57 protein-coding genes, 2 tRNA genes and 2 pseudogenes (2 of these 61 running past the window's edge) are annotated in these 53,478 nt (G+C 68.9%); 24 read left to right on the forward strand and 37 right to left on the reverse strand.

The annotated features are described in order from the left end of the window. Together ACIQJ5_RS08815 and ACIQJ5_RS08820 are read right to left on the reverse strand one after the other, a co-directional pair. Positions 1–1,015 carry the 5' portion of a bifunctional phosphatase PAP2/diacylglycerol kinase family protein gene (locus ACIQJ5_RS08815; RefSeq protein WP_402842942.1) on the reverse strand. The gene continues 482 nt to the left of window position 1, outside the view, so only the first 1,015 of its 1,497 coding nucleotides appear in the window; the start codon lies at positions 1,013–1,015; the stop codon falls past the left edge of the window. Between the two features lie 196 nt (positions 1,016–1,211). Beyond that, positions 1,212–3,581: a SpaA isopeptide-forming pilin-related protein gene (locus tag ACIQJ5_RS08820; protein ID WP_402842945.1), complete on the reverse strand. Its 2,370-nt coding sequence runs from the start codon at positions 3,579–3,581 to the stop codon at positions 1,212–1,214. 288 nt (positions 3,582–3,869) lie between these two features. Here ACIQJ5_RS08820 and ACIQJ5_RS08825 point away from each other — a divergent pair, with 288 nt between their 5' ends. Continuing rightward, entirely contained in the window at positions 3,870–4,802 is a 933-nt protein-coding gene (locus tag ACIQJ5_RS08825) for a hypothetical protein (RefSeq protein WP_402842948.1), read from the forward strand. Positions 4,803–4,836: 34 nt separating this feature from the next. On the opposite strand, the gene ACIQJ5_RS08830 is transcribed toward ACIQJ5_RS08825, so the two are convergent. Further along, positions 4,837–4,911: transfer RNA gene (locus ACIQJ5_RS08830), tRNA-Ile, on the reverse strand. A gap of 27 nt (positions 4,912–4,938) precedes the next feature. Next, complete coding sequence (locus ACIQJ5_RS08835; RefSeq protein ID WP_231091373.1) at positions 4,939–6,102, reverse strand: DMT family transporter; 1,164 nt, start codon at positions 6,100–6,102, stop codon at positions 4,939–4,941. A 46-nt stretch (positions 6,103–6,148) separates the two neighbouring features. On the opposite strand from ACIQJ5_RS08835, the gene def reads away from it, so the two are divergent. The 5 genes from def (at position 6,149) to ACIQJ5_RS08860 (ending at position 8,515) form a co-directional block, all read left to right on the forward strand. Beyond that, positions 6,149–6,715, forward strand: coding sequence for a peptide deformylase (gene def / locus ACIQJ5_RS08840; protein ID WP_402842951.1), 567 nt, complete (start codon positions 6,149–6,151; stop codon positions 6,713–6,715). Between the two features lie 142 nt (positions 6,716–6,857). Next, positions 6,858–7,352: a septum formation family protein gene (locus ACIQJ5_RS08845; RefSeq protein ID WP_402842954.1), complete on the forward strand. Its 495-nt coding sequence runs from the start codon at positions 6,858–6,860 to the stop codon at positions 7,350–7,352. Positions 7,353–7,599: 247 nt separating this feature from the next. Continuing rightward, a complete protein-coding gene (locus ACIQJ5_RS08850; protein ID WP_402842956.1) occupies positions 7,600–7,938 on the forward strand; it encodes an ATP-dependent DNA ligase in 339 nt (112 codons plus the stop codon). A gap of 2 nt (positions 7,939–7,940) precedes the next feature. Further along, positions 7,941–8,318, forward strand: coding sequence for a hypothetical protein (locus tag ACIQJ5_RS08855; RefSeq protein WP_231090341.1), 378 nt, complete (start codon positions 7,941–7,943; stop codon positions 8,316–8,318). Continuing rightward, positions 8,315–8,515, forward strand: coding sequence for a hypothetical protein (locus tag ACIQJ5_RS08860; protein ID WP_231090342.1), 201 nt, complete (start codon positions 8,315–8,317; stop codon positions 8,513–8,515). The genes ACIQJ5_RS08855 and ACIQJ5_RS08860 overlap by 4 nt, the downstream gene beginning before the upstream one ends. Positions 8,516–8,593: 78 nt before the next feature. Here ACIQJ5_RS08860 and ACIQJ5_RS08865 read toward each other — a convergent pair whose 3' ends face one another. Then, on the reverse strand, positions 8,594–9,475 hold the full coding sequence (locus ACIQJ5_RS08865) for an SDR family oxidoreductase (protein ID WP_231090343.1): 882 nt from the start codon (positions 9,473–9,475) through the stop codon (positions 8,594–8,596). Positions 9,476–9,722: 247 nt separating this feature from the next. Here ACIQJ5_RS08865 and ACIQJ5_RS08870 point away from each other — a divergent pair, with 247 nt between their 5' ends. Continuing rightward, positions 9,723–10,010, forward strand: a complete 288-nt coding sequence (locus ACIQJ5_RS08870; RefSeq protein ID WP_402842960.1) for a stress protein — start codon at positions 9,723–9,725, stop codon at positions 10,008–10,010. 61 nt (positions 10,011–10,071) lie between these two features. Here ACIQJ5_RS08870 and ACIQJ5_RS08875 read toward each other — a convergent pair whose 3' ends face one another. Both ACIQJ5_RS08875 and ACIQJ5_RS08880 read right to left on the reverse strand, forming a co-directional pair. Further along, positions 10,072–10,335, reverse strand: a complete 264-nt coding sequence (locus ACIQJ5_RS08875) for a hypothetical protein (protein WP_402842962.1) — start codon at positions 10,333–10,335, stop codon at positions 10,072–10,074. A 141-nt stretch (positions 10,336–10,476) separates the two neighbouring features. Continuing rightward, complete coding sequence (locus ACIQJ5_RS08880; RefSeq protein ID WP_402842965.1) at positions 10,477–12,624, reverse strand: heavy metal translocating P-type ATPase; 2,148 nt, start codon at positions 12,622–12,624, stop codon at positions 10,477–10,479. Between the two features lie 157 nt (positions 12,625–12,781). Between ACIQJ5_RS08880 and ACIQJ5_RS08885 the strand changes: the two genes are divergently transcribed. From ACIQJ5_RS08885 to ACIQJ5_RS08895, 3 genes are all read left to right on the forward strand, one after another. Continuing rightward, positions 12,782–13,207 carry a DUF6153 family protein gene (locus ACIQJ5_RS08885; protein WP_231090347.1) on the forward strand — a complete coding sequence of 142 codons (426 nt, stop codon included), beginning with the start codon at positions 12,782–12,784 and terminating at the stop codon, positions 13,205–13,207. A 55-nt stretch (positions 13,208–13,262) separates the two neighbouring features. Continuing rightward, the gene (locus ACIQJ5_RS08890) at positions 13,263–13,850 is read left to right on the forward strand and encodes a DUF305 domain-containing protein (protein ID WP_402842969.1); all 588 of its coding nucleotides are present in this window, start codon (positions 13,263–13,265) and stop codon (positions 13,848–13,850) included. A 118-nt stretch (positions 13,851–13,968) separates the two neighbouring features. Then, positions 13,969–14,457 carry a ferritin-like domain-containing protein gene (locus tag ACIQJ5_RS08895; protein ID WP_402842972.1) on the forward strand — a complete coding sequence of 163 codons (489 nt, stop codon included), beginning with the start codon at positions 13,969–13,971 and terminating at the stop codon, positions 14,455–14,457. 51 nt (positions 14,458–14,508) lie between these two features. Here ACIQJ5_RS08895 and ACIQJ5_RS08900 read toward each other — a convergent pair whose 3' ends face one another. From ACIQJ5_RS08900 to ACIQJ5_RS08915, 4 genes are all read right to left on the reverse strand, one after another. Beyond that, positions 14,509–16,620 (reverse strand): CapA family protein, encoded by a 2,112-nt coding sequence (locus tag ACIQJ5_RS08900; protein WP_402842975.1) that lies wholly within the window; start codon positions 16,618–16,620, stop codon positions 14,509–14,511. Beyond that, positions 16,617–17,582: a D-alanine--D-alanine ligase gene (locus ACIQJ5_RS08905; protein ID WP_402842977.1), complete on the reverse strand. Its 966-nt coding sequence runs from the start codon at positions 17,580–17,582 to the stop codon at positions 16,617–16,619. Before ACIQJ5_RS08905 ends, ACIQJ5_RS08900 begins: the two co-directional genes overlap by 4 nt. Beyond that, positions 17,579–18,718, reverse strand: a complete 1,140-nt coding sequence (gene alr, locus ACIQJ5_RS08910; protein WP_402842980.1) for an alanine racemase — start codon at positions 18,716–18,718, stop codon at positions 17,579–17,581. Before alr ends, ACIQJ5_RS08905 begins: the two co-directional genes overlap by 4 nt. Positions 18,719–18,788: 70 nt before the next feature. Then, on the reverse strand, positions 18,789–19,403 hold the full coding sequence (locus ACIQJ5_RS08915; RefSeq protein WP_231090353.1) for a TetR/AcrR family transcriptional regulator: 615 nt from the start codon (positions 19,401–19,403) through the stop codon (positions 18,789–18,791). A gap of 81 nt (positions 19,404–19,484) precedes the next feature. On the opposite strand from ACIQJ5_RS08915, the gene ACIQJ5_RS08920 reads away from it, so the two are divergent. The 4 genes and pseudogenes from ACIQJ5_RS08920 to ribH all read left to right on the forward strand — a co-directional run bounded on the left by ACIQJ5_RS08920 (position 19,485) and on the right by ribH (position 22,308). Further along, on the forward strand, positions 19,485–20,273 hold the full coding sequence (locus ACIQJ5_RS08920) for an alpha/beta fold hydrolase (RefSeq protein ID WP_402842983.1): 789 nt from the start codon (positions 19,485–19,487) through the stop codon (positions 20,271–20,273). 315 nt (positions 20,274–20,588) lie between these two features. Next, positions 20,589–21,218 carry a riboflavin synthase gene (locus ACIQJ5_RS08925; RefSeq protein WP_402842985.1) on the forward strand — a complete coding sequence of 210 codons (630 nt, stop codon included), beginning with the start codon at positions 20,589–20,591 and terminating at the stop codon, positions 21,216–21,218. Continuing rightward, a pseudogene (ribB, locus tag ACIQJ5_RS08930) lies at positions 21,215–21,817 on the forward strand (3,4-dihydroxy-2-butanone-4-phosphate synthase); the annotation flags it as partial. The gene ACIQJ5_RS08925 and the pseudogene ribB, both read left to right, overlap by 4 nt. 23 nt (positions 21,818–21,840) lie before the next feature. Then, on the forward strand, positions 21,841–22,308 hold the full coding sequence (gene ribH / locus ACIQJ5_RS08935; protein ID WP_231090356.1) for a 6,7-dimethyl-8-ribityllumazine synthase: 468 nt from the start codon (positions 21,841–21,843) through the stop codon (positions 22,306–22,308). Positions 22,309–22,708: 400 nt separating this feature from the next. On the opposite strand, the gene ACIQJ5_RS08940 is transcribed toward ribH, so the two are convergent. Together ACIQJ5_RS08940 and ACIQJ5_RS08945 are read right to left on the reverse strand one after the other, a co-directional pair. Then, the gene (locus ACIQJ5_RS08940) at positions 22,709–23,308 is read right to left on the reverse strand and encodes a hypothetical protein (RefSeq protein WP_402842988.1); all 600 of its coding nucleotides are present in this window, start codon (positions 23,306–23,308) and stop codon (positions 22,709–22,711) included. A 64-nt stretch (positions 23,309–23,372) separates the two neighbouring features. Next, complete coding sequence (locus tag ACIQJ5_RS08945) at positions 23,373–23,834, reverse strand: Lrp/AsnC family transcriptional regulator (RefSeq protein WP_231092128.1); 462 nt, start codon at positions 23,832–23,834, stop codon at positions 23,373–23,375. 92 nt (positions 23,835–23,926) lie between these two features. Here ACIQJ5_RS08945 and ACIQJ5_RS08950 point away from each other — a divergent pair, with 92 nt between their 5' ends. Beyond that, positions 23,927–24,370, forward strand: a complete 444-nt coding sequence (locus ACIQJ5_RS08950) for a rhodanese-like domain-containing protein (RefSeq protein ID WP_402842993.1) — start codon at positions 23,927–23,929, stop codon at positions 24,368–24,370. Between the two features lie 9 nt (positions 24,371–24,379). On the opposite strand, the pseudogene ACIQJ5_RS08955 reads toward ACIQJ5_RS08950, so the two are convergent. The 3 genes and pseudogenes from ACIQJ5_RS08955 to ACIQJ5_RS08965 form a co-directional block, all read right to left on the reverse strand. Continuing rightward, positions 24,380–25,048, reverse strand: a pseudogene (locus ACIQJ5_RS08955) (zinc-binding dehydrogenase); the annotation flags it as partial. Between the two features lie 260 nt (positions 25,049–25,308). Beyond that, positions 25,309–25,530, reverse strand: a complete 222-nt coding sequence (locus ACIQJ5_RS08960; RefSeq protein WP_402842994.1) for a DUF2795 domain-containing protein — start codon at positions 25,528–25,530, stop codon at positions 25,309–25,311. Beyond that, positions 25,527–25,973, reverse strand: coding sequence for an Hsp20/alpha crystallin family protein (locus tag ACIQJ5_RS08965; RefSeq protein ID WP_402842997.1), 447 nt, complete (start codon positions 25,971–25,973; stop codon positions 25,527–25,529). The genes ACIQJ5_RS08960 and ACIQJ5_RS08965 overlap by 4 nt, the downstream gene beginning before the upstream one ends. A 116-nt stretch (positions 25,974–26,089) precedes the next feature. Between ACIQJ5_RS08965 and ACIQJ5_RS08970 the strand changes: the two genes are divergently transcribed. After that, positions 26,090–26,392, forward strand: a complete 303-nt coding sequence (locus tag ACIQJ5_RS08970; protein ID WP_231092121.1) for a MerR family transcriptional regulator — start codon at positions 26,090–26,092, stop codon at positions 26,390–26,392. Between the two features lie 57 nt (positions 26,393–26,449). Here the strand turns inward: ACIQJ5_RS08970 and ACIQJ5_RS08975 are convergent, their stop codons facing one another. After that, positions 26,450–27,499, reverse strand: coding sequence for an endonuclease/exonuclease/phosphatase family protein (locus ACIQJ5_RS08975; RefSeq protein WP_402843001.1), 1,050 nt, complete (start codon positions 27,497–27,499; stop codon positions 26,450–26,452). 71 nt (positions 27,500–27,570) lie between these two features. Next, the gene (locus ACIQJ5_RS08980; RefSeq protein WP_231092119.1) at positions 27,571–27,867 is read right to left on the reverse strand and encodes a DUF1905 domain-containing protein; all 297 of its coding nucleotides are present in this window, start codon (positions 27,865–27,867) and stop codon (positions 27,571–27,573) included. 92 nt (positions 27,868–27,959) lie between these two features. Here ACIQJ5_RS08980 and ACIQJ5_RS08985 point away from each other — a divergent pair, with 92 nt between their 5' ends. Both ACIQJ5_RS08985 and ACIQJ5_RS08990 read left to right on the forward strand, forming a co-directional pair. After that, positions 27,960–28,367 carry an Imm70 family immunity protein gene (locus tag ACIQJ5_RS08985; protein WP_231092118.1) on the forward strand — a complete coding sequence of 136 codons (408 nt, stop codon included), beginning with the start codon at positions 27,960–27,962 and terminating at the stop codon, positions 28,365–28,367. A gap of 177 nt (positions 28,368–28,544) precedes the next feature. Further along, positions 28,545–29,288, forward strand: coding sequence for a siderophore-interacting protein (locus ACIQJ5_RS08990; protein WP_402843006.1), 744 nt, complete (start codon positions 28,545–28,547; stop codon positions 29,286–29,288). Positions 29,289–29,334: 46 nt separating this feature from the next. On the opposite strand, the gene ACIQJ5_RS08995 is transcribed toward ACIQJ5_RS08990, so the two are convergent. Continuing rightward, positions 29,335–30,018, reverse strand: coding sequence for a FadR/GntR family transcriptional regulator (locus ACIQJ5_RS08995; RefSeq protein ID WP_402843008.1), 684 nt, complete (start codon positions 30,016–30,018; stop codon positions 29,335–29,337). Positions 30,019–30,070: 52 nt separating this feature from the next. Here ACIQJ5_RS08995 and ACIQJ5_RS09000 point away from each other — a divergent pair, with 52 nt between their 5' ends. Then, positions 30,071–31,291, forward strand: coding sequence for an MFS transporter (locus ACIQJ5_RS09000; protein WP_402843011.1), 1,221 nt, complete (start codon positions 30,071–30,073; stop codon positions 31,289–31,291). Positions 31,292–31,301: 10 nt separating this feature from the next. Here ACIQJ5_RS09000 and ACIQJ5_RS09005 read toward each other — a convergent pair whose 3' ends face one another. From ACIQJ5_RS09005 to dusB, 6 genes are all read right to left on the reverse strand, one after another. Then, positions 31,302–31,814, reverse strand: coding sequence for a GNAT family N-acetyltransferase (locus ACIQJ5_RS09005; RefSeq protein WP_402843014.1), 513 nt, complete (start codon positions 31,812–31,814; stop codon positions 31,302–31,304). Positions 31,815–31,904: 90 nt separating this feature from the next. Further along, positions 31,905–31,977 (reverse strand) — tRNA-Asn (locus ACIQJ5_RS09010). Positions 31,978–32,065: 88 nt separating this feature from the next. After that, a complete protein-coding gene (locus ACIQJ5_RS09015) occupies positions 32,066–32,842 on the reverse strand; it encodes an ATP-binding cassette domain-containing protein (protein ID WP_231092113.1) in 777 nt (258 codons plus the stop codon). 32 nt (positions 32,843–32,874) lie between these two features. After that, the gene (dnaG, locus tag ACIQJ5_RS09020; protein WP_402843017.1) at positions 32,875–34,743 is read right to left on the reverse strand and encodes a DNA primase; all 1,869 of its coding nucleotides are present in this window, start codon (positions 34,741–34,743) and stop codon (positions 32,875–32,877) included. Then, positions 34,743–36,083 (reverse strand): deoxyguanosinetriphosphate triphosphohydrolase, encoded by a 1,341-nt coding sequence (locus ACIQJ5_RS09025; RefSeq protein WP_231092111.1) that lies wholly within the window; start codon positions 36,081–36,083, stop codon positions 34,743–34,745. Before ACIQJ5_RS09025 ends, dnaG begins: the two co-directional genes overlap by 1 nt. Then, a complete protein-coding gene (dusB, locus tag ACIQJ5_RS09030; RefSeq protein ID WP_231092149.1) occupies positions 36,073–37,245 on the reverse strand; it encodes a tRNA dihydrouridine synthase DusB in 1,173 nt (390 codons plus the stop codon). The genes ACIQJ5_RS09025 and dusB overlap by 11 nt, the downstream gene beginning before the upstream one ends. Before the next feature lie 77 nt (positions 37,246–37,322). Here dusB and ACIQJ5_RS09035 point away from each other — a divergent pair, with 77 nt between their 5' ends. The 4 genes from ACIQJ5_RS09035 (at position 37,323) to ACIQJ5_RS09050 (ending at position 40,529) form a co-directional block, all read left to right on the forward strand. Then, positions 37,323–37,823 carry a glutathione peroxidase gene (locus ACIQJ5_RS09035; RefSeq protein WP_269143144.1) on the forward strand — a complete coding sequence of 167 codons (501 nt, stop codon included), beginning with the start codon at positions 37,323–37,325 and terminating at the stop codon, positions 37,821–37,823. Next, positions 37,820–38,398 (forward strand): AAA family ATPase, encoded by a 579-nt coding sequence (locus ACIQJ5_RS09040; RefSeq protein ID WP_231092110.1) that lies wholly within the window; start codon positions 37,820–37,822, stop codon positions 38,396–38,398. The genes ACIQJ5_RS09035 and ACIQJ5_RS09040 overlap by 4 nt, the downstream gene beginning before the upstream one ends. Before the next feature lie 82 nt (positions 38,399–38,480). Beyond that, on the forward strand, positions 38,481–39,386 hold the full coding sequence (locus ACIQJ5_RS09045) for a DMT family transporter (protein WP_402843022.1): 906 nt from the start codon (positions 38,481–38,483) through the stop codon (positions 39,384–39,386). 198 nt (positions 39,387–39,584) lie between these two features. Further along, on the forward strand, positions 39,585–40,529 hold the full coding sequence (locus tag ACIQJ5_RS09050; protein WP_231092108.1) for a PIG-L deacetylase family protein: 945 nt from the start codon (positions 39,585–39,587) through the stop codon (positions 40,527–40,529). 25 nt (positions 40,530–40,554) lie between these two features. Here ACIQJ5_RS09050 and ACIQJ5_RS09055 read toward each other — a convergent pair whose 3' ends face one another. From ACIQJ5_RS09055 to ACIQJ5_RS09065, 3 genes are read right to left on the reverse strand one after another with little or no spacing between them, the layout of a single operon-like run. Then, the gene (locus tag ACIQJ5_RS09055; RefSeq protein WP_231092107.1) at positions 40,555–41,364 is read right to left on the reverse strand and encodes an isoprenyl transferase; all 810 of its coding nucleotides are present in this window, start codon (positions 41,362–41,364) and stop codon (positions 40,555–40,557) included. After that, complete coding sequence (gene recO / locus ACIQJ5_RS09060; protein WP_231092106.1) at positions 41,361–42,086, reverse strand: DNA repair protein RecO; 726 nt, start codon at positions 42,084–42,086, stop codon at positions 41,361–41,363. The genes ACIQJ5_RS09055 and recO overlap by 4 nt, the downstream gene beginning before the upstream one ends. A 57-nt stretch (positions 42,087–42,143) precedes the next feature. Beyond that, complete coding sequence (locus ACIQJ5_RS09065; protein WP_402843026.1) at positions 42,144–43,565, reverse strand: RNB domain-containing ribonuclease; 1,422 nt, start codon at positions 43,563–43,565, stop codon at positions 42,144–42,146. Between the two features lie 79 nt (positions 43,566–43,644). Between ACIQJ5_RS09065 and ACIQJ5_RS09070 the strand changes: the two genes are divergently transcribed. Beyond that, positions 43,645–44,331 carry a trimeric intracellular cation channel family protein gene (locus ACIQJ5_RS09070; protein ID WP_231092104.1) on the forward strand — a complete coding sequence of 229 codons (687 nt, stop codon included), beginning with the start codon at positions 43,645–43,647 and terminating at the stop codon, positions 44,329–44,331. A 50-nt stretch (positions 44,332–44,381) separates the two neighbouring features. Here the strand turns inward: ACIQJ5_RS09070 and leuA are convergent, their stop codons facing one another. The 9 genes from leuA to hrcA all read right to left on the reverse strand — a co-directional run. After that, entirely contained in the window at positions 44,382–46,136 is a 1,755-nt protein-coding gene (gene leuA / locus ACIQJ5_RS09075; protein ID WP_231092103.1) for a 2-isopropylmalate synthase, read from the reverse strand. A gap of 458 nt (positions 46,137–46,594) precedes the next feature. Then, complete coding sequence (gene era / locus ACIQJ5_RS09080; RefSeq protein WP_231092147.1) at positions 46,595–47,479, reverse strand: GTPase Era; 885 nt, start codon at positions 47,477–47,479, stop codon at positions 46,595–46,597. After that, positions 47,479–48,789: a hemolysin family protein gene (locus tag ACIQJ5_RS09085; protein WP_231092102.1), complete on the reverse strand. Its 1,311-nt coding sequence runs from the start codon at positions 48,787–48,789 to the stop codon at positions 47,479–47,481. Before ACIQJ5_RS09085 ends, era begins: the two co-directional genes overlap by 1 nt. Next, entirely contained in the window at positions 48,786–49,247 is a 462-nt protein-coding gene (ybeY, locus tag ACIQJ5_RS09090; RefSeq protein WP_231092101.1) for an rRNA maturation RNase YbeY, read from the reverse strand. Before ybeY ends, ACIQJ5_RS09085 begins: the two co-directional genes overlap by 4 nt. Before the next feature lies 1 nt (position 49,248). Continuing rightward, a complete protein-coding gene (locus ACIQJ5_RS09095) occupies positions 49,249–50,271 on the reverse strand; it encodes a PhoH family protein (protein WP_231092146.1) in 1,023 nt (340 codons plus the stop codon). Positions 50,272–50,314: 43 nt separating this feature from the next. After that, on the reverse strand, positions 50,315–50,662 hold the full coding sequence (locus tag ACIQJ5_RS09100; protein ID WP_231092100.1) for an HIT domain-containing protein: 348 nt from the start codon (positions 50,660–50,662) through the stop codon (positions 50,315–50,317). Between the two features lie 22 nt (positions 50,663–50,684). Then, positions 50,685–51,413 (reverse strand): 16S rRNA (uracil(1498)-N(3))-methyltransferase, encoded by a 729-nt coding sequence (locus tag ACIQJ5_RS09105; protein ID WP_231092099.1) that lies wholly within the window; start codon positions 51,411–51,413, stop codon positions 50,685–50,687. Beyond that, complete coding sequence (gene dnaJ / locus ACIQJ5_RS09110; protein ID WP_231092098.1) at positions 51,413–52,525, reverse strand: molecular chaperone DnaJ; 1,113 nt, start codon at positions 52,523–52,525, stop codon at positions 51,413–51,415. Before dnaJ ends, ACIQJ5_RS09105 begins: the two co-directional genes overlap by 1 nt. A gap of 34 nt (positions 52,526–52,559) precedes the next feature. Beyond that, positions 52,560–53,478: the 3' portion of a heat-inducible transcriptional repressor HrcA gene (hrcA, locus tag ACIQJ5_RS09115; protein WP_402843031.1), read on the reverse strand. 110 nt of this gene lie beyond the right edge of the window; only the last 919 of its 1,029 coding nucleotides appear in the window; its start codon lies off the right edge, out of view; the stop codon is at positions 52,560–52,562.

The raw sequence follows: 53,478 nt of genomic DNA on the forward strand, positions 1-53,478 counted from the left end.
CGGTGTTGAGGAAGATCTCGTCGTTCGCGTAGGCCACATCCACTTTGCCCACCGTGCCGTGCTGGATGGCCTGGACCGTCCGGATGGCGGGGAAGGTCCCCACCGCTCGGGCGAAATGATTGAACGTGCCGGCGGGGAACACCGCAAGGGGCACGTCGTGATCCATCGCTGCCTGGGCCGCGGCGCGGACGGTGCCGTCGCCCCCGGCGACGGCGAGCACCTCGGCGTCCGCAGCCGCGGCAGCCATGACAGCGCGAACGTCGTCTTCGGGACGGATCTCCACGATGCGCATCCGCGGGAGACGTCGGCGCAGACTCTCGGACAGTGCGGCACCGCGTCCGCTGTGCGAGGCCGGGTTCACCACCAGCGTCACACCCTCACCCGACGGGCGGGGCTCGACGTGATCCAGCTCCTGTGGCTGCGATCGCAGCGGGGAAGGGATCGGTGGCACGAGGCGCCGACCGATCGCGGCGACCGCGCTGCCGAGGACGAAGCCTGCGGCCACATCGGACGGATAGTGTGCGCCGGTCGCCGTCCGGGAGAAGCCCACGAGCCCGGCAAGCACCTGAAGCGGGACGCCGAGCGCGGGAAGCTCGGTGGACACGCCGGCGGCGAATGCCGCGGCACTCGCAGAATGGCCGCTCGGGAAAGACGAGGAGGCGGGCGCCCGGCGAGAGAGCCGCCCCAGGGGAATCAGTGTGCGCAGCGGGCGGTCGCGATGATGCAGACGCTTGGCCAGCTGGTTGGCGATGAGACTGGTGGCACCGAGCGTGACGACGCCGCGCAGCGCCGCCCGTCTCGCCCGGCTGCGACCCGTGAGGTACAGCCCTCCCGCGATGGCGAGCCAGAGGACGGAATGATCCGCGGCATTGGTGAGCTTGGGCATCCAGCGGTCAAGCACCGGACTGGGTGTGGAGGCCACCGCCGAGTAGACCGCTCGATCGAGCGCACGCACCTGCGCGGCCGTTTCCGCCGCCGCGCGGCGGAAACCGCCGCGTGACTTCCTCTGCCGCATCCGGACCTCCGCAGTCGACGCTACCGAAGGTCAGAGACACCCCGTACGGCCACGCCGTCAGCGTCGAGAGATCCGAGACCGAAAAGGGCGCGCGGAGGTCCCGCAGCGCTGTTCCCGGTCCGCCGTTGCAGAGCGGACCGGGAATCAGCGCCGTCTCACCGCGCGAGGCGCGCGAACGAGATCGGCAGCTTCGATCTCATGCCCGAGACCGGCGACGGGCGACGATCACACCGATCAGACCGACCGCGACGGCGAGAGCGCCCGCTCCGAGCGGGATGCTCACCGATGCGGCTCCTGTGACCGGAAGGTGCGGCCGCGGGCCTGATGGCGGGTTCGCCCCCGCCCCGGGATGCGTCGGCGCCACACTCGTCGCGCTGCTGGTGGCAGTCGGCTGCGCAGTGGGCTGCGTCGTCGATGACGGTGTCGGGCTGCTGGTCGGCTGCGTCGTCGGCGTCGGTTCCGTCGTCGGCGTCGGCGTGCTCGTCGGTTCCGTCGTCGGCGTGCTTGTCGGTTCCGTCGTCGGCGCGGTCGTCGGCGTCGGCGTTGCGGTAGGCGTCGTCGTGGGATCGGCGGTCGGCGTGGGCGTGGACGTCGGCGTGCTCGTGGACGTCGGCGTGGGCGTGGGCGTCGGCGTGGGATCCGTCGTCGGCTGGACGATGGGCTTGTTCACGATGGCGCCGAGGTCCGTCGATGCGGATGCGATGGTGACGGGGCGTTGGGTGGCGTCCAGGACGTAGCCCTGCGGTGCAGCGGTCTCCGTCAAGACGTAGTCCCCCCAGTGCAGTCCCGTGACCAGCAGTTCGCCGTCGAGGGGGTTCTCGTCTCCTGCACCGTTGTCGACGACGGTGGTCGCCGTGCCACCCTGGGGCGTGAGCGTCCACTCGGATCCGGCGAGGGCGAATCCGTCGGGTGAAGTCTTTGTCCAGGAGAGCTGGCCGACAGGCTCCGTGACATCGATCGTCGCGATGTCGGTCGTGGCCTGGCCGTTGCAGTTCGCGTACACCGCACGGTAGCTGGTTGTGACCGTGGGGGCCACGTCGAGGGTGTCCGTGGTGGCACCGGCGATGTCGGTCCAGGGGCCGTCCGGGGTGGCAGAGCTCTGCCACTGCACGGTCGGGGCGCTGTCCCCGGTGGCCTGTGCGGTGAGGGCAGCCGTGTCGCCGCTGGTGATCGAGGTCGAGGCCGGGTGCTGGGTGATGCTCGGCGCGGTGCCGTAGACGAAGCCACCGGGGTAGGTCGCCGAGTCGGTGGTGTCGAACAGCGTCCAGCTGACCACCACGTCGACCGCGCCGCATCCGGGCGGGGTCTGCACCGTCCACGTGCCATCACCCTGGATCAGGTTGGTTCCCGCCACGCCACCGAAGGTGACACTCGTGATCACGACATCACGATTGAGGGGAACAGGCGCATAGTGGAGCGTTCCCAACCCCGAGCCGAGCTGACCGTAGTAGTTGTTTCCCCACACGTAGGTGTTGCCGTCGGAGCCCTGCGCGATGGCGTGGCTCGAGCCTCCGCCGATCGTCGTGAACGTGACGCCGGTCGGCATCTGCACGGGTCCGGGAACCGTCGTGTACGCCTGGTTGGTGGCCGTGCCGTTGCCCAGCTGACCGGAGCTGTTGCTGCCCCACGAGTATGCGATGCCGTCCGCGGTCAGCGCATAGGCCGTTCCCCCGGCGAGTCCGATGCTGGTGAAGGTGACCCCGGCGGGGACGGAAACAAGCACGGGCGAGTTGCGGTTGACGGTGCTGCCATCGCCCAGCTGGCCCTGGGTGTTGTTGCCCCAGGCGTAGACGTTGCCGTCGCTGCCGAGTACCAGCACAGCGCCGTTCGCCGCGATCGACGTCGCGGTCACCCCTGCCGGCAGGTGCGCACGAACCGGGGCGTAGCGGTCGACGTTGGTGCCGTCGCCCACCTGACCGAAGAAGTTGATGCCCCAGGTGTAGACCTCGCCGTCCGTGGTGAGCGCAGCACCACCGCGACTGCCCGCCTCGATCCGCGCGAAGGTGACACCCGCCGGCATCTGCAGCGGCACCGGCACGAGGCTGTCCTGCCACGAACCCGTCCCCAGGTAGCCGACGCCCCAGCCATAGGCGCGGCCATCCGCCGTCAGCGCATACGAGGATCCTCCCCGGGCGCTCACCTGAGTGAACGTCACACCCGCCGGGGTGGGAACCAGCACGGGCAGGGAACTGCTGGTGGTGGACCCGATACCCAGCTGGCCGGAGCTGTTGCTCCCCCACGAGTAGATCTGTCCGTCAGAGGTGAGGGCAAGCACGTGGGCTTCACCGGCCGCGATGTCGGTGAAGCTCACACCGGCGGGAGTCGATACCGGCGCCGGAGTGGAATGGCTTGTTGTGGTGCCGTCTCCGAGCTGACCGGCGGCGTTATCGCCCCAGGCGTAGACCACGCCATCGGAACCCAGCGCCACGGTGCCGTACGAGCCGCCGTCGACGATGGTGAAGTCGATGCCGATCGGGTACTGATCGGAGACCACGGTGCCGCCGGCAGTCGGGCCGCTCGTCGGGGAGACCGCTGCGGATGCGGCTGTCGCTCCCAGCGCGCTCATCGCAACGAGGATCAGGGTGGCCGTCGATATCCATCGAGCTCGCGGGCGTGTGATTCGTGTTTCTTTCATCGGGTGAAACACCTTTCGGAAGGGCGGCAGGACCGTAGTCGGGTGGGCATGCCTCGGGAAGGGAGACCCGCAGGTGGAGCGGGCCTCAGAGAACAAGACGCAGGACCTCGCCCGCCATGACGCGGTTCTTCTGCCATCCGGCGAATTCTCAGAAATGTGAGCGCTCCCGCCGACGGCTCGGTAGGATCGGAGTCCGCAGAAGCTTGGGGGATCTTCACGATGCGCACCTCACTGAAGCGCGTAAGCGCCATCACCGCACTCGCCATCGCCGTGCTCGGCGCCACCGCGTGCACACCCATGACATCGCCACGGGACGAACCCGCCGGGGCGAGCACAGAGACCGGCCCGACCGAGACTCCGGCACAGACGCTGATGGAGGCGTGCGACACCGTCACCGCAGAGTGGGGCCTGGCACTGGATCCCTGGCCCTCCGTCCAGGGACCCGACAACGACACCGGCGCCCGCAAGGACTTCGCTCTCGCTCAGACACGGCACGAGGCCATCGTCACGGAGCTTCATGCAGTCGCCGACAAGGTGACGGTGCCCGAGGTCCACGCTGCACTCGAGAAGACCATCAGCGCCCACCAGCAGTACATCGACGAGGTGTGGCCGGCGTTGATGGCCATCCCGGAGGGATACGTCGCAGACCCCAACGACCCCACGAACAAGATCTTCATGGTGTCGAAAGAGGACCTGAGGCTCAAGCAGGAGATGGCCGACGCCGATATGGAACGCTTCGATCTGTGCGGCCCGGTGAAGAACAGCCAGACCACCGCCCAGGCCTGCGAGATCGTTGACCAGGACTGGGTCGATGCCGCCACGAAGTACAACCAGGCATCGTCACTCATCGCGGCGGGCGACCTCACCGGAGGCCAGGAAGCGGGCGCCACCGCCCTGCATCAGATCAAGGCGGCGATGATCCAGGTGACCGTGCCCGAGGTGTTCGCCTCGCTCGACACGATGTACCAGGCCTACCAGGTCTATTACGAGGACGGCTTCCTCACCATGCCGACCACGGAGGAACTGGCCAAGCTCTCGCTGGATGAGCTTCACGCCGTGACAGAGAAGTACGACGGCCTCTTCCAGGACTGGGACGCGGCTCTCACCGCGGGTGAAGCGGACGTGAAGAGCCTCTGCAGCAGCGCCGGGTAGGCGGCCGCCGATGCGCGGCCCCAGCGATGAACGGTAGGGCGGGCGGGACTTGAACCCGCGAATCGTTGGGTTATGAGCCCACTGCCTTAACCAGCTTGGCCACCGCCCCGTATGCGATCAGCCTACCGGTCGCGGGTCAATGATCGGAGTGAGGGAACGGACGGTCGTGAGATCCGGCGACCGGCCGGGGCGCGGGATCCGCCGCGATGCCCGGATCCGATGCGTTCTCCACCAGATCATCGGTGCTGGGAAGATCCGCCGCGTCCGGTGCGTCGAATGACACCGCCGGCCCCGTGGGCTGCGGAGATGACGGCACCGACGCACTCGGCTCTCCCCCGCTGCCTCGCTGAATCGGCAGTTCCTGGCTCTCCTCGATCACCTGCGGATGGTAGCGGGTGAGGGCCACCACTCCGAACGTCGCGATTGCTCCGGCGATGCCGAAGCCGACGTAGATCCAGGTGGGAGCCGAAGTGGCCTCGCCCAGCACCAGCAGACCGATCAGCACCGCGACGATGGGATCCACGACGGTGAGACCGGCGATCACGAGGTCGGGCGGCCCGGACGCGTGGGCGGTCTGCACGAAGTAGCCGCCGAGCAGGGTCCCCGCCACGAGCGCGATGAGGCACACCAGCGTCAGCCACTCGAAGTCCTGCTCCTGGATGCGCTTCAGCACCACCTTCGCGAGGGTGGCCACGAATCCGTAGATGATGCCGGCGCCCATGATGTAGAACAGCGCCTTCATGCGATTGCGCAGCAGCACCCAGAGGCCGCCGAGAACGATGATGACCACCAGGAGGATGCTCAGCACGGTGCCCAGCTGAGCATCGGTGACGGGCTTGTCCTCGGCGTACATCGCGGCGAGGAAAACGAAGAGGAAGGTGCCTCCGACGCAGAGGCCGATGGCGATCAGTGACTGGCGCGTCGGGGTGAACCCGGTGATGCGGGCGTTCAGCAGCGTCGTGATCACGAGAGCGACGGCGCCGAGCGGCTGCACGACGATGAGCGGCGCGAGCCAGATGGCGGCGAGCTGACAGACGATCGCCAGCCCGAGCATCAGGGTTCCGACGATCCACGACGGACGCGTCAGCAGCTGCCCGAGTTGTCCGCGGCTGAGACCGGCTGCGGCGTCCTGACCGCTGAGCTTCTCCACCTTGGCGACGCCGCGGTGCTGGTACTGCGTACCCAGTGACATGAACACGGCGCCGGCGAGAGCGAGCGGGATCCCGAGGAGGATCTTCGGGTTCTGCAAGAAGCCAATGAGGTCGTTGACGTCTGGCGCGGCCGCAACAGTCCCCCACATCACCCCCTGAGCCTACCTGCTCGGCGCCTCAGACTAGGCTTCTGACGTGGCCGTACTTCCGATTCGCATCATGGGCGATCCCGTCCTGCACGCCCCCGCCTCCCCCGTCGGTGAGATCACCGACGATGTCCGCACGCTCGTCGCCGACATGTACGAGACGATGGACCTCGCCCCCGGCGTCGGACTGGCGGCCCCTCAGGTGGGCGTAGCCCTGCGCATCTACGTCTACTCCTACGAGGACGATGAGGGGCAGCCCTGGCGGGGCGAGGTCATCAATCCCGAGCTGTGGATGATGCCCCTGGAGCCCGGCGCGCCGGATCCCGACGAGGAATCGGAGGGGTGCCTCTCCGTTCCCGGCGAGCGGTTCCCGCTGCGTCGATCGGAACGTGTGCGCGTCACCGGCACCGACCTCAACGGCGACCCGGTCACCATCGACGTGAGCGGGTGGCGGGCACGGATCATGCAGCACGAGTTCGACCACCTGGACGGCGTGCTGTACGTGGATCGCATCGACGACGGAAACTGGAAGACCGTCCAGAAGATCGCCAAGAAGCGCGGATGGGGTCGCACCCTCACCAGCTGGACGCCCGGGGTCGACGGCTTCGAGTCCTGACCGGCGGCCGGTCGTCGTCAGAATTACCGCTCTAAGCAGACGCTCAGGTAACATTTTTTCATCCACCGGACTCGCACCCGGTGTTCTGCACGCGCACTCTCTGTCCCGGATGGTGCGCTCCATCATCCTGTGGGGAGAACGCATGAAGACCACCGCAGCGCGCCGCACTCTGGCCGCAGCTTTCGCCATGGCCGCCGCTGTCAGCCTGACCGGCTGCAGCATGTTCGCACCGAGCGCCACGCGCGACGAGGACGGCGCCATCTCGGAGGCCGGCCAGCAGGACGCCTTCAGCCTCAAGGTCGGCGACTGCCTGCTTGCGCAGGAAGCCACCACGATCACCGAGGTCCCGGCCGTGCCGTGCGACCAGGAGCACGACGAAGAGGTCTACTTCCTCTTCGACATGGAGGGTTCGGACTTCCCGGGCGACGACGCGATCACCGCGGCTGCCATGGAGAAGTGCGAGGCCGAGTTCGCGACGTACGTCGGACTCGACTCCGAGACCTCGATCTACGGCTGGTACCCGATCACCCCGACCACCGAGTCGTGGGAGCAGGGCGGGGACCGCGAGGTCGACTGTGTTGTGTACGCCGACGACCTGTCGAAGATCACCGGTTCGCTCAAGGGCATCAACCAGTAAGCCGCAACGATGAAGGCGGTCGGGGTCCTCGGACTCCGACCGCCTTCATCGTTGCAGGAAGGCGTTTCCGCCTGATCATGTGAGGAGTCTCATGTGTCGCTGCAGGGCACTTTCACCTGCAGTTTGTGCCAGACGCATACCGCATATCGCGCCTCCCCCCTGCTGCGTACAGCACCGATGTGCCACCGTGGGGACTGTCGCCGTTCGACATGGACCGCGATAACCCCCCACAGGATCGAGGCCCGCCATGGGCAAGTTCTTCTATTCAGACACGACGAAGGTTGACATCGAGGATCGAGCACTGGCTCACCTGCAGATGGTCATCGGAACGAAGCTGCGACGCGGCGAGGCATTTCACTTCACCTGGCGCGAGGACGCGAGTCTCGGCGACGGCCGGACGAGCGTCTGGATGCACGCGTCCATTCCGGTCGTGTATCGCTTCAGCGGGAGCCGTCGCCCGCAGCTGAACCCCGAGTGGCTCGACGCACTCACCTACACCGCGAACTCCCCCACCGGTCTTCACCTGGTTCCCGAGCCCCAGCACTCGGCACCTGGCACGGGCACGGTCCGGACAGTGAAAGGCTGATCATGGGTGTGCTCTTCTATGGCGGCCCCGCCGCACCGATCGAGATCGAGGATCGGACTCTGGCCCACCTGAAGCTGGTGGTCACGGCGAAGCTTCGCCGAGGTGAAAGCTTCACGCTGTCCTGGGTCCACCCGGAGGGACAGCCGGGCGGGCGCAGCACCCTCTGGCTGCATCCGTCCATTCCCCTGCGGTTCGTCTTCGACGATCCGAACCCCGCCGACATCAGCCCGGAGTGGATCGATCAGCTCGCCCACTCGGCACATTCCACCGGCGGCATCCGGCTGACGGCCGAGCCGTTCCACGAGCAGTCCTCGTCCGGTTCCGAATGGCCGGCGAACACCGCTGCCACCCCGGTACGCAAGAACGGAACGCTCTCATGATCCCGGAGATCCACACCTGGTGGCCGAATCTGTCGATCCCCGCGAAGCACGCCCTGCGTGCCCTCCAGGATGAGGCTCTTCCGGCCGAGGTGCGCGAGGAGATCGCCGCGATCACGGGAACGCACGTGTCAGAAGGGGCGCGACTGGATCCGGAGGACGCGGAGTTCATCCGCACGCAGCGCGAGATCGTCGACTGACCCGACGACATCGCGAGTCCCCCGCGGATGCTGGGGTGCGGCACGACAGCCCCACCCCAGCGCTCCTCGTGGGTACTGTCACAGGTGCTTGCCGCCGGTGACAGCCAGGATGGTGCCAGAGACGTAGGAGGCTTCCTCCGACGCCAGGTAGACGTAGGCCCCCGCGAGTTCGGCCGGCTGCCCGGCGCGCCCCAGGGGCGTGTCCTGGCCGAACTTCGGCAGCTTGTCGGGCCAGCCGGTCGCCGGGATGAGCGGAGTCCAGATCGGTCCGGGGGCGACGCCGTTCACGCGGATCCCCGACGGTCCCTGCTGTTCGGCAAGGGCCTGCACGAACGCCGCGAGGGCGGCTTTCGTCATCGCGTAGTCGAGCAGTCCGGGCGACGGCGAGAACGCCTGGATGGAGGTCGTCACGATCACGGACGAGCCCGGCTCCATCTCGGGCAGCGCGGTGCGAGCCATCCAGAACGGTGCGTACAGGTTGGTGCGCATCACCCGGTCGAACTCGGCCGTGTCGATGTCGGCGTCATCCTCGCGCTGCTTCTGGTACGCCGCGTTGAGGACGAGCAGATCGATGCCGCCGAGCGCACGGCGCGCGTCTTCGACGACTCCGACCGCCGCATCCTCCGAGGTGATGTCGGCGGGCAGGAGCACGGCCTTCGTGCCGGCGTCCTCGATGAGTTCCTGGGTGCGCCGGGCGTCTTCCTCCTCCTCCGGGAGGTAGTTGATCGCCACGTCCGCACCCTCGCGCGCGAACGCGATGGCCACGGCGCGGCCGATTCCGGAGTCGCCGCCCGTGATCAGAGCGCGACGGCCCCGCAGGCGATCGGCGCCGCGGTAGGTGCTCTCACCGTGATCGGGGCGCGGGACGGTATCGCCGGTGAGGCCGGGCTGTTGCTGGTCGTCTGCGGCGAACCCGCCGGTGGTGTACTTGGTCCTGGGGTCGGTCAGTCGGTCAGTCATGCCGGCAGGCTAAGTCGGGCGTGACGTCGAAGCGCAGGGCCTTGACAGCGGGATCGGCCCCGCCTATCGGCCCGGGCACTCCGCAAGGCGCCCGATTGTTTCACCGACTCCCGACCTTGTGAACCCCCTCCGATTCCTCGAGGGATGCGCCTTGCATGGGACACCAGGAGGCACCAGCCGGAGGATCCCCTGCGGCACGGGGTCGTCTCCCCGATGTCGTCCTCACGGGCGAAGGAAGGAATCGATCATGACTGATCGCGAGAACGCAGGACAGTTCGGCAACCGCTCGGACACGCAGGAGCAGGCCCGAAAGGGCGGCGAGGCCAGCACCGGCAAGTTCGGAGCTGAGAACGGCGCCGATCCCCGCGAAGCCGGCCGCAAGGGCGGCGAAGCCAGCACCGGCAAGTTCGGAGCTGAGAACGGCGCCGACCCCCGCGAAGCCGGCCGCAAGGGCGGCGAGGCCAGCGGCGGGCAGTTCGGGTCTGACGGCGGTGCCGATCCCCGCGAAGCGGGCCGCGCTGGCGGGCAGAACTGAGATGCCCCACCGACGCCGAGCGGGGGGACGACGCGTTGCGCCGTCCCCCCGCTTTCGTTCGTCAGATGCGATGCACCATCGTCGCCTCCGCCGCAGCACCGTGGATACGCGCGACCCCGGCTAGCAGCACCGACTCCAGCGAGGAGAACTGCTGCTTCGACAGTCCGCCCACCAGCCAGATCACCTCGTACACGCCGTCGCCCATCCGCTCGACGCACCCGAGGATCGCGTCGGCGTTGCCCCGGGGCACCGCCCGATCGCTCAGACGCCACGTCGACGCATCCAATGACTCCAGAACCAGCTGGTGGACTCCATCGTTCATCATTGCCCTCCTTCGAGCCCGCGCCGCTCGCCGAGAGCGTGCCGTTGCTGAAGTGTGCGGCATAGGCCGATTTTCGCCGTGGGGATTGACACGACGGCCCCGGCGACGGCATACGTCGCCACCGCGGCGTGCTGGCGACGCACATCACCGATCGAGAACGGTGCGCACCACGCTTTCCGGGCGCAGATCCAGCCGGCGCAGAAGCTGGGCGTTGAGTGCGACCACGATGGTCGACAGCGACATGAGGATCGCCCCGACCGACATCGGCAGGACGAAGCCGACCGGAGCCAGCACCCCCGCGGCCAGCGGGACGGACAGCAGGTTGTAGCCGGCCGCCCACCACAGGTTCTGCTTCATCTTCCGATATGAGGCCCGCGAGAGTTCGATCACCGAGAGCACCGCGCGCGGATCGTCACCGGCGAGGATCACCCCGGCGGAGGCGATCGCCACATCAGTACCCGCGCCGATGGCAAGGCCCACATCAGCCTGCGCCAGGGCGGGAGCGTCGTTGACCCCGTCGCCCACCATCGCCACGCGACGCCCCTCCCGCTGCAGTTCCTGGACCTTCGCGGCCTTGTCCTCCGGGCGGACTCCGGCGAACACGCGCTCGATGCCGAGTTCCTGAGCCACCGCGCGAGCCACAGCCTCCGCGTCACCGGTGATCATCACAACCTCCACCCCCTGAGCCTGCAAGGCGGCGACTGCTTCGCGTGACTCAGGCCGCACGTCATCGGCCAGCTTCAGCGCGCCGACAACGGCACCGTCGCGCAGGACATGCAGGATGATGGCACCGTCCTCGCGCCAGCGGTCTGCGACGGCGAGTTCCGCCGCGGACTCCTCCGCGAGCAGATGCGGCCCGCCCACGCGGATCGTCGCCCCGGCGACCGACGCCGACACGCCGACCGCGGGTGAGGATGTGAAGTCGCGTGCCGGCAGCACCGAGAGCCCGCGATCGCGTGCGGCTCGCACGATCGCCCGGGCCAGCGGGTGTTCACTGTCCGCCTCCGCTGCCGCAGCCAGCGCAAGAACCTCCTCGGCCGCGATGCCCTCGATCGACTCCACCGCGCTGACGATCGGCTCGCCTCGCGTCAACGTGCCGGTCTTGTCGAAGAGAACCGCGTCCACGATGCGCATGGTCTCCAGCGCGAGGCGGTCCTTCACCAGAACCCCGCCACGGGCAGCGCGTTCGGTGGCGATGGACACCACCAGCGGGATGGCCAGGCCCAGCGCATGGGGGCACGCGATCACCAGCACCGTGATGGTACGGATGACGGCGTCGTCACCGCGGCCGAGCAACGTCCAGACGATCGCCGTGACAACAGCAGCCCCGAGCGCGAACCAGAACAGCCATCCCGCTGCGGTGTCGGCCAGCCGCTGCGCCCGCGAGGACGAGTTCTGCGCATCAGCCACCAGGCGCTGGATGCCGGCGAGGGTGGTGTCGTCGCCGATGGCGCTGATCTGGACGCGCAATCCGGAATCGGTGGCCACGGTGCCGGCGGTCACCGTGTCGCCGACGCCGCGCTCGACGGTGCGCGACTCCCCCGTAACCATGGATTCGTCCATCGATGCGCGCCCGTCGATCACGCGGCCATCCGCCGGCACGCTGCCACCCGGGCGGACGATCACCACGTCTCCGACGCGAAGCTGGTCCGGTGCGACGCGAACGACGCCGTCGCCCTCAACACGCTCCGCTTCATCCGGGAGCAGGGCGGCGAGGGAATCGAGCGCCGAGGTCGTCTGGGCCAGCGAGCGCATCTCGATCCAGTGACCGAGCAGCATGATCACGATGAGAAGGGCCAGCTCCCACCAGAAGTCGAGCTCGTGGTGGAGCACCCCGAGGCTCGCACCCCACGAGGCGAGGAAGGCCACCGTGATCGCCAGCCCGATGAGGAGCATCATTCCGGGCCGACCGGCGCGGATCTCCGAGACGGCTCCCGACAGGAACGGCCGGCCTCCCCAGACGTACATCACGGTTCCGAGAACCGGCGACACCCACGCGATGCCCGGCAGCTGCGGCACCGCGTATCCGACGATCATCGCGAACATGCCGGACATTGTTACCGTCGGCACGGCGAGGACGAGCATGATCCAGAACAGACGCCGGAACTGTGCGACATGATCGCCGTGACCGCCGTGCGCGCCGTGCGCGTGATCCCCGTGCGCCGCGTGATCCCCGTGCGCCGCGTGATCGCCATGCGCCGCGTGATCGCCATGCGCCGCGTGATCGCCATGCGCCGCGTGGTCGTGGTCGAGTTGTCCGAAGTCCGAAGCTCGGTGCTCGGCGCGATTCATGGTGGCTCCTTCGGTGTCGGGCCGCAAGACCTGCTGGCCAGGAGGCGCACGATGCACCTCATACCCCTAGGGGGTACTGCTACCATCAACTATCCCCATACGAGCGATATTCCTGTCAAGGGCGGGCATGGGGTTGCCGGGCACGGATGGAGGCGAGATGAGCACGACGTTCCGTCGCTGGCTGCGCTCGGCGCTCCCCCTCTTCGTGTTCCTCACTGCCGTCGGGTTCATCGGGATGCACGCGCTGGTCAGTGGCCATGCCGCGCCCACCGCATCACCGGTTGCCACGATGCATGCCGCCGGTGCCCACGGCGCCGACACGGAGCCCCCGAGCGCGTCCGCACCACTGCCGTACGCCGAGGAGATCCAGTCCGCAGGCTTCGTGGACACTCTCCCGCCTCACGCGCATGGCGGGGCCGACTGCGTTCCCGCGCTGCTCAGCACGCCCGCGCCCGTCAGCGCTCCCGCCACTCCCCTCGCGATTGCGCCGCCGCCGGCCTCCCGCACCGGCGCCGGGCTGTCAGCACGTGCCATCGCTCCACCGCGTCCCTCCCTCATCCTCCTGTCGATCAGCCGGACGTGAGCCGCGCGGGCGTCCATGCCCCTCGCCGCTCACACCCACACAGATAGGACAAGACATGAAGAAGCTCACCATCGCGCTGGGAACCGGCGCTCTCACCCTCACTCTGGCCATCACCGGCTGCGCGGCGGGATCCGCCGGCGAAGCGTCGCCGTCCGTGAGCGCGAGCGCGTCGGCGATTGGTGCCGGGGACGTGATGTTCGTGACGATGATGATCCCCCATCACCAGCAAGCGGTGCAGATGGCGGAGATCATCGCGGGCAAGACCGGCGTCGACACGCGCGTATCGGCATTGGCCGACCGGATCGCGCAGGCGCAGGGTCCGGAGATCGATCGGATGCAGGGCTGGCTCTCCGCCTGGGGCGTCCCTGCCGAGGCGGCTTCCCCGGACACCGATGGCATGCATCACGGCATGTCGGGGATGCTCTCCGATGATGACCTCGACCGCTTGGAAGCCGCCCCCGGCGCAGAGGCGGGACGACTGTTCGTGGAACAGATGATCGCGCATCACGAGGGCGCGATCGAGATGGCACGGACAGCGCTGGCCGATGCGCAATCGCCCGATGTCCGTCAGCTCGCCCAGCAGGTCATCAACGATCAGAGCACGGAGATCACCGAGATGCAGGAGTTGTTGAGCGTGCTGTGACGGGAGGGCCGGGCGTGAGAGCGCCCGGCCCTTTATCGCGATGCTCGGAGAGGAGTCAACCCCCGTGTGAGCGATGCGAGGTTCTTCTAGCGTCAGGGGCCAGAGGAAAGGGAGGACCATGGTCCAGCAGACACTCGATACCCCCGATCAGCTCGTGCACTTCCAGCTGCGCACGGCGCTCACCATGGAGCACGACTCGCTCGCCGCCGTTCAGGAGCTGGCAGGTGCCGCGCGCTCCGCCGATATCAAGAAGCTCTTCCGTCATCACGCCGACGAGACGCGGGAGCAGATCGAGAACCTCGGCAAGGTGTTCGAGGCGCTGGAGCTCAAGCAGAGCACATCGCCGTCTCCGAGCACGAAGGGCATCTCCAAGCAGGCCGGCTCCCTGATCGAGCGGTCGGCGCCGAAGCTGCGCGATCAGGTGGCGCTCAGCGCAGCGCTCGGCAACGAGCACTACGAGATCGCCGCCTACACCTCGCTCATCGTGCCGCTCACGGCGCTCGGCGCGACGGAGGCGGTGGCACTGCTGCAGGAGAACCTGGATCAGGAGACCCACACCAGCGAGGAGCTCCTCGCGGCCCTCCGGAAGCTGACCGGCGAGGGCTGAGCACACGTTCGCGGTGCGGGGCCGGAGGGTTCCCGCACCGTGAACACCTGGCTACGGCATCACGAGTGTTCCCCCGGAGCCCACGTGGATCGCGTGGTCGCCGAAGTCACGTCGTCCGCGCTCATCCATCGCGCTGGCGGCCGAGCCGGACGGGTCCGGCAGGGGAGCGCCGTCTTCCGGTGCGAAGCGCAGCGAGTGAACGGTTCCCTCGATGAGTGCCCCGTCGGGTCTGAGACGCAGGCTGAGGTACGCCCCGCGACGAGTCTCCTCTTCAGCGCCGAAAACGCCTCCGCCTCCGTAATTGCCCAGGCTGTATGCGATGATCCGGCCCCGGTACTGCTCCATACCCCGCAGCACATGCGGGCCGTGTCCGATCACGACGTCGGCGCCGGCGTCGACCGCGGCATGGGCGAAGGCCATCGGATCACCGCGATTCTCGCCGAACATCGTCTCCGTGCCCGCGTGCACGACGTCGGCACCGGGCCCCTCCGCCCCCATGTGCGCGTGCACGATCACGATGTCGGCTTCGGCCGCCGCCGATCGCACCACGGCGCGCACGTGGCGAAGATCGGTCACGCGATTGAAGCCGTCATAGGGCGCGAACCCGACCACCGCCACCACGCTGTCCCCCACCCTCGTCCAGGCCACCTCATCGCGCTCTCCGACGGTGCGGATCCCGGCATCGGCGAGGAGATCCCGTGTGTTCGTGAAGCCGGCATCGCCATAGTCACGAGAGTGGTTGTTCGCGAGATTGAGGAGGTCGAAGCCCGCGAGGAACGGGGCCACGTCGGGGTCGCTGCGAAACGCGAGGCACTCGTCCTGCCCGCCGCACTTGTCGTAGCCGGTGTCGGCGGTGATGGCCTGCTCCAGGTTCCCCGTCACCAGATCCTCGGTGAACCACGACCGCACCGCGTCGAAGTGGCCTCGGCCGCGATCCTCCGGTGTGCGATGGCCTGTGTCGTAGACGAGGACGTCTCCCACGGCCCCGATGCTGACCTCGCCCGCTCGCTGAGGGGCGACCTGCGGCATCGCCTCCGGTGCGGCCGGAAGCGCTGAGGCGCGTGCTGCGACGACTCCGATGATGATCAGCATCACCGTGGCGCCGGCCACGCGCCAGGGCACACGCGGGCTGGTCATCCGCGTTGGCAGCTCGAACAGCCAGCGAGGCCCATCCTTCTCGATCCAGGCGCCGAGCAGCGCGCTGCCCGCGGTGACGAGGGCGGTGAGCATGATGGGGAGCACCACGGCGGCGACCAATTGCACCGCACCGCGCCCATCGGACACCCATCCGACGACGACGGCGTCCACCAACACCAGAATCGGCATGTGCAACAGGTACACGGGAAGAGTATGCCGCCCGAGGCGCGTCAGCCAGGCACCCAGGAGCGGGATCGCGGGCAGCAGCGGCGCCAGGGAGAGTCCCATGGCGACGCCCGCCAGGCTCACCAGCGGCCACACACCCGGCACCGTGGCCGCGTCCAGGACCCGCATGCCGCCGTAGAGGGCGGCGTAGCCCGCCGTCAGCAGCAGCACCAGAGCCGGTCGCGGACGCGTGGCGAAGCGCTTGATCGCCGGGGCGAATCGCGCACCGATGAGGAAGAACAGGAGGTTGGAGAGCATCGATCCGCGGTTGCTCACGATGTCGATGACCCCGGAGGCGACCAGCACCGTGAGCGCCGCCGCGGGAACGAGTACGGCCCACGTGGGGAGGCGGCGCAGCGCACGAGCCAGCAGGAAGTAGAGGGCAAGCGCATAGAGGTACCACGTGTTCGGCGGGCTGATGGTGATCGCCCCGACGAACTCCGCTACGCTGCGCGGAACAGCCGTGGGAAAGTCGGGGAAGGCCCACATCGCCGCCATGTGGATCAGCGTCCACAGCAGGTACAGGTAGAGGAACCGCAACACCCGGGATCGCAGGACGCTGGCCCCGGGGCGCGACAACGCGTCAGCCGCGAACACCCCGGACACCAGCAGGAACAGGGGCATGAGGAAAGGCCAGATGATGTCGCTGAGCAGGCCCCACATGCCCGGTATCGGCAGGCCGATGCGCCAGTCCACCTGCAGGTAGGTCTTCAGAACCACGTGCCAGAAGACGACGAGCAGGATGAGCGCGCCCTTCAGCGCGTCCGCCCACGCCAGCCGCTCGTGATCGGCCGGCGTCATGCGGTGATGCCGATCGGTTCCGGGACGCGTGCCGCCGCCACGAGCTCGGCGATGAGCTGCGGGTACGCCATACCGACAGCGGCGAACATGCGGGGAACCTGGGACTGCTCGGTCATCCCGGGCGACGTGTTCACCTCGTTGAGCACCAGGCCGGTGTCCGTGACGAAGAAGTCGAACCGGGCCACGCCGCTGCACTCCATCGCGTCGTACATGGCGGAGGCGGATTCGCGGATGGCGTGATGCTCCGAGGCAGAGAGGTCCGCGGGCAGGGTGAATGGCGCGGTCCCGTCATACTTGGCCGTGCGTCCGAACACGCCGCCCGCCTCGACGCCGATCTCCAGGGTGGAGCCGAGGCGCAGCTGTCCGGTCGCGTCGCGGAAGACCGCGACGTCCACCTCGCGACCCCGGACGTATTCCTCGACGAGCACCGTGGCGCCGGCGCGGCGCGCATCCGCTATCGCGGTGGAGAGCTCGGCGCGCTGGCCCACCACCGACACACCGTTGCTGGATCCGCCCGTCGCAGGCTTGACCACCACCGGCAGCGGCAGCCGCACGACGGGCGAAGACGTGCCGGGCGGGACCACGATACTCTCAGCCGTGCGGATGCCGACCGCCGTGGCAACGAGCTTCGTGAGCCACTTGTCCATGCCGATGGCGCCCGCGCGCACCGGCGAGCCCACGAATGGGACGCCGCACAGTTCGAGCAGGCCGGCCACCGCGCCGTCCTCCCCGTGCACACCGTGCAGCGCCGGGAACACGACATCGCACTGCGTGAGCTGCCCGACGGCTCGAGACGGAGACAGCTCTGCCCCCTGACGATCGCGCCACGTACCGTCTTCGTCGATGGTGAGCGCCACCGTCTCCCAGCCCAGCTGCCGGGCGGCGTGCGCGATTCCGGCTGCGGATGCCAGCGAGACGAGGTGCTCGTCGTTGCGGCCGCCCCCGATCACAGCGATCTTCATGAGTGAACTCCCTCCGCGCGGTGCGCGCGTTCGATGGTGCGGTGCACGCGCGCCACCCGGCTGCCCACGTGCGTGACGATCTCGTGTTCGATGGTGTTCGACCAGGCGGCCCACTCCGCCACCGTCGGCTCACCGTGATCTCCGGGCCCGAAGAGCGTGACGATCTCCCCCGGCTCCAGGAGGTCGTCACCCGTGTCGACGACGAGCATGTCCATGGAAAAGCGCCCGGCGATCCGCCGGCGCCGACCGCGCACGAGGACCTCGGCCGCGCCCGACGCCTCCCGCGGCAGACCGTCGCCGTAGCCGATCGGCAGGAGTGCGAGGTGGGTCGATCGATCGGCGATGAAGTCGTGGCCGTACCCGACTCCGGTCCCCGCAGTCGCCGCGCGGGCAGATACCACCGGCGCGGTCAGGGTGAGCGCTGGACGGAGGACGTGTGTGGAGTGGGAGGGGTCGATGCCGAACAGTCCCGCCCCGATGCGGTGCAGGTCGAATCCGGCTCCCACACCGGTGAGGGTCGCCGCCGTCCCCGCAAGGTGCAGCTGGCCCGGAGCCAGGGCACGGCGACGGGCCGTGCGCACAGCGTTCTGGAAGATCAGGCGCTCCCGCGCGTTCTGCGGATGATCGGGAACATCGGCGCACGACATGTGCCCCATGACACCGACGACCCGGAGCGAGCCGGCGGATTCGTACTCTCGCGCCAGGGCGCACAGCGCGGCCCACTCGGCCACCGGGCAGCCCTCACGCGCGATGCCGAGGTCGACGTGCAGATGTACGCGCGCCACACAGCCGACGCTCCGCGCCGCCGTGGCGACCGCGTGCAGCAACTGCGGGCCGGAAACGGCGACGTCGATCTCGGAGGTCACTGCCGATGCGAAGTCCGCATCCGGCGGATTCAGCCAGCTGAGGATCGGGGCTCGGATACCGCGGGCGCGCAGAGCGAGGGCCTCCGTGACGGAGGTCACCCCGATCGAGCGGGCCCCGGCGGCGAGCACGGACGCCGCGATGGAGCCGTGACCGAACGCATCGGCCTTCAGCACCGCCATGACGCGGCCGCCGGTCAGTTCGACGAATCGGGCGGTGTTCGCTCGAATCGCCTCATCGTGCACGACGAGCTCAGGGACGCATGAGGACATATCCCCAGCGAAGCCCGACGCGTGTTGTCACGTCGTATGCGGATTTCGATATGCGGACGATATGCGCGAGTCAGTCTCGGTGCGCCGCCAGGAAGAGCGCGACGGCGGAAGCGACATGGCGCCTGCGTTCGGCAGAGGTGGGAACGCGGTCGTCGCCGAACATCATGGCGTCGTTCACCGGCTGCCCCATCACGAGCCAGTTCAGCTGACTCGCCGCGCGGGGCGCGTCGGGGACGCGAAGCAGCCCGCGTACGTCGAGATCGGTGAGTAGTTCCGCGAGCGCGGCGATCGCCCGGTGCGGCCCGTTCTCCGCGAGCGCGCGACCGAGTTCGGGGTACCGGCGGACTTCTCCGATGACCAGACGCCGCAGCTGCAGCAGCCGGGGTGTGAGCACCACTGACAGCTGCTCATCGAGCAGACCGATGAGTGCGGGCTCGACGTCCGCGGCGGTGGGGATCACGGGCGGTTCGTCGAGCACCGCATCGCCGGCAGCACCCGTCATCGTCGTCACGAGCTGAAGGAACAAGCCCTCCTTGCTGACGAAATGAGAATAGAGCGTCTGCTTCGCGACACCGGACGCGCGGGCGATGTCATCCATCGTCACAGCGTCGAATCCCTGCGCGAGGAACGCGTCCTCCGCGGCCGCGAGCGCCGCCCGGATCTTCCCCGCTGAACTGGGTCGCACGGTGCTGCCTCCCTCTAGATATGTCCGTCCTGATGTTCAATACTAGACCCACCAGTCTAAAAAGTATCGAGAGAGAGCGTCATGAACACGACGACATCGCAGGACGGCACGATCCTCGCCTATGAGATCGCGGGGTCGGGCCCACCGCTCGTCTACATCACCGGAGCGTGCTGTCATCGCACCTTCGCACCGGTGCGCCAGGACGTGAAGGTGTTCGCGACCCGGTTCCGGATCCTGTCCTACGACCGACGCGGCCGCGGCGACTCCGGGGACCGGCGGCCGTGGTCCCTGGAGCGCGAGGCGGAGGACGTGGAAGCGATGATCGACGCCCTCGGTGGCTCGGCGTTCCTCTACGGTCACTCGTCCGGGGCGATCATCGCACTGAAGGCGGCACGCGAACTGGGCGCGCGCGTGCTGGGGAGCGTCCTCTACGACGCGTCGTGGGTGGCGGACTCCGCGGAAGCCGAGACCTACGCTGCCCTCCGCGACGAGGTCGACGGCCTCGTCGAGCGCGGGAAAGGAGGCGCGGCGATCCGGCGCTTCCTCGGGGGAATCGGGATGCCTCGCGTCTTCACGACGATGCTGCCGCTGCTGCCGGGGTGGCGGCGGATGCGCGCCCTCGCTCCCACGCTGCGATACGACATGGCTCTCACAGCGAGTCCCCCTCAGCCCGGCGTCGCCGCGGGGATCGCTTCTCCCCTGCGTGTGCTGGTCGGCGAGAAGAGCCCCGCGAGCCTTCATGCCGTCGCGACGAGCGTGGCAGGCGACGCGGGACTCACCCCCCGCACCGTGCCGGGGCAGGATCACATGGTGGACGCGCGCGTGCTGCTGCCCGAGTTGCTGGCTCTCGTGCCGAAGGGGGCCGTCTAACCCCCGCATGCGCCGAGCGCACATCGGGCGGGGTTACACTCAATGCGACACACGTGCTCCGGGGTCGGTGAGAATCCGAACCGGCGGTGACAGTCCGCGACCCGCAGAGGCTGGCCTCTGCGGTTGACCCGGTGAAACTCCGGGACCGACGGTGATGGGTCTTCCCTTGCGAATGGCCCGAGTCCGGATGGGAGGCAGCACGGGTCGCAGACGGAGGCGCCGAAACGCACTCGTCGGCGATCGCGCGTTCCCTCTTGCGCACCCCGGACGCGGCTGACACCAGCCGGAGCCGCAGGCGTCCGGGAGAGGAGAACAATGTTCACCGGACTGATCGAAGAGATCGGCGAGATCGTGCGCGTCACCGCGGGGCCCGAGGTGGTCCGATTCGCCGTGCGGGCGCCGGAGGTCGCCGCCACCGCCTCGCTGGGCGATTCCATTGCGACCGACGGAGTCTGCCTCACCGTCGTCGCCGTCGCGCCGGGAGGCGTGGACACCGACTACGAGGTCGAGGCCATGCCCCAGACCCTGCGCGTGACCACCGCAGGCGCGTGGTCCCCCGGCTCGGCGGTGAATCTCGAACGGGCACTTCGCGCGGATGCTCGCCTGGGCGGACACATCGTGCAAGGACACGTCGAGCAGACCGCAGAGGTGCTGTCGGTGACCGAGCACCCGGACTGGCGGGTGGTCCGCATCGCGCTGCCCGCCAAGGCCGCGCCGCTCGTGGTGGACAAGGGCTCCATCTGCGTCAACGGCGTGTCGCTCACGGTGTCCGCCGTGTCCGCAGCGGGCGAGGCGGCGGCGTGGTTCGAGGTGTCGCTGATTCCGTCGACCATCGCGGCCACCACCCTGGGCGCGGCGGTCATCGGCACCCGCGTGAACCTGGAAACCGACATCCTGGCACGCCACGTCGCCCGGCTCGCCGAGTTCGCCGGGGCCTCGCGATGACCGCCATCCCAGCAGCTCTCGCCTCGCTGCAGGCGGGACGGCCGGTACTAGTGGCCGACGACGAGGGGCGCGAGAACGAAGGGGACGTGATCCTCTCCGCGCAACTCGCGACCCCCGAATGGATCGCCTGGACGGTCCGCAACACTAGCGGCTACCTGTGCGCCCCAATGCCGGCCGACGTGGCCGATCGGCTGGAGCTGCCGCTGATGGTCCCGCACAGCCAGGATCCGCGCGGCACGGCCTACACCGTCTCCGTCGACGCCGCCCGCGGCATCACCACCGGCATCAGCGCCACGGATCGCGCCCGCACCCTCCGCGCGCTCGCCGCGCCGGACGCCGTCGCAGCGGATCTGATCCGACCGGGTCATGTCCTGCCGCTGCGGGCGGTGGCCGGTGGGGTGCGACATCGTGCCGGACACACGGAAGCCGCGGTCGATCTGATGCGTCTGGCGGGCCTCTCCCCCGTCGCGGTGATCGCCGAAGTGGTGCGCGAGGACGGCGAGATGATGCGTCTTCCCGAGTTGCGCGACCTCGGCGCCGCCGAGGGCATCCCCGTCATCACGATCGAAGAGCTGCGCCGATACCTGGACGCGGCGGAGCATGAACTGAAAGGACACGCGGCATGAGCGGCACCGGACCGGAGTTGGACGTGAACGGGGCAGGACTGCGTGTCGTCGTCATCGCGGGAAGCTGGCACACCACGATCTCCGACGGCCTCATCGCCGGCGCGGCACGCGTGCTGGACGCTGCCGGAGCCGAGTGGTCGCTGGTGCGGGTGCCGGGCAGCTTCGAGCTCCCCGTCGCCGCCCAGGCGGCGTTCGAGGGCGGTGCCGACGCCGTTGTCGCCCTGGGCGTGATCATCCGGGGTGGGACACCGCACTTCGAGTTCGTCTCCGCTGCCGCGACGGATGGTCTGACACGAGTCGCGCTCGACGCGGGCCGCCCCGTGGGCTTCGGCGTCCTCACCCTGGACGATGAGCAGCAAGGCCTGGACCGCGCGGGGCTGACCGGCTCCCGGGAGGACAAGGGTGCCGAGGCGGCCAGTGCTGCGCTCAGCACCGCCCGCACCGTGACGAGCTTGCGAGGCTGATCTGGAAGCAGGACACGATCGGCCGCCGCACCCGGCCGATCGTGTCCTGGCAGCCCTGCGTCCGGCTCGACCGGTGCGTATCAGACCGGAGCCGGTCACCACCGAGCCGCCGCGGCAGACATCGCCGACCAGGCTGAGGCGCGTTCGCGCCCGCGCGTACCCCGCAATCCGGATCCCCGCAAGCCGGTGGCTGATCGTCGACCCGTCTGCCTAGGGTGCAGTCATGAACATCTCCCAGCCCCTCGGCGCCTCACCGGGCTCCTCGCCCCCGCATCCGGACCCCGCAGTACCCGCGGAAACACCGGCGGAATCGCCGGAGCGCAGCCGCGCCACCAAGCCCATCCCCATTCCCAGCTTTCAGCCGGCCCGGAGCACGCGGCGCTAGCGAGGCCGATCCGGGTCAGCGCGCGGACTCCGCCGCCGACGGATCCGCCACATCGATGACGTATGCACTGTCTCCGTGTCCCGGCTCCAGACGCCAGACCCGCACGGGCTGGCCGACGACAGGGACCTGCGACTGCAGGATCGCGCCGCTGCTCGCTCGCGGCATGCTCCATCGCGCGTGGAGCTCGGCACCCCCCTCCACTGCCACGCTGAGTGTGAAGGACCCCACCTGTCCGTCCTCCTGGGTGGACACCTCGCGCGCCACGATCCGGCCGTGCTCGGCCACGTGCTTGCGCGCGCGCGACCACAGCTGGGCAGCCTCCGCACGAGCACGCCCGTCCCGCAGCGCGCCGATGTACGCCAGCACCAGCGCGAGCACCAACCCCGAGATCATGACGGTGAACAGCGCCGAGAACCAGGCACCCGGGGTGGGCTGCGTCCAGAGAGCGCTGATGAGTCCGGCCGCGACCACCGCGGCGAGCACCAGAAGTGCGCCGAGGATCACCCGCGCCGATCGTCCGAGCGGGCGCGCGACGGGCAGCACTTCCGGGGCCCGCGCGACGTCATCGCGCGGGACGAAACGCACCACGTGGCCGGGAAGGAGGATCGATGCCATGGCCGCACGATATGCCATCGAGCGATCGCCGTCACCCCTTCCCGGATGACGGATCGGTGACGTCTCAGCGCGGCGGAAGCACCGTGCGCGTGGGCAGCGGAGACGAATAGGCCACACTCGTGGTGACGTTGCCCAGGGTGCCGATGCGCCCGCTGATCTGCTCCAGGTGCTTCATGTTCGTGGCGAGCACCTTCATGATGAAGCAGTCGTCACCGGTGACGTGATGCGCCTCGACCACCTCGGGGATTTCAGCCAGCAGCGAGTGCAGCGGCTCGTAGACGCTGCTCGGATACCGCAACCGCAGAAACGCCAGGATCGAGTAGCCGAGCCGCTCCGGGTCCACCGTGGCGGCATAGCCCATGATGACGCCGCTCTCCTCCAGCCGGCGCAGGCGCTCAGCGGTGGCGCTGTGACTCATCATGATGCGGCGCGAGAGATCGGCCACGCTGAGACGCCCGTTCTCCTGGAGGGCGACGAGGATCGCGGTGTCGACGGTATCGGGCTCAAAAGGGGAAGCAACGGCCATATCAGCAGATTGCCACGAAATTCCCGCCGGCCACGACGATCTACCGTGAAACGGGCCTGGATCGTACGGTTCCGTGCGAATACCGTGGCGGCATGACCCCAACTCCTATTCCCCTCGACGTCCTCGTCGCGCATTTCGCCGGTCGGCTCGCCTTCGAGACCGACCCCTCGGATGTCCGCGCCGATCAGCAGGACGGCGTTCCTTTCGTGCTCGTCGATTCGCGCGGCGACCTGGCCTGGGCACAGGGGCGGATCACGGGAGCCCACCACATGCCCACCGCCGAGATCGCCGGCCGCGCGCGGAGCGAGATCCCGCGGGATGTCCCCGTCGTCACATACTGCTGGGGCCCCGGCTGCAACGGATCGACCCGCGCCGCGCTGGAGTTCGCGCGGCTGGGCTACCAGGTTCGCGAGATGATCGGGGGGTACGAGTACTGGGTGCGGGAGGGGTATCCGGCAGAAGACGATCGCGGCGCGCTCACCTCCGCCGTCGATCCGCTCACCGCACCGCTGGGGTCGATCAGCTGCGACTGCTGAGCGGAAGGGTCAGGGCGTGAGGACGACCTTTATGCAGCCGTCTTCCTTCTTCTGGAAGGTCTCGTACAGCCGCGGCCCCTCCGCGAGCGCAGCGGTGTGCGTCACCAGGTCGGTCACCCCGAGCGGGTCAGCTGGGTCCTCTACGAGCGGCATCAGCGCTGCCGTCCATCGCCGCACGTTGCACTGGCCCATCCGCAGCGTGACCTGTTTGTCGAACATGGTTCGCATAGGAAGCAGGTCGGCCTCTCCCGCATACACCCCGCTGAGGGAGACCGTGCCGCCTCGCCGCACCGCATCGATGGACGCGTAGAGGGAGGCCAGTCGGTCGACGCCCGCGTGCGACATGAGCGGGCGCGCCAGCGCCTTCGGCAACATCGCGGAGCCGCGCTGGGCGAGTCCTGCCGCGACCGACCCGTGTGATTCCATGCCGACGGCGTCCACGACGCCGTCGGCACCGCGTCCCGCGGTGAGATCACGAACATGCTCCACGACGTCGGGCCCGGGCTCCAGCGTGGTCACCCCGTGACGCTCGGCCATCGCGCGGCGCTCGGGTACCGGCTCGACAGCGACCACGCGGTAGCCCCGATGGAGGCCGACGCGAGCTGTGAGTTGCCCCACCGGCCCGAGTCCGCGGGTCCCTCGTGTGTTCTGATCGGCTCGTCTGATCCATGCGTCCGGTCTACCGGGCTCCCGGGCGACGCGATGCGGGGTTCCCTGCAGGGCGCCCCGTGCTAAAGGCGCCCTCCTCGCTGATCGCTGTCGTGCACATCCTGCCGTCGGACGGCTGCCGAGCCCGCCCGGGGAACACGCGGGAGATCGGCCGATCGTGCGCACGCCGACCCGGAGCGAACCCACCGAGGGCGCGGGAAGGATTCCGCTGATCTGCCGACAGCGTGAGGCGGGGCCCGGGAGTCCCCCGGGCCCCGCCTCGTCTCGCCTCAGACCAGCACCGGTTCGCGAGGAACACCGATCGTGCGCCGTGCGAGGGCGCGTCGCACGTGCCAGCCCGCACTGTACGTACGATCCGGCAGGCTCCGGATCAGATCGCGATCTCGCTCAGCGAGCATCTCGCGGGCGGCCTCCCGAAGCAGATCGTCCCTCGTGGCCGGGTACTCCATGTCGCGAAGGAACCGGTCAAGCGTGAACGGGATCATGATCATCCCTCCTCGCTGGCGCCGACGGCGACACCGATCTCGGGACGCTGGCGTGGACCCTGCACGGTGATCCGGCGCGCACGCGCGCGTTCGCTGACCGGGATGATGACCGACAGCACGCCGTTGTCGTAAGAGGCGCTGATGCCGTCGAGATCCACACCGTCGCCGAGGGCGAACTGGCGCAGGAACGATCCCGCGTCCCGCTCACGCGAGAACCAGCGGACGCCCTCCGGCGATCCCATCGTGCGCTGAGCGCGGATGGAGAGCTGCCCGCCGTCGACGTCCACGTCGATCGATCCGGGGTCGACGCCCGGCAGGTCGGCGTGGAGGATGTAGCGGTCGCCGTCGCGGTACAGGTCCACGGGCATGCGCCGCGGCCCGCGGGGAGATTCGAGCACGCTTGCGGCGAGCCGATCCAGCTGACTGAGGGTGTCAAAGGTGAGTGCCATGGTGATTCTCCTTTCCTGCGGCCCGACTGGGCTGATGTGGGGATGCAGGTTATCTGCATCTCGTGGTGTAGATTTTTTATAGAACACGTTCGTAGAAATTTCAAGCCGGAGGAACAATGCCCAGTCGCGACAGCAGGACACCGGTGTACGGCATCGCCGTCGCCGCCCAGCTCGTCGATATGAACGAGGCGAGCCTGCGGCTCCTCGAGCGACACGGAATCCTCACCCCCGCCCGCAGCGATGGAGGCACACGGCGCTACAGCGACGACGACATCGCGCGACTGCGGCGCGTCGGTCGACTCCGTGACGAAGGCATGAACCTCGCCGGCATCGGCCGCGTGCTCGATCTCGAGGACGCGAACCAGCTCCTGCGCGATGAACTGGACGCGCAGCGCGCGGGACGTGAGGATCCGGCGTGACCACCGCCGCGTAGACCCGCTCGCCGTTCCGGCCGGAGCACCGTCGCACCCCGTGCGTCACGCGCGCTCCAGCACCGCCACGATGGCGCGATGATCGCTCCCGCGACCCGGGGAGTCGACGACCTCGAACGCCACGGCGCGCCAGGCCCTGCCCGCGAGCACATGGTCGATGGGTGCGGCGAACCATGCCGGAGCGGTGGACGGCCAGCTCCCCCATCCGGCGGTTCCGGTGGAGCGTGCCGCGTCGGGGCATCCGGGCATGGCGGGGAGGTGGTCCAGGGTCGCATTGAGATCCCCTGCGATCACGACATCAGCCCCGTAGGTCCGGCATTGCTGGGCGACCCAGTCCAGACCGTCACGCCACGCCTGCATTCTCGTCGGCAACGGCGGCATGGGATGCGCCACCACGATGGGCGGCGACGACCCGGCAGACGCACCGTCCTGCGGCACCCACACGCCACTCGGCAATCCCGGGGTGCTCCCGGCTCCGAGATCGTGCCGGTAGGCCCCCAGGCGCTCGGAGACCAGCAGCGAGGTCGGGATCCACTCCCCCGTGGTCTGCGCGTTCACGCGGATGCCCTGCTGTGCGAGCAGTCGCGCGATCTCCGCAGCGGCGACGGCGTCGGTCTCCGGGAGAGCAACGATGTCCGCGTGCGTGCGGGCCGCCAGTCCGGCGACCTCCGCGGGCGAAGTGGCTCCGCCCTGGGTGTTCCACGACAGCACCGTGATCGCATCGGCCGACCGTGCCGCATCCACGTCGTCCGCCTGCCAGCCGCGGTCGGCGAGCACGGCCACATTGCCGATGGCGGCGACAAGAAGAATGATCACCGTGGCCACACCGCCGGGCGCGATGCGGCGCCGGCGCACAGCCAGCACCCCGATCAGCGTCGCCACCCCCGAGGCCAGCGCGAGCAGCCCGATCGCGACGCCCGCGCGGAAGGAGATCACCTGAGCCACGCCGAGCGCGCGTTCGGTCCCGAACGGCCGCGGGAAGAGGAGGGCGAGGCAGGCGATCGCCACGACGAGCGGCCCGGCGATGGCGAGCCAGCGCCCCGCGCCGCGTGGTCGTGACGAGCGGGCGCCCGGCCCGGGTGTCGATCCGCTCATCCGCACAGCCTGCCTGCCCTGGCCGCGCAGATGCTGTGCGGTGCGCCTTTCGGCCGGGCGCAGCCGCCGGATCAGCGTCGGCGGCTCGTCAGATGGATGGTGACCTCGTCGCCGGTGGACTTGCCGATCTGTGCGCGCAGCGCCGCGGCGATCGGCAGCTTGTGCGTCCCGTCCCCGAGCGCCATGAAGGAGCTCTCGAACGGGACACCGTCCACGGTGCCGGTCACCTTCACCAGACCTCGCGTGCCGAAGAACTCCGCGGAGCCCGCCATCTGGACGTACGTCCACCCGCCCGCACTCGGACTCGTCACGAGCGGTGCGTGAAATGTGACGTCCAGCGGACCGATCTGCCCCGACGCATGATTCATGCTGCCTCCCACCAGGTCGCCGCGAGCGCGGCTTCGCACCAGCGTGCGCCGCAGGCGTCGCAGAGGCAACGGGTTTAGCCATACTGGGATGCGTGCTCAGCTTTCGCGTGGGACCGATCGCCTATCCCGTCGGCACGGGGGCTTTCCTCGGCTCCTTCTTCGACACCGTGACCGTGCGCCTCGAAGACGGACAGCGGGGGCGGGTGTTCCCGCTACTCGCGCGCCTGTACGAATCCGGAGGACTGGACGCGGGCGATGCACCCCGCGCTCGTGCTGAACTCAACGAGGCAGCCACGCTCCTCCAGCACCTCCCGGCCTCTGAGGTGGTGTGGGATGCCGAACACCCGGACCGGGTCCCGCCGTGGGGTGATCAGATCGCCGAAACCATCCTCACGGCGCGCGACTATCACGTCACCACCGACGGCCGATCCCTGATCGGTGTCTTCGACGAAGCCCTCGCCACGTCTGCGACGACCGCCCAGCCCCTGCGCATCCGCTGATCGCGGCGCACTCACCGCCTGACGGCCTGGCGGAGGTGAGCGACAACGGCTTCCCGCTCCTGATTAGGGTTGCCTTACCTAAGTTCGCCGGATAGGGTGATTTCCGCCTCGGCATCCCGTCGAGTCGCCGAGCTCGGCATGTCGCGACACGACACGAAGCAGACAGGACACTCACTGATGCCCCACGGATTCGACGGAGCCGTTCTCCGCGTTCTCGGCGCGAAGGAGCACGCGCTCACCGTGCGCGGCACGACCAGGCTGGCGCCGCACTTCCTTCGCGTGCACTTCAATGCGCCGACCCTGTTCCAGCAGGCCACCGACTCCCCCGGCGCATGGATCCGCCTGTGGATCGTTGACCCGGTGACCGGTGTCGAGTTCCAGCGCGCGTACACCATCGCCGGTGCCGATGTGGCCGCGGGCAGGGTCGACGTGGATTTTCTCCTGCACGAGCCCGCGGGACCCGCGTCGGCGTGGGCATCCTCCGCTGACGCCGGCGATCACGTCATCGCGCAGTCACTCGGGTCAACCTCCTTCGCCTGCGCGCCGGACACCACCGGGCTGGTGCTCATCGGCGACGCCGCATCCGTGCCCGCGATCAACGCGATCCTGCGTTCGATCCCCCCGGAACTGGAGACAGCGGTGCTCCTCGAGCAGGCGCACGATGAGGACGAGCTGATCCCGCTCGCCTCCGCGGCGCGCGCGTCGATTCAGTGGGCAGCGCGCTCGGGCCCCGCATCGCTCGCGCTCGCTGCGGCAGATCTCCTCTCCCCCGGGAAGCAGGTATGGGCCGCCGGGGAGACCGGTTCGCTGAAAGCACTCCGAGCCGCCGTGAAGGACCGCGTCGGAGGCGGCCGGAAGTCCGTTCACGTGCAGGCCTACTGGATCGAGGGGCGCGCGATGGGCCGGGAACGTCGGCTCTGACAACCAACCGGCCACGGCATCCGTGCGCAACGACTCTGCACGCGGGCTATCGCTGCCCGCTCGCGCGATCGTCGAGATCCCACCGCTCGGTTGCCGCCAGATTCGCCGCCGCGCTGGCGCCGGCGGCTTCCGGGTCACCCCGGACGATCGCCTCCAGCACTTCCTCGTGACCCCGGGGATCATCGACCCGGAAGCCGGAGCGACTGATCGCCGCCTGAACCGACTCCTGCAGCCGTGGCAGAAGTGCGGCGTACACCTCAAACAGGATCGGATTGTGCGCAGCGCGGGCGATGGCCTCGTGGAAGAAGGCGTCTGATGAGGCCCAGTCGTCCGCGTGGGAGCGCGCCCGGCGCGCCAGCGCCGTCTCAATCAGGGCGATGTCGTCCGCGCTGGCGCGCAGTGCGGCCAGCCTCGCCAGCTGCGGCTCGATGGCAGCGCGCGCCTCGAGCACATCCGCCAGGGTTCCCCCGGAACGCGCCAGCGCCCCGGGCACCTCGCTGCGGGCGTTGACGAAGGTGCCGTCCCCGCGACGGATGTCCAGCATTCCGCTGTACTGCAGCGCACGCAGCGCCTCCCGCAGCGTCCCTCGTGCCACACCCAGGCTCTCCATCAGTTCCGGCTCCGGAGGGATGCGCTCGCCGACCGGCCAGCGACCCTCCACGATCTCAGCCCGGAGTCGTTCGACGACCTGATCGCTGAGCGAGCTTTGGCGGACCGGGGAAAGCGTCATGCGTGCAATGATAGTACGGCTCAATGATTAGACGTTAGATGTTTGGATGAATATGAATCGCACGCCCGATCCCGCTCGCAGCCGGAGCCGATGGGTCTTCATGATCGTGGCGCTCGTGCTGATTGCACTGAACCTGCGGCTCGCTATCACGAGTACCTCCGCGCTCATCACCGCGCTGACCGCGAGCGGGGCGCTCACCGACGTCACCGTCGTGATCGTGCCCGCCGTCCCCACCGCCGTGTTCGCCGTCGCGGGCCTCAGCACCGCGCGCTTGTCGGCCCGCCTCGGCGTCGAGCGCACGATCGGGCTCGGGATGGTCGTGCTCACCGCCGGGCTCCTGCTGCGAGCGATCCCGTCGCCGTGGGTTGTGGTCGCGGGCACCGTGATCGCGACATCCGGCCTCGCGGTGGTCAACATCCTGCTGCCCGCGGTCGTCCGAGCGCACTTCGGCCGCCACATCGGCCCCATCACCACGGCATACTCCACCGCGATGTCGATCGGGGCCGCTCTGGCCGCTGCCACCGCCCTCCCGATCGCATCCGCCCTCGGGAGCGCCTCGATGGGGCTCGCCGTCTGGGCCGCGCCCGCTGTGATCGCCGTCGCGGTCTGGGCGTTCGCGATGCCGCTCAGCCGCCCCGCCGCCCGGCCCGACGCCGGCGCCCCGCTTGCCCCGGCATCCGGACCTCGCCGCCGAGACCCCCTGCCCGCCGGCACGTGGCTGCTGGCCGGTTTCTTCGCGATGCAGTCTCTGCTCAGCTACATCCTCATGGGCTGGCTGCCGAGCATCGCGACCAGCGCCGGACTGTCCGCGGAGCGCGCCGGGATCCTGCTCGGCGTGATGATGGCGATCGGAGCCCCGGCGACCGTGCTGATCGTTCCGCTGACCCGTACGCCGATCCGGATGCGCGTCGGCTTCACCCTCATCGCCACCGCCACCATCGTCGGCGTCGCCGGTCTCGCCTTCGCCCCCACGGCGCTGCCGGAGGTGTGGGCGGCCTGCCTCGGCCTCGGCATGTGCGCGTTCCCGTTCGCTCTCGTGCTCATCGCCGGCCTCGGCCGCAACGCCGCGGATTCGGCGCGCGCCTCCAGCGTCATCCAGTCCGTGGGGTACACGCTCGCCACTCTGGGCCCGCTCGCCGCCGGGGCCATCCACCAGGCGACGGGTTCCTGGACCCTCGTGCTGGGTCTGCTCGCGTGCGGGGCACTGGCACAACTCGCGCTCGGGCTCCTGCTGACACGGACGACCGCCGCTCGGGTTACCGGGGCCGAGTGATGCCGCGGGGTCAGCTCGTCGGGGAGGCGGAGATCCAGTAGCGGCGCTTCGCCCCTCCGTCGCGCGACGGCGCGATGTCCTCGAGCACGCCACCGCATTTCTCGATCACACCCGCGGACGCCACATTGGTGTCGTCGCAGGTCACCAGAATCCGCTCGACGCCGCGGCGGGCCAGATCGTCGACAGCGAGCCGGAGGATACAGGTGGCGTGCCCCCGGCGCCGATGCGCCGGGCCGACCGCGTAGCCGACGTGCCCACCCTCTCGCAGCAGAAAGTCGTTCAGCCGGTGACGGATGGACACCCGCCCCACCACCTCACCGTCGACATCCGCCAGCAGCCAGCTCGCCGGCACCCGGCCGGGTGCGACATCGATGCCGTCGTGCTCCCGACGCACCGCCGCGCAGATCTCATCCCAGCTGCCACGGTGCTGAAGGAACTCGAAGCCGTCGTTCGCAAGTTCCTCGTGGAGACGACGGCAGTCCGCCTCGTCCCCGGGGCGCGGAAGCCGCAGCGTCATGGTCATCCACCGAATCTACGGCACGGCCATCGTGACGCAGCATCGGCTGAACGAACGAAGAACTCCCCGAAGCGCGGGCTTCGGGGAGTTTTGCTGCTCCCCCACTTGGACTCGAACCAAGAACCTATCGGTTAACAGCCGATTGCTCTGCCAATTGAGCTATGGAGGATCATCACCACCGTGGCGGCGACAGATCAACTCTAGCAAACAAATCCGTCGCCCCAGAACACGGCCAGAGACCCGGGAGTGTCGCCGGGTCAGCGCGCCGGGATCGTCGAAATCGCGGACGTCGACGGGGGTCGCGGGATCGTGGTGTGGTCACCGACGGCCACCACGGAACCCGCGCGCAGAGTCATCGTGTCTGCAGCGAGTTCGCGAGCGAGGTCCGGGTCGTTCGTCACGAGCAGCGAGGCCATCCCCCAGGCGCGCTGGCGACGCCGGATCGCGTCGTAGACCACGTGCCGCACCTCCACGTCGAGGTTCGCCATCGGCTCGTCGGCGATGAACACCTTCGGATCGAGCACGACGGCGTGCGCGAACGCGATCCGCTGGAGCATGCCGGCGCTCAGCTCATACGGATACTTGTCGGCAGCCCCGAGCGGCAGGTGCATCTCATCGAGCAGGGAGGCGATGCGCACGGACAGGGCGGTGTGGTTGACGTTGCGGTCGCGGCTGGTGATGGGAAACGCGATGTGCTCCCCCACCGTGAGACGCGGCGGCATCGCCGTTCCCGCGCCCTGCGGCAGGTAGCCGGTGCGGAAATCCCATTCCCGGCGGCCGCGGCGGCCCGGACGACGAACGTTGACACCGGCGACCTCCCCGGATCCACCGATCACGCTCACCCCGTCCGCCGCTTCCCCGGCGAAGACGCTCGCGAGGGTGGACTTGCCGGAGCCGGTGGGCCCCGAGACCACGAGAGTGCCGGCGGGCGCTACGGAGAAGGAGACCCCATCGACGATGCGCAGACCCCCGGGTCCCCCGATGCTGAGATCATCTGCGCGGATGGCTGCGGACTCGTCCTGACGTCGTGCCATGCGTCCATCCTGACCTACGACGGAGGCGAACGCTACTCGCCGCGCAGTCGACGCGTCTCAATGTCCAGATCGCGCAGCTGGACGCGCAACGCTCGACCCTCATCGGAATCCGCCGGCACGCGCTGGACTGCGCTCAGCAGTTCCGCCTTCTCCGCCCGCAACTGGCGCTCCACCAGAGCGAGTGCGAGATCGTTCGCCGCAGCCAGCGCGGACTGTTCATCGCGCGCCGGGAACTCCGCCGCGAGCATCTCGCCCGCCAGTACGCGATACGGCTCGCGGACCGCTTCGATGGCGGTCATCGCCCATCCGGGACGTGACCGATCGGGCACCGAAAGGATCCCCGCCCGGACGGCCTCGAGCCCGGGATGCACGAGCGGACGACTCAGCGCCCGCGTCAGCAGCGCTGTGTCCATCTGATGCCCGTACTGCAGGAAAGCCATGAGGGCGTCACGCTCGCGCATCACGTCGCCCGTCCGCGGGAGCGTCGCCAGTGTCACCCGCTGCACCGGCTCGGCCGGGGCATCCGCCACAGCCGGAGCGGGGCGCGCAGGTCCGTTCTCCTCCCGCTGCTTCTCCCGGCGAGCGGCCGAGCTCACCGCACGGTGCACATCGGTGAGATCGCTGCCGAGCCGCCGAGCGAGCACGTGCTCGTACCCGCTGCGGACAGCGGGGTCGGCGATCTCGCCGAGGATGGGTGCCGCGGCACGCAGACCCGCGACCCGCCCCTCGACGCTCGAAAGGTCAAAGCCCTCCAGCTTGCGGTCGATGACGAACTCGAACATCGGAACCTTGGTGTCCATGAGGGCGCGAACGGCCGCATCGCCGCGCTCCAGGCGCAGATCGCACGGGTCCAGTCCGTCCGGGGCGACGGCCACGTAGGTGCGGGCCTGGAAGCGGCGCGCCTCACCGAACGCGCGCAACGCAGCCTTCTGGCCGGCCGCGTCGGGATCGAAGGTGAAGACGACCTCGCCGGCGGCGGATTCATCACCCATGACGCGACGCAGCACGGTGATGTGATCGGTGCCGAACGCAGTGCCACATGTGGCGACGGCGGTGGTGACTCCCGCCAGGTGCGCGGCCATCACGTCGGTGTACCCCTCCACCACGACAACGCGTTTCGGATCGCCACGCGAGATGTCGCGCTTGGCGAGGTCAAGCCCGTAGAGCACCTGGGCCTTCTTGTAGATCGCGGTCTCCGGGGTGTTCAGGTACTTCGGACCCGGATCGTCGTCGTAGAGCTTGCGTGCGCCAAACCCGATCGTCTGACCGGTGACATCGCGGATCGGCCAGATCACGCGACCACGGAAGCGGTCGTACACTCCCCGTTGCCCGGAGGAGACGAGTCCCGCCGCGGTCAGCTCGTCGCGCGTGAAGCCCTGCGCCAGCATCGCATCGAGCAGGCCGTTCCAGCCACGGGGCGCGTATCCGACCCCGAAATGGGCGGCGGCTCCGGCATCGAACCCGCGAGCTCCGAGGAAGCGACGACCGGTCTCCGCCTCGGCTGTCCCCAGCTGCGCGCGGAAGTACTCGGCGGCGGCCGCGTTCGCCGCGTACAGCCGGGATCGGCCGCTGGTCTCAGGGGCGGGACCGCCGCCTTCCTCATAGTGCAGGGTGATGCCCACACGTGCCGCCAGGCGCTCGACGGCCTCCGTGAAGGTCACATGATCCATCTCGCGCAGGAACGTGTACACATCACCCGATGCACCGCAACCAAAGCAGTGATAGAAGCCGACCTGGGGACGCACATGGAAACTCGGGCTCTTCTCGTCGTGGAACGGGCACAGCCCCTTCAACGACCCGACGCCGGCAGAGCGCAGCGCCACGCGCTCGCCGATGATGTCGCCGATGTTGGTGCGGGACTTCACCTCCTCGACGTCCGCCTGCGAGATGCGCCCCGCCATCAGTGCCGCCGCTCTCCGACGCCGAAGCCCGGCGACCAGATGCCGACGTCCGCAGGATCGATCTCCCCGACGTAGCGGCGGTGCCAGGCGAGCGCCGTCTGATCGGTGAGGCTCGCGACCTGGTCCACGATGATCCGCTTGCGCGCACCGTCGTCTGCGGCGTTGCGGAAGTCGGCGGCGAACACCGGATCCAGTGCCTGCGCGCCGTCTTGCCAGAGGGCGGTGGCGAGGCGCTTGAGCACCCGTCGCTGCTCCTTGTAGATGGACTTGCGACCCTCGATCGACACCACGGTGGCGCCGATGATGCCCTTCAGCACCGCGACCTCCGCCTCGACGATGCGCGGCACGACGACGTGGGCGTGGTAGCGGGTCATCACTTCGACGGGGTACGCCTCCCGCGTGGCGGCGGTGGCAGCGCGTGCGAACCGACCGATCAGCTCGGAGGTGAGGTTCTTCAGCCGGGCCAGCGAGGCGCGGGAGTGATCGAAGCTGCGCAGCCACACCGGCAGGCGCGTGAGGCGGTAGAGGGCATCGTCCAGCTCGTCACGGGTGAAGTCATAGCCCACCCACGACTGGATGGCGCTGACCAGAGCCTCGTGCTCGGCAGGATCGGACAGCCGCGCCGGATTGAGGTAGCCGTTGACGATCGCGTCCTCGAAGTCATGGACGGAGTACGCGATGTCGTCGGAGAGATCCATCACCTCGGCCTCGATGCAACGCACGCGCCCCGGTGCTCCCTCCCGCATCCAGCGGAAGACCGGCTCGTCGTCGGGGTAGACGCCGAACTTCAGGCGGCCTCCCGGGTCGGGCACGGGGGCATCGGCGGTCCACGGGTACTTGCACGTGGCGTCCAGGCTCGCGCGAGTCAGATTCAGCCCGTAGGCGTGGCCCGCCTCATCCATCACCTTCGGCTCCAGCCGGATGAGGATGCGCAGCGTCTGCGCATTGCCCTCGAACCCGCCGATCCCCGATGCCCAGTCGTTCAGTGCCCGTTCGCCGTTGTGGCCGAAGGGCGGGTGCCCGAGATCATGGCTGAGGCAGGCGGTGTCGACCACGTCCGGATTCAGCCGCAGATTCGTCGCCAGCTCTCGCCCGACCTGCGCGACCTCGAGCGAGTGGGTGAGACGGTTGCGGGCGAAGTCGGCGGGACTCGCAGGACTCAGCACCTGGGTCTTAGCCGCCAGGCGCCGCCACGCGGCAGAATGCAGCACACGGGCGCGATCCCGCGCGAAGTCGTCCCGTTCGGATCGGTGGGTCTCACCGTGGAACCGCTCGACGTCGGCGGCGACATATCCCTCGGGAATGCGCCGGCCGGCGCTCGACTTCTGCTCAGCCGCCACTGGTGTCCGCTTCTCCTTCGGTCAGGTTGCTCCGGTGATCCGCCGCGATGTCGTGCGATTCCAGCCACCCGTCCGGGAGGACGGTGCGCTTGGGGGTGCCCGCGCGGCCGCGCTGCCCTTCGGCACCCGCACCGGGATAGGGCGCATCCAGGTCGAGCGTACCGAGCAGATCATCGATCTCCTGCAGGCTCGACGCCGTGGCGAGGGCGGCGCGGGTGTCGCCACCCACGGGATACCCCTTGAAGTACCAGGCGACGTGCTTGCGGATGTCGCGGCAGCCGCGGCCCTCATCCTCGAAGAACTCGACCAGCAGTTCGGCATGGCGCTTGAACGCGCGCGCGACGAAGCCGAGCGTGGCGTCGACCTTCGGGCTCGGGACGTGCCCGAGTTCCTCCGCCAGCTCGCCGAACAGCCACGGGCGGCCGAGGCAGCCGCGGCCGACCACGACGCCGTCGCAGCCCGTCTCCGCCATCATGCGCCGGGCGTCCTCGGCCGACCAGATATCGCCGTTGCCGAGCACCGGCACAGACGTGACGGTCTCCTTCAGCTTCGCGATGGCAGACCAGTCCGCGTGCCCGGAGTACATCTGGCTCGCGGTGCGACCATGCAGCGCCATCGCCGCGACGCCGGCGTCCTCCGCCATGCGACCCGCATCCAGGTAGGTGAGGTGGTCGTCGTCGATGCCCTTGCGCATCTTCACCGTGAGCGGAAGGTGCTCGGCGGCGCGAACGGCCTGGGTGACGATCTCGTTGAACAGCGTGTGCTTCCACGGCAGCGCGGATCCGCCGCCCTTGCGGGTGACCTTCGGCACCGGGCAGCCGAAGTTCAGGTCGATGTGGTCTGCGCGGTCTTCGGCGACGATGATGCGAACGGCCTCGGCGACGGTCTTCGGGTCGACGCCGTACAGCTGGATGGACCGGGGTGTCTCGGATTCGTGGTGTGTGATCAGCCGCATGGTCACGGCGTTGCGCTCGACGAGTGCGCGCGAGGTGATCATCTCACTCACGTAGAGCCCCGCCCCGTACTCGCGGCACAGACGCCGGAAGGCGGTGTTGGTGATGCCGGCCATGGGCGCGAGGACCACAGGAGCATCCAGCTCGATCGGTCCGATGCGCAGGGCCGGCGCGGCGGCAGGACCCGCCGTGTTCTGTTCTGCCAGCATCGTGTTCACTCCCCCATTCTTCCAGAGTCGTGGGCGGCGAGCGCCGCCCGGGTCCGAGACGGTCGTAGGCTCGGAGAATGACCGATACCACCGCAGATCTGCGCGCGATCCCGTTCCTCGCCTCCGATGGCAGCGAGCACACTCTGGCCGAGTTCGCCGACGATGTCGTGATGATCGTCAACGTGGCCTCCAAGTGTGGTCTCACCCCCCAGTACGAGCAGCTCGAGCAGCTCCAGCGGGACTACGCCGACCGGGGGTTCACCGTGCTCGGCTTCCCGTGCAATCAGTTCCTGGGGCAGGAGCCGGGCAGCATGGAGGAGATCCTGGAGTACTGCTCCGTCACCTGGGGGATCAGCTTCCCGATCGAGGACAAGATCAAGGTGAACGGCCCCGGCGCAGCACCCTTGTACAAGGCCCTGAAGAAGGCCAAGGATGAGGAGGGCAAGCGCGGTCCGGTGCTGTGGAACTTCGAGAAGTTCGTTCTGACGCCCGCCGGCAATGTGCACCGCTTCCGCCCGCAGACGCGCCCGGACGACCCGGCCATCGTCGAGGTCATCGAAGCCAACCTGCCGCGGTGAGCGGAGCGCCTGCTCCGCTGCTGCTGCCCACCGATCCCCTTCCCGCCCACGATCGCGTTCTCGTCTGCGGGGTCACGGGCATCGGCAAATCGACGCTGTGCCGCGCCGTCAGCACACGCCTCGGTCTGCCGTACACCGAACTCGACCGGCTCCACTGGGGTCCGAACTGGACACCGCGTGCCGAGTTCGAGCGCGACGTGTCCGCGATCGCCGCCAGCGACCGGTGGGTGAGCGAGCTGCAGTACCTGGGTTCCGGGGTCGGTATGCACTTGGCGCAGCGGGGACAGCTGCTGCTCTGGCTCGACTATCCGCGACGGATCGCGCGCGCTCGCCTCGTGCGCCGCACGATCGCCCGCAGCATCGGACGCCGCGAGGTCTGGCCCGGCACCGGCAATGTCGAGCCCCCGCTCTGGCACGCACTGACGGACGAGGACCACCTGCTGCGCTGGGAGGCGCGCACGCACCGCAAGTGGCGGGAGAACTACATCCCTCGGCTCCGATCCGAGCTCCCGGGGCTGCGCGTCATGCGCTTCGGGCACCCACGGGAGACGACCCGTTTCCTCGCTGCCCTCTGATCCGGAGGGGTTCGGCGGAATTCCGCCGCGCGATGGCTGATTTCCGCCAGAGTCGCGAACCCGCCACGACGAGACTGGAGCGATGACCCCGCGCGGCATCGGCATCCTCGTCCAGTTCATCGCCACGGCGCTGATCTGGGGCTCGAGCTTCCTCTTCATCGCGGAAGCCGTTCAGGGGCTGAGCCCCGTGCAGGTTGTCCTCGGACGGGTCTGCATCGGCGCCGTCGTGCTGCTCGTGGTCTGCGCCGTCACCCGGTCCCGCTTTCCCCGGGAGCCGCGCACCTGGGTTCACCTGAGCGTGGTGGCCATGCTGCTGTGCGTCATCCCGTTCCTGCTGTACGCCTGGGCCGGGCAGTTCATCGACTCGGGTCTCGCCAGCATCTACAACGCGACGACGCCGCTGATGACGATGCTCGTGGCCCTCGTCGCGCTGCGGGAGGAGCGCCTGACCCCGCCTCGGCTGGTCGGTCTGCTGCTGGGCTTCGCGGGCGTGATCGTCGTCCTCGGCCCGTGGCACGGCTTCTCGGGCGAGAACGCCGTGCCTGCGCAGGCGGCCTGCCTCGGCGCCACCCTGTCCTATGGCGTTGCCTTCGTGTACCTCCGCCGATTCGTGACGCCGCTCGGACTTCCCGCCGTACCCGTGGCGACCATGCAGGTGGGAATCGCCGCCGTCGTGATGATCCTCGTCGCCCCTTTCACCGCGCTCACGCCCGTCACGCTCACCGTGCCGGTGGTCTTGAGCATGCTGGCGCTGGGGGCGCTGGGAACGGGGCTGGCGTACGTGTGGAACACCAACGTCGTCGCGGCGTGGGGAGCCACCAACGCCTCCACGGTGACCTACCTCTCCCCCGTCGTCGGGGTCGCGCTCGGTGCGCTCGTGCGGGGCGAGGCGATCACCTGGAACGAACCCGTCGGCTGCGCGATCATCGTGGCGGGCATCCTCTTCAGCCGCCGCACATCGCGTCGCGCCGTCTCCGCCGTAGGGTAGGAACACGGCCACCCGCACACATCCCCGTCGATGCCCTGTGCAAGGATGCTGACAGTGATATCAGGGGGAGAGCGGAACGTGACGAACGGCCCGTCAGGAAGAGGACGAATTCGTGGAGCGATACGAGCAGGATTCACAGCAGCGGCCGTCGTGGTCGTCCTGGTGCTCGGTGGATGCGCGAGCCCGGCGAGTGCGCCCGTGATCCCGCCTCTCACCCCCGATGCCCCGACGAGCGCTCCGACGCCCGTCGACGTCCCGACCCCCACCGAAGCGGCGCAGCCCGTATCGCCCATTGCCGCCCCCTGTCCCGACGGCGCACCCACGACCCTGTCGATCATGGCGCACTACGACGACGATCTGCTCTTCGCCAACCCGCAGTTGATCACGGCACTGCGCTCAGGCGAATGCGTACACACCGTCTTTCTCACAGCCGGCGACGCGGGCAAGGGTATGGACTACGTCGAGGGCCGCGAGCGCGGTCTGCGCAACGCCTACGATGCGATGCGCGGCGTCTCGGGTGTCGAGTGGACCACCCGGGAGATCACGCTCCTTACCGGCATGCACGCCACCGTGATCGCTCCTGCCGACGATGCGCGCCTGAGCATCACGCTCCTGCGTCTGCCGGATGGAAACCTCAACGGATCGGGGTTCGAGGCCACGGGACGCGCCTCGCTGGAATCGATGAACGCCGGGACCATCTCCGAGATGACCCAGGTCGACACGGGCGCGGTCGTCACACGCGACCAGCTCCTGGCAAGCGTCCAGGAGATCATCGCCGCCTTCCAGCCGCACCAGCTGATCACCCTCGTTCCCACCGAGGCCACCATGCACGTGGGCGACGACCCGCGTCGTCCGGATCACTCCGACCATGGGGCGGTCGGCTCTCTCGTGCGCGCCGCATGGATCGGGATGGGCTACGACGCCGGAGCCGTGCGGTATGCGGTCGGCTATCCCGGGCGCGACCTCGAGGCCAACGTGGAAGGTCAGGACCTGCGCCTGAAGATCGACGCGTTCCGGATCTACTCCGAGGACGACCCGGTGTCGCGCTGCACCACGGATGAGTCCTGCCTGGCGCTCAAGCCCTTCGGCACCTCGCTGCAGCGTCTGTATCTCTACACCGACGCCGAACTCGCCTTCCCCTGAGCCCAGGCTCACGGCTCCTCGGGGGTCAGGCCGGGGTGTCGGGAGCGTCGACGGCGCCGCCAAAGCGGCGGTCGCGACCGGTGTAGATGTCGATGGCGTGCCAGAGATCGCGGCGGGTGAAGTCCGGCCACAGCGTGTCGAGGAACACCATCTCCGCATAGGCCGACTGCCACAGCAGGAAGTTCGAGGTGCGCTGTTCGCCGGACGAGCGCACGAACAGGTCGACGTCCGGCATGTCTGGCTGGTAGAGCCGCTTGGCGATCAGCTTCTCCGTCACCGCGGACGGCCGCAGCCGTCCCGTCGAGACGTCATCGGCGATCGAGCGCACCGCGTCGGCGATCTCGACGCGACCGCCGTAGTTCACGCACATCGTGAGGGTGAGCGCCGTGTTGCTCTTGGTGAGCTCCTGCGCGTACTCGAGCTCTGAGATCACCGAGCGCCACAGCCGCGGCCGCCGCCCGGCCCACCGCACGCGCACGCCCCATTCGTTGAGCTGGTCGCGCCGGCGATGCAGCACCTCCCGGTTGAAGCCCATCAGGAAGCGAACCTCTTCGGGCGAGCGGGCCCAGTTCTCTGTAGAGAACGCGTAGACCGACAGATGCTTGACACCGGCCTGCAGGGCACCGGCCACGACATCCAGGAGGGCGGCCTCGCCGGCCTTGTGGCCCTCCACGCGCGAGAGTCCACGGCGATTGGCCCAGCGGCCGTTGCCGTCCATCACCACGGCGACGTGCTGGGGAACGCTCCCCCGGGCGTACGCGGGCGGGTACTCGCCGGTCCAGTCGACCGGGCGGAACGGGACGGCGTCCCGATGCGTGTAGGGCTTCGGGGTCACGGAGTCTCCACGTGTGCCAGGGAGCGGATGCCGCGCTCCAGGTGCCATTGGGTGTACGCCGCCACGAGTCCGGCGGCCGCGGCGTGCTCGCGGTGCGATGCCACGTCGATCTGCTCCCAGTCGCCGCGGATGAGCGCACGCAGCAGGTCGATGGTGGCGGGCTCCACGCGTGCGGCCCCTGCCGGCGCGCACGAGCGGCACACCATGCCGCCGGCTTGTGCCATGAACATCTGGTGGGGACCCGGCTCGCCGCAGCGGGCGCAGTCGTCGAGTCCGGGTGCCCACCCCGACAGGGACATTGCGCGCAGCAGATAGGAGTCCAGGATCGATCGCGGGGAGTGCTCGCCGCGTGAGAGGGCACGGAGCCCGCCGACGAGCAGCACGTACTGCTGCGCGGTGGCCTCGGCGTCTCCCAGGCGATCCGCCGCCTCCACCATCGCGTGGGCTGCGGTGTAGCGCTCGTAGTGCACGGCGATCTCGGCGCCGTAGGAGCCGATCGACTCGGCCTGCTGCACCGTATCGAGCGAGCGCCCGGCGTACAGCTGGACGTCGGCCACCATGAACGGCTCCAGGCGAGCGCCGAAGCGCGACGACGTACGCCGCACCCCCTTGGCGACCGCACGGATCTTGCCGTGACGACGGCTCAGCATCGTGACGATCCGGTCGGCCTCACCCAGCTTGTGGGTGCGCAGCACGACGGCTTCATCTCGATAGGTGGGCACAATCCATTATCGGTCGCACTACCGACACTGCGGCCGCGGACACGGTTTGCGGTGGGCTCAGTCGTCCGCCGCGACGAAGGTCGGCTGCCCCTTCTCGGCATCGAAGCTGTCGAGCCTCACCCGGATTCGGGTGCCGGCCGGGGCCGCGACACGCGCGTCGGTCTCCAGCGGGGGCGCCACCAGCTCGATCCGCGCCGGCTTGTCGCCGCGCTGCTCGATGACGATCGCGTCGAAGCGGTGCCCGACCAGCGGCGCGAGGATGGCATCGGTCACCACGTCCAGCGACTCCCGCTCCAGCCGCCCCGCCAGCTGTCCGGTGCGCTGCATGATCCCGGGCAGTTCCGCCAGCCCCGCGCTCGCCCAGGCCGGCACAGGTTCACCGTTCGCCTGAGCCTCGCAGTGCGCGAGCGCGTACCGGTCGACCAGCCGGCGAAGGGGCGCGGTGGCATGCGCGTACGGGGCGCCGATGGCCGCATGAACGGCATCGGCCTCCGCGAGCGGACCGTCGATCACGCGATATCCTGCGCCGCGGAAGAGGCGGCGAGCCGCACTCAGCACCGCGAGCGTAGTGGGCCGGTCCCGGTCCAGTCCGCGCAGGAACTCGCCATAGGTCTGCCCCTCGGCCCAGACCAGGCCGAGAGCGGCGACCTGGGCGCGGAAGAGGTCGATGTCGGCCGCCGCGGGACGAGGCATCGTGCGGATGATGCCCGCGCCGGCAGCCAGCTGGATGTTCGCCGCCTCCATCCCGGTCATCAGCGAGATCTGCGCGTTCCACTGTTCCACGGGAAGCAGGTCGCGCCGTTCGATCCGCCAGAACCCGTGCGCATGGACGATCTCCTCCTCCGGCATGTCGAGCGACGCTCCCCCGCGCGCGGTCTCCAGCGCGAGACGCCGTTCCCCGACCGTCCGCAACGGGGAGAGCAGTCCGTCGCCCGCCGCGATGCGCTCCTGCGCCTCCCGGTACGACAGCTGCGATCTGCTGCGCACCCGTGCCCGGCGCACCGTGGTGTGCGTGGTGTTGCCGTCGGCATCCAGCGTCATCTGCCACACATAGGCCGAGCGGACGCGCCCCTCCCGCAGGCTTGCACCGTCCTCGCTGATGATGCGCGGGTGAAGCGGAACCGACCCGTCTGGCGCGTACAGCGTCTGTCCGCGCACATGTGACTCCGTGTCCACGGCTCCCCCCGGCGCAACGACAGCGGGCAGGTCGGCGATCGCATAGTGCACGACGTGACCGTCGCCGTCCGGCGCGATGTGCAGCGCCTGATCCAGATCCCGCGACCCCTCGGGATCGATCGTCACGAACTCGATGTCGGTGAGGTCCGCATCCGGCAGGGCGAGCGCTGCAACCGCCGCCGATGCCTCCTTCTCGACAGCCTCTGGGAACGCATCGGGAAGGGCGAGTTCGGTGCGGATCCGTTCCAGGCCTGCCGTGATCTCGGTGCTGGTGTCGGAGAGTCTCGTGTGGCGCATCGGCATGCGCCCAACCTATCCCCCGCTTGCGGACACGAGACGACGCACAGCCGCGTGGGCGCGCACCGGAGGCGAGAATGGAGGAGTGACACAGGATACGTTCATGATCCCGCTGTGGGCCGACCTCACCGCCGTCGGCCTCGGCGGCCTGCAGGGAGCGATGTTCGCCGCAGGCTTCCAGGGGCAGCGTCGTCTGGACCTCTTGGGCGTGGCGTTGATCGGCGTGCTGGTCGGCATGGGCGGCGGTCTCATCCGCGATCTCATGCTCGGCGTTGCGCCGGCGACGCTGCAAAGCAACTGGTACCTGATCGCCGCGAGCGGTGCATCGCTTGTCGGCATGCTCCTGGCAGGGCTCCTGCATCGCGCCAACGCCATCATCGTCGTGCTCGATGCGGTCGCCATCGGCATGTTCGGGGCGTTCGGCACCACCAAGGCGCTGGGCCTCGGTCTGCCCGTCGTCCCCGCGATCTTCGTCGGCGTCTGTGCCGCCGTCGGCGGATCGGTGCTGCGAGACGTCATCATGGGGCTTCCGGTCGCAGTGATGCACGTCGGTTCGCTCTACGCGGTCGCGGCGGGAGTGGGCTGTCTGGCGATCGTCGTCGCGAACGCGTTCGGGATGGCGTTCGCGCCTGCGGCCTTCCTCGGCATCGCGGTGACCGCCGGGGTACGGCTCCTGGCCGTGATCTTCGACCTCTCCCTGCCCGAGCAGCGGATGCTCCATCGCCGCAAGGTGGCGGCCGAGACGGGGGTCATCCGCATCGTCAAGCCCTGACAGCGCAGAACGGGCCCCGGCGATTGCCGGGGCCCGTTCTGCGCAGGGGGTCAGACCAGCGCGGCCGACAGCTCCCGGGTGCGGATCGAACGGTTGACGGCGGAGACGATGGCCTTCAGCGACGCGGTGGAGATGTCGCCGTCGATGCCGACACCCCAGAGGCGGTCGCCGTTCACGGAGAGCTCGACATAGGCCGCTGCCTGGGCATCGCCGCCTGCGCTCATCGCGTGCTCGACGTAGTCGTACAGCGTGATGTCGAATCCCGCCTCGTTCGCCACGGTCAGGAAGGCCGCCACCGGGCCGTTGCCCACGCCGTGGGCCTCGATGCGCTCGTCTCCGTCGCGCATCGTGACGTCGAGGATGACGTCCCCCGTCATGTCGCTCGCCGTGCGGGTGGCGAGAAGCTCGAAACGCCCCCACTTCTGCTCGGCGTCGTCCGCCGGCAGGTACTCGTCGGAGAAGATCTCCCAGATCTGGTTGCTGGTGAGCTCGCCGCCCTCTTCATCCGTCTTCTGCTGCACCACACCGGAGAACTCGATCTGGAGCTTGCGCGGCAGGTCCAGCGCATGGTCGGTCTTCAGCAGGTACGCGACCCCGCCCTTGCCCGACTGGGAGTTGACGCGGATGACCGCCTCATAGGAGCGGCCCAGGTCCTTCGGGTCGATCGGCAGGTAGGGAACGGCCCACTCCAGCTCGTCCACCGATACGCCGCGCTCGGCGGCCGTCGCCGCCATGGCCTCGAAGCCCTTCTTGATGGCGTCCTGGTGAGACCCGCTGAACGCGGTGAAGACCAGGTCACCGCCCCACGGGCTGCGCTCGGGAACGGGCAGCTGGTTGCAGTACTCCACCGTGCGCTTGATGCGATCGATGTCGCTGAAGTCGATCTGCGGGTCGATGCCCTGCGTGAACATGTTGATGCCCAGCGTCACCAGGTCGACGTTGCCGGTGCGCTCTCCGTTGCCGAACAGGCAGCCCTCGATGCGGTCAGCACCGGCCATGTAGCCGAGCTCTGCGGCAGCGACAGCCGTGCCTCGGTCGTTGTGCGGGTGCAGCGAGATGATCACGTTCTCGCGGTGGTTGATGTGACGTCCCATCCACTCGATCGAGTCGGCGTAGACGTTGGGAGTTGCCATCTCGACCGTCGCGGGCAGGTTGATGATCACCTTGCGCTCCGGAGTCGGCTCGAAGACTTCGATCACCTGGTTGCAGATGTCGACCGCGAATTCCAGCTCGGTCCCGGTGTAGCTCTCCGGCGAGTACTCGTAGAACACCTCGGTCTCGGGAATGCGCTTCTCGTACTCACGGCACAGACGCGCGCCCTCGAGGGCGATGTCGATGATGCCCTGCTTGTCCTTGCGGAACACCACGTCGCGCTGCAGGATGCTCGTCGAGTTGTACAGGTGGACGATGGCCTGCTTCGCTCCGGCGATGGCCTCGAAGGTGCGGGAGATCAGGTGCTCGCGTGACTGCGTCAGCACCTGGATGACGACGTCGTCCGGGATCAGGTTCTCCTCGATCAGCTCACGCACGAAGTCGAAGTCGGTCTGGCTGGCCGACGGGAAGCCGACCTCGATCTCCTTGTAGCCCATCTCGACGAGCAGCAGGAACATGACCTTTTTGCGCTCGGGGCTCATCGGATCGATCAGCGCCTGATTGCCGTCGCGGAGATCCACGGCGCACCACCGCGGCGCCTCGGTGATCTGGCGTGACGGCCAGGTGCGATCGGGCAGTTCGACGTTGATGATCTCGCTGTACGGACGGTACTTGTGAATCGGCATGGACGACGGCTGCTGGGTGTTCTTCATGGCTTCGCTTCTCTCTTGCAGATGTGCGGGCCAACGCCAGACTCCGCGACGAGGAAGGCCCTAGATCAAGGTCTCGTCGCGGCGGCTAAGAAGGAGCACACCCATGCGCATGCAGCCATGCTAACACGCCCCGTTTCCCGAGAGACTTCGCTCTGTGGGCGAGAACTCCCGCACCGTGCCGATCAACACCCGCAGGCGGTGGCGAGGTCGTCGTCTGTCCGGAGGGCGAGAGCATGTGCCCAGAAAAAAGTTGAAGCCGGGGCTTTGGAAGAAATCCTCCGCCCCGGCGTGACGAGACACCCCCAGCGTCCCCACGCAATATGCGTCTCGTCGCCCCACAGCGAAGCGGCAGATCTGCCCTCCGTGTGGAGTGATTTCACACTAGCCGACGCGACGTCGACCCACCAACATTTTCGGCGATCCTGTTGTGCGTTGTGATCACAACAGCACCAGGATCGTCAGAATCCGAGCCGACCCAGCTGCTTCGGGTCGCGCTGCCACTCCTTCGCGACGCGGACATGGAGCGACAGGAAGACCCGCGTGCCCAGCAGCGGCTCGATCTGCGCGCGGGCGCGAGCGCCCACATCCTTCAACCGCGAACCCTTGCGGCCGATGATGATGGCCTTCTGACTGTCGCGCTCGACCACGATGTTCGCGAACACGTCGGTGAGGTCCGAGTCCTCGCGTTCCGAGATGTCCTCGATCGTCACCGCGATCGAGTGCGGCAGCTCATCCCGCACACCCTCCAGGGCGGATTCGCGGATGATCTCGGCGATCCGGTCCTCGATGGCCTCGTCGGTGGTCATGCCCTCGGGATACAGGGCGGGTCCCTCGGGCATCAGCTGGAGCAGTTCGTCGGACAGCACGTCCAGCTGGTCGCCGCTGACGGCAGAGAGCGGGATCACGGCGGCCCAATCCTCGCGCAGCGAGTCCACCTCCATCAGCCGCTCCATGATCTCGTCCTTGGATGCATCATCCGTCTTGGTGACGATGGCGACCTTCTTGGCGCGGCCGTAGCCGTCCAGAGAGGCGGCGATCCGGCGGTCGCCGGGGCCGACCTTCTCCCCCGCCGGCACGCACAGCGCGATCACGTCGACGTCGCCGAGCACCTGCTCCACCAGGTCGTTGAGGCGCTGCCCCAGCAGCGTCCGCGGCTTGTGGATGCCGGGGGTGTCCACGATCACCAGCTGGCCCGCGGGACGATTGACGATCCCCCGGATCGCCCGGCGCGTGGTCTGCGGCTTGGCGCTGGTGATGGCGACCTTCTCGCCGACGAGGGCGTTGGTCAGCGTCGACTTTCCGACATTGGGGCGTCCGACGAACGTGACGAAACCGCTGCGCATCACTCGGCCTTCCTGATCACGGGGGTGTCGCGTGTACGCGGCTCCGCCTCGGTTGCTGGTTCTTCTGCGCGTTCCACGATGAAGGTGGCAAGGTCCCGGGGGCCGCCACGGCCGTGCTCGGCCGTGATGGTCACGCCCTGCACGGTGGCCGACGCCCCGGACTCCGGGATGCGGCCGAGCTCCTTGGCTAGCAGCCCGCCGATGGAATCGACCTCGTCGTCCTCGATCTCAAGGTCGAACAGTTCGCCCACCTCCTCCAGGAGGGAGCGGCCGCTGACGCGGTAGCGACCGTCGCCCAGATCGGTGACCTCGCTCCACTCCTTGTCGTACTCGTCCGAGATGTCGCCGACGAGGTCCTCGATCAGGTCCTCCAGCGTGACGAGGCCCGCCACGCCGCCGTACTCGTCCACCACGATGCACACATGGATGGCATCGCGCTTCATCTGCTGCAGCAGCGTCTCGGCCTTCATGGACTCCGGTACGAACACAGCGCGCCGGGCGAGCGGGCGAGCGGAGGCGTCCCAGACGTCGGCGCCGTCCTGGCCGTAGGCGGCGCGCACGAGGTCCTTGACGTAGAGCACGCCGAGAACCTCGTCGCCGTCCACGACGGGCACACGCGAGACGCCGGTCTCCAGGAACAGATCCATCGCCTCGCGTGCCGTGGCGCCGTCCTCCAGCGTGACCAGGTCGGTGCGCGGGATCATGAGGGCGCGGACAAAGCGATCGGTGAAGTCGAACACGGAGTGGATGAGCTCGCGGTCGTCCTCTTCGATGAGGTCATGGCTCGCCGCCTCATCGACCATGCTGAGCAGCTGATCCTCCGAGGTGAAGGACGCTCCGCGGGTCACCCCGGGGGTGACCCGATCGCCGAAGGCCACGAGTGCGTGAGAGAGCGGACCGATGATGATGCGCGACAGGCGCACCACCCCTGCAGCCGAGCGAAGCAGCCCGGTCGCGTGCTGGCGCCCGACGCTACGCGGAGAGGTGCTGACCAGCACGAACGAGATGAGTGTCATCAGCACGGCCGCGGCGAGCATCGCCCACCAGATGTTGTCGAACAGCAGCATGAATGCGGCGGTCACGAGCACCGCGGCCGCCGTCTCGGTGAGGATGCGCATGAACACCACGGCGTTTGCGTGCGTGGGGAGGTCATCCGCGATGCGCCGCAGAGCCTCGCCGCGGCGCCCCTCGTGGCTCCACTCGATCAGCGCCGAGCGACTCGTGACCGACAGGGCCGCGTCGAGGGCCGCCATCAGGCCGCCCACCGCCACCAGGACGACGGCGAGTGCCAGGAGGATGAACGGGGTCATCGGTGTCGTCGCTCAGACGAGTGGAAGGCGGCGATGAGCTCGCGCTGCAGTCCGAACATCTCGCGCTCCTCGTCCGGGGTGGCGTGATCGAAGCCGAGCAGGTGCAGCGTGCCGTGCGTGGTGAGCAGGATGAGCTCATCCATCAGGGAGTGCTTCGCCTGCGCGGCCTGCGTCTCGGCCACCTGGGGGCACAGCACGATGTCTCCGAGCAGGCCGGGGTCGGTCGGCCGGTCCGGGGTTCCGGGACGCAACTCGTCCATCGGGAAGCTCAGCACGTCGGTGGGCCCGGGCTCGTCCATCCACTGCACGTGCAGGGCCTCCATGGCACCCTCGTCCACGAGCACGATGGCGATGTCGGCGTCCGGGCTGATGTGCAGCTGGGCGAGGTTGTTCTCCGAGAGGCGCAGGAGCACCGTCTCATCGATCTCGACTCCGGACTCGTTGTTGATCTCGATCATGTCAGCCTCGCTTGGGGAGTCGGTCTCGGGGGCCCGCCGGCCGGGCGCCGCTGCGGCGCTCCGCGCGATTGGCGAACTCGGCCGCCTGCTCGCGCTCATGGCGTGCGGCGGTGCGCTTCTCGTCGTAGGCACTGTAGGCGTCGACGATCCGGCCAACCAGGCTGTGACGCACGACGTCGTCGCTGGTGAGACGGGCGAAGTGGATGTCGTCGATGTCGGCGAGGACGCGGTTGACCACGCGGAGTCCGCTGGTGCCGCCCGGCAGGTCGACCTGCGTGATGTCACCGGTGACCACCATCTTGGTGCCGAAGCCGAGACGTGTGAGGAACATCTTCATCTGCTCGGGCGTGGTGTTCTGCGCCTCGTCGAGCACCACGAAGGAGTTGTTGAGCGTGCGGCCGCGCATGTACGCCAGGGGCGCCACCTCGATCGTTCCCGTCGCCATGAGCTTGGGGAGGATCTCCGGGTCGATCATCTCGTTGAGCGCGTCGTAGAGCGGACGCAAGTACGGATCGATCTTGTCGGTGAGGGTGCCGGGCAGGAATCCCAGACGCTCGCCGGCCTCTACGGCGGGGCGGGTCAGGATGATCCGGTCGACCTCCTTGCGCTGCAGCGCCTGCACGGCCTTCGCCATGGCCAGATAGGTCTTTCCCGTTCCGGCGGGTCCGATGCCGAACACGATGGTGTTCTCGTCGATGGCGTCGACGTAGTCGCGCTGACCCAGCGTCTTGGGCCGGATGACGCGCCCGCGCGACGAGAGGATCGGTTCGGAGAGCACCTCGGACGGGCGGGGGCCGCCTTCGGCGTTCATCAGTCGTGCCGAGGTGGCGACGTCCGACGGAGCCAGATCCTGGCCGTCTCGCGTCATGGTGAGCAGTTCGTCGACCAGGCCACGGGCCGCAGCCACCGCCTCCTGCTCACCGCTCAGCGTGATCTCGTTGCCGCGCACGTGGACGTCGACGGAGGGGTGCTCCTGCTCGATCATGCGCAGCAGTCTGTCCTGCGGTCCGAGAAGCCGGACCATGGCGACCCCATCCGCCAGGATGCGTACGGTCGCGGTGTTTTCGTCAGCCAACGAGGCTCTTCTCCTCCAGGTCTCCCCCGAGCACGTGCGCGTGCACGTGGAAGACGGTCTGTCCGGCATTCGCGCCGGTGTTGAAGATGAGGCGGAACTGCCCGCCGCAGCGCTCATCCGCGAGGCCCTTCGCCACGTCGACCAGCTCCGCGAGCAGGGCGGGATCGGCGGCGGCGAGCTCAGTGACGTCGCGGTACTGCGCCGTCTTCGGGATCACAAGCAGGTGCACGGGCGCCTGCGGGGCGATGTCCTGAATGGCGAACACGCGATCGGTCTCCGCGACGATCTCAGCGGGGATCTCGCGGTTCAGGATGCGGGTGAAGACGGAGGGCTCGCTCATGCGGTCAGTCTATCCGCCACGCTCACCAGCGGCCCAGGGAGACCGCGGCGACGGCGAGAGCGGCCGGCCCCGCTGTGGAGGTCCGGAGAACCGTGTCCCCGAGCTTCACGATCCGTGCTCCGGCGGCGCGCAGTGCGTCCAGCTCTTCGGGTGCGATGCCGCCTTCGGGCCCGACCACGAGCACGACCTCCTGCTCGCCGGCCAGGTCGAGGTTGGTCATCGGCTCGTCTGCGCTCGGCTCCAGCACCACGAGGAGGGCTCCATCTGCGCGCTGCGCGAGCTGTCCGGTGGTCACGGGCGCCGTCACCAGCGGAAGCCACGGACGGTGCGCCTGCTTCGCCGCTTCGCGGACGATGCTCGCCCAGCGCTGGACACCCTTGGCGGCTTTGGCCGCGTCCCAGCGAGACACGCTGCGCGCCGCCTGCCAGGGCACGATCTCATCGACGCCCAGCTCGGTGGCCGCCTGCACCGCACGCTCGTCCCGGTCCCCCTTCGCGAGGGCCTGCACGAGCACGAGCCGCGGTGATGCCGCCGGCACGGTGGAGCGCGCGGTGAGGTGCACGACCACCCGCTTGGGGGCGAGGTCGGTCACCTCGCCCGTGTGCCACGCGCCGCGACCGTCGCCGACCGTGACCGTCTCCCCGACGCGCACGCGGCGAACCGTGGCCGCGTGATGCGCCTCCGCACCCGTGAGCACGATGTCATCGCCCGCGAGCTCCGCCGGATCCTCGACGAGGAAGTGCAGCGCCATCAGTGTGACCGGAAGCGATCGCGGAGCTTGGAGAACAGACCCTGCTGGAACTCCGCCAGCTTCGGCGTAGGAGCCTTCGTCCGCGCGGCGAAGTCCTCGATCAGCGCGCGCTGCTTCGCATCCAGGCGCGTCGGGGTGACCACCTGGACGCCGACGCGGAGGTCTCCGCGGCGGCTGCCGCGCAGCGGCGTGATGCCGCGCTCCTTGATGGTGAGGACATCGCCAGACTGCACGCCCGGGCGGATCTCCAGATCGACGGGACCGTCGAGGGACTCGATGCGCGTCTCGGTGCCGAGGATCGCGTCCGTCATGGACACCTCGAGCGTGGCGAGCAGATCATCGCCGTCGCGGGAGAAGGCCGCGTCGGGCGCGACGGTCACCTCGATGTAGAGGTCGCCGTTGGGACCGCCCGCAGGGCCGACCTCCCCGGAGCCGGGGAGCTGGAGGCGCAGGCCGGTCTCGACGCCCGCCGGGATGTCCAGGCCTACCGTCCGGCGCGAGCGGACCCGTCCCTGTCCGGCGCACGTGGCGCAGGGGCTCGGGATCGTCGTGCCGTAACCCTGGCACACGTTGCACGGCTGGGTGGTCAGAACGTTGCCGAGCAGGCTACGCACCTGGCGCTGCACGTGTCCGGTGCCGTGACAGATGTCACAAGTCTGCGGGGAGGTGCCGGGCGCGCAGCACGAACCCTCACAGGTCTCACAGAGCACCGCCGTGTCCACCTCGATATCGCGGTGCACGCCGAAGATGACGTCGCCGAGCTCCAGCGTCACCCGCACCAGCGCATCCTGGCCGCGCTCCCGCCGGGAACGCGGGCGTCCGCCGCGTCCGCCGCCGCCGGCCGCCGCGCCGAAGAAGGTCTCGAAGATGTCGCCGAACCCGCCGAATCCGCCGCCGCCGAACGCGTCGTCGCCGCCCATGTCGTAACGCCGACGCTGCTCCGGATCGCTCAGCACGTCGTAGGCGTGGGTGACCTCTTTGAACTTGTCCTCGGCGTCCGCCGACGGATTCACATCGGGGTGGAGTTCGCGCGCCAGACGCCGGTACGCCTTCTTGATCTCCTCCGGGCTCGCCTCTCGTGAGACGCCCAGGACTTCGTAGTGGTCGGCCACAGTCACCTTTCTCGGGGACGGTCCCCTGTGCGCCTCAGCGGCGCGCTTCGTCGTCGTCCAGCAGTCGCGTGAGGTAGCGGGCTACGGCCCGCACCGCCGCGAGGTTGCTGGAATAGTCCATGCGGGTGGGGCCCATGAGCCCCACCCGCGCGCTCGATCCGGAGGCGTCGTAGTCGCTGGCGACCACAGCCGCCTCCGCAAGTCCGAAGGGCGCGTTCTCGCGTCCGATGCTGGCCGAGAGGCCGTTCTCCCCTGCGGTCATCTCCCCCATCAGGCGCAGGAGCGTCACCTGTTCCTCGATGGCCTCCAGCAGGGGGTGGATGCTGCCGCGGAAGTCCTGCTCACGCCGAGCCAGGGTCGCTGCTCCCGCCATCACCAGACGATCCTGGCGGAACTCCTCCAGCTCCTCCGCGACGAGTGCGGCGACGTCATGATAGACGGAGCGCTGCTCCGTGACCGACGGCGCCTCGGCGGACAGCCGCTCCGCGGCACGACCGACCGAGTGCCCCGTGATGAGGGTGTTCAGGCGGGCGCGCAGCACGGCGGTGTCGGCTTCGTCGATGTCCTCGCTGATGCCGCCGACACGCTGCGAGACCCGGCCGGTGTCGGTCACGACGATCACGAGCACGCGACGCTCCGCAATGCGCACGATCTCGACGTGCGTGACGGTGGCGCGCGCGAACGAGGGGTACTGCACCAGCGCCACCTGACCGGTGAGCTGTGTGAGCAGACGCACCGTCCGTCCGAGGAGGTCGTCGAGATCGGCGGGGTCGGTGAGGAACGAGGTGATGGCCGTGCGCTGTGCCGCGGTGAGGGGTCGCAACTCCGCGAGGTGGTCGACGAACATCCGATAGCCCTTGTCCGTGGGCACACGACCCGACGAGGTGTGCGGAGCCGCGATGAGCTCCTCCTCCTCCAGCAGGGCCATGTCATTGCGGATCGTGGCGGCGGAG

The sequence above is a fragment of the Microbacterium sp. GXS0129 genome (genome assembly GCF_044769785.1).
Lineage (GTDB): Bacteria > Actinomycetota > Actinomycetes > Actinomycetales > Microbacteriaceae > Microbacterium > Microbacterium nymphoidis.

What these genes read in the sequence shown, in the direction of transcription:
- ACIQJ5_RS08820 (WP_402842945.1), bottom strand. Translation starts at nt 3,581, where the DNA reads ATGAGCGCGCTGGGAGCGACAGCCGCATCCGCAGCGGTCTCCCCGACG.
- ACIQJ5_RS08825 (WP_402842948.1), top strand. Translation starts at nt 3,870, where the DNA reads ATGCGCACCTCACTGAAGCGCGTAAGCGCCATCACCGCACTCGCCATC.
- ACIQJ5_RS08835 (WP_231091373.1), bottom strand. Translation starts at nt 6,102, where the DNA reads ATGTGGGGGACTGTTGCGGCCGCGCCAGACGTCAACGACCTCATTGGC.
- ACIQJ5_RS08845 (WP_402842954.1), top strand. Translation starts at nt 6,858, where the DNA reads ATGAAGACCACCGCAGCGCGCCGCACTCTGGCCGCAGCTTTCGCCATG.
- ACIQJ5_RS08850 (WP_402842956.1), top strand. Translation starts at nt 7,600, where the DNA reads ATGGGCAAGTTCTTCTATTCAGACACGACGAAGGTTGACATCGAGGAT.
- ACIQJ5_RS08855 (WP_231090341.1), top strand. Translation starts at nt 7,941, where the DNA reads ATGGGTGTGCTCTTCTATGGCGGCCCCGCCGCACCGATCGAGATCGAG.
- ACIQJ5_RS08860 (WP_231090342.1), top strand. Translation starts at nt 8,315, where the DNA reads ATGATCCCGGAGATCCACACCTGGTGGCCGAATCTGTCGATCCCCGCG.
- ACIQJ5_RS08865 (WP_231090343.1), bottom strand. Translation starts at nt 9,475, where the DNA reads ATGACTGACCGACTGACCGACCCCAGGACCAAGTACACCACCGGCGGG.
- ACIQJ5_RS08870 (WP_402842960.1), top strand. Translation starts at nt 9,723, where the DNA reads ATGACTGATCGCGAGAACGCAGGACAGTTCGGCAACCGCTCGGACACG.
- ACIQJ5_RS08875 (WP_402842962.1), bottom strand. Translation starts at nt 10,335, where the DNA reads ATGATGAACGATGGAGTCCACCAGCTGGTTCTGGAGTCATTGGATGCG.
- ACIQJ5_RS08880 (WP_402842965.1), bottom strand. Translation starts at nt 12,624, where the DNA reads ATGAATCGCGCCGAGCACCGAGCTTCGGACTTCGGACAACTCGACCAC.
- ACIQJ5_RS08885 (WP_231090347.1), top strand. Translation starts at nt 12,782, where the DNA reads ATGAGCACGACGTTCCGTCGCTGGCTGCGCTCGGCGCTCCCCCTCTTC.
- ACIQJ5_RS08890 (WP_402842969.1), top strand. Translation starts at nt 13,263, where the DNA reads ATGAAGAAGCTCACCATCGCGCTGGGAACCGGCGCTCTCACCCTCACT.
- ACIQJ5_RS08895 (WP_402842972.1), top strand. Translation starts at nt 13,969, where the DNA reads ATGGTCCAGCAGACACTCGATACCCCCGATCAGCTCGTGCACTTCCAG.
- ACIQJ5_RS08900 (WP_402842975.1), bottom strand. Translation starts at nt 16,620, where the DNA reads ATGACGCCGGCCGATCACGAGCGGCTGGCGTGGGCGGACGCGCTGAAG.
- ACIQJ5_RS08905 (WP_402842977.1), bottom strand. Translation starts at nt 17,582, where the DNA reads ATGAAGATCGCTGTGATCGGGGGCGGCCGCAACGACGAGCACCTCGTC.
- alr (WP_402842980.1), bottom strand. Translation starts at nt 18,718, where the DNA reads ATGTCCTCATGCGTCCCTGAGCTCGTCGTGCACGATGAGGCGATTCGA.
- ACIQJ5_RS08920 (WP_402842983.1), top strand. Translation starts at nt 19,485, where the DNA reads ATGAACACGACGACATCGCAGGACGGCACGATCCTCGCCTATGAGATC.
- ACIQJ5_RS08925 (WP_402842985.1), top strand. Translation starts at nt 20,589, where the DNA reads ATGTTCACCGGACTGATCGAAGAGATCGGCGAGATCGTGCGCGTCACC.
- ribH (WP_231090356.1), top strand. Translation starts at nt 21,841, where the DNA reads ATGAGCGGCACCGGACCGGAGTTGGACGTGAACGGGGCAGGACTGCGT.
- ACIQJ5_RS08940 (WP_402842988.1), bottom strand. Translation starts at nt 23,308, where the DNA reads ATGGCATCGATCCTCCTTCCCGGCCACGTGGTGCGTTTCGTCCCGCGC.
- ACIQJ5_RS08945 (WP_231092128.1), bottom strand. Translation starts at nt 23,834, where the DNA reads ATGGCCGTTGCTTCCCCTTTTGAGCCCGATACCGTCGACACCGCGATC.
- ACIQJ5_RS08950 (WP_402842993.1), top strand. Translation starts at nt 23,927, where the DNA reads ATGACCCCAACTCCTATTCCCCTCGACGTCCTCGTCGCGCATTTCGCC.
- ACIQJ5_RS08960 (WP_402842994.1), bottom strand. Translation starts at nt 25,530, where the DNA reads ATGATCATGATCCCGTTCACGCTTGACCGGTTCCTTCGCGACATGGAG.
- ACIQJ5_RS08965 (WP_402842997.1), bottom strand. Translation starts at nt 25,973, where the DNA reads ATGGCACTCACCTTTGACACCCTCAGTCAGCTGGATCGGCTCGCCGCA.
- ACIQJ5_RS08970 (WP_231092121.1), top strand. Translation starts at nt 26,090, where the DNA reads ATGCCCAGTCGCGACAGCAGGACACCGGTGTACGGCATCGCCGTCGCC.
- ACIQJ5_RS08975 (WP_402843001.1), bottom strand. Translation starts at nt 27,499, where the DNA reads ATGAGCGGATCGACACCCGGGCCGGGCGCCCGCTCGTCACGACCACGC.
- ACIQJ5_RS08980 (WP_231092119.1), bottom strand. Translation starts at nt 27,867, where the DNA reads ATGAATCATGCGTCGGGGCAGATCGGTCCGCTGGACGTCACATTTCAC.
- ACIQJ5_RS08990 (WP_402843006.1), top strand. Translation starts at nt 28,545, where the DNA reads ATGCCCCACGGATTCGACGGAGCCGTTCTCCGCGTTCTCGGCGCGAAG.
- ACIQJ5_RS08995 (WP_402843008.1), bottom strand. Translation starts at nt 30,018, where the DNA reads ATGACGCTTTCCCCGGTCCGCCAAAGCTCGCTCAGCGATCAGGTCGTC.
- ACIQJ5_RS09000 (WP_402843011.1), top strand. Translation starts at nt 30,071, where the DNA reads ATGAATCGCACGCCCGATCCCGCTCGCAGCCGGAGCCGATGGGTCTTC.
- ACIQJ5_RS09005 (WP_402843014.1), bottom strand. Translation starts at nt 31,814, where the DNA reads ATGACCATGACGCTGCGGCTTCCGCGCCCCGGGGACGAGGCGGACTGC.
- ACIQJ5_RS09015 (WP_231092113.1), bottom strand. Translation starts at nt 32,842, where the DNA reads ATGGCACGACGTCAGGACGAGTCCGCAGCCATCCGCGCAGATGATCTC.
- dnaG (WP_402843017.1), bottom strand. Translation starts at nt 34,743, where the DNA reads ATGGCGGGGCGCATCTCGCAGGCGGACGTCGAGGAGGTGAAGTCCCGC.
- dusB (WP_231092149.1), bottom strand. Translation starts at nt 37,245, where the DNA reads ATGCTGGCAGAACAGAACACGGCGGGTCCTGCCGCCGCGCCGGCCCTG.
- ACIQJ5_RS09035 (WP_269143144.1), top strand. Translation starts at nt 37,323, where the DNA reads ATGACCGATACCACCGCAGATCTGCGCGCGATCCCGTTCCTCGCCTCC.
- ACIQJ5_RS09045 (WP_402843022.1), top strand. Translation starts at nt 38,481, where the DNA reads ATGACCCCGCGCGGCATCGGCATCCTCGTCCAGTTCATCGCCACGGCG.
- ACIQJ5_RS09065 (WP_402843026.1), bottom strand. Translation starts at nt 43,565, where the DNA reads ATGCCGATGCGCCACACGAGACTCTCCGACACCAGCACCGAGATCACG.
- leuA (WP_231092103.1), bottom strand. Translation starts at nt 46,136, where the DNA reads ATGAAGAACACCCAGCAGCCGTCGTCCATGCCGATTCACAAGTACCGT.
- era (WP_231092147.1), bottom strand. Translation starts at nt 47,479, where the DNA reads ATGCGCAGCGGTTTCGTCACGTTCGTCGGACGCCCCAATGTCGGAAAG.
- ACIQJ5_RS09085 (WP_231092102.1), bottom strand. Translation starts at nt 48,789, where the DNA reads ATGACCCCGTTCATCCTCCTGGCACTCGCCGTCGTCCTGGTGGCGGTG.
- ybeY (WP_231092101.1), bottom strand. Translation starts at nt 49,247, where the DNA reads ATGATCGAGATCAACAACGAGTCCGGAGTCGAGATCGATGAGACGGTG.
- ACIQJ5_RS09095 (WP_231092146.1), bottom strand. Translation starts at nt 50,271, where the DNA reads ATGGTCCGGCTTCTCGGACCGCAGGACAGACTGCTGCGCATGATCGAG.
- ACIQJ5_RS09100 (WP_231092100.1), bottom strand. Translation starts at nt 50,662, where the DNA reads ATGAGCGAGCCCTCCGTCTTCACCCGCATCCTGAACCGCGAGATCCCC.
- ACIQJ5_RS09105 (WP_231092099.1), bottom strand. Translation starts at nt 51,413, where the DNA reads ATGGCGCTGCACTTCCTCGTCGAGGATCCGGCGGAGCTCGCGGGCGAT.